Genomic DNA, 54,154 nt, shown 5'->3' with positions numbered 1-54,154 from the left:
CGGAGCCCGTCAGGCCGCGATCGATGCAGCTCTTCATCGCCGCCCAGATGCGGTCGAGCCCCTCGTCAAGCTCCTGCGCCGACATCGAACATTCCTCGTTCGCCCGCTTCATCTGGGCGATCGACAGGCCGGAACGCTCCGCCATTTCCAGCATCTGCCTGGCTGTGGAGAAGGGATAGGGAACCTTGACGCCGCCAGGCTTGGTCTTGCTGGCCTTCATGGCTTCGAGTTCGGTATCGGTGACCACGAAGCCGCCGCCGATGGAATAGTAGACGCGCTTCAGCAGCAGCCTTCCGTCCTTGTCAAAGGCGGAGAAGGACATGCCGTTGGCATGGCCCGGCAACGGCACCTTCTTGTCGAACACCAGATCGGTCTTCGGCTGGAACTCGTAGGCGGGATGCCCCGCCGGCGTGATGCGGCCGGTGCGCTCGACCTCCTCGATGATCGGATCCATGCGATCGGGATCGACGCGGTCCGGGCGCTCGCCCATCAGCCCGAGAATCACCGCCCTGCCCGTTCCATGGCCGATGCCGGTAAAGGCCAGCGAGCCGTGCAGGCTGGACTTGATCGACGCCACGGCGGCATTGGCCGGACGCGGCCAGTCGGCCGACAGGATCAGGTCGAGAAAGCGGTTCGCCGCCGACATCGGCCCCATCGTGTGCGAGCTGGAAGGACCGATACCAATCTTGAAGACATCAAAAACCGAAAGAAACATTCGAACTCCGCCCTTGGGGACTGGATTGGGGGTCTGGATGGCCGCGCAACATTGCCGGACCACAATCATTGCATCGAAACTAGGCTATCCTGCATCCGTCATCAGGCGATCAACCGACATTCGCTCCCGCGCGTGCGACACGAGCGGCCGCCATAGGGCTGTATCACGTTTCCTCGTTGATAAGTCGCCATGTTGGACCGGTGATTTCAAGGGGCGTGGTAAACTTTCGCGATGCCTTGCAATTTCGGCAAACCATGCCAAAAACGAAGCATGACACTGACGGACTATATCTCATTGGCGGTCTTCGCGCTGCTTTGGACCGGGTACAACTGGGCCACGGACGGCAAGGTGCGGCTCAACCGCATCAGCCTGTCGCGCCTGATGATGGAAAACCGGCGCCGATGGCTTTTCAATTCGCTGAACCGCGACCTGAAGATGATCGATACGCAGATCGTTGCCGGTCTGCAGGCGGGAACGGCATTCTTCGCCTCGACGACGATCTTTGCGCTGGGCGGCTGCTTTGCCCTGCTCGGCGCGACGGACCGGGTCCAGGCGATCATGAACGACCTGCCTTACGTCTTTCATGGCGGACGCAGCGCCTTCGAGCTGAAGGTCGGCGGCCTTGCCTGCCTGTTTGCCTATGCTTTCTTCAAGTTCGCCTGGTCCTACCGGCTGTTCAACTACTGCTCCATTCTCATCGGCGGCATTCCGATGATGTCGGACATGCAGCAGGACCGCGCCGGGGCGGAACGCGCGGCCGGACGCGCGGTCAAGATGAACATTCTCGCGGCCAAGCATTTCAATGCCGGCCTGCGCAGCATCTTCCTGTCGATCGGCTATCTCGGCTGGTTCGTCAGCCCCTATGTGTTCATGGCGCTGACGGCCTTCGTCATCTTCGTGTTGACGCGGCGGCAATTCTATTCGGAAGCGCGCCAGGCCCTTCTTGACGACACAAACCCCTGAAATCCTCGCCATATCGCGGTGACGCCTTGCGCCTGGCGCAAGCTCGCTGCGCTATCGTGCCATGATCGGAAGAGATAGAGCCATGTCGACCACCACCGCCGTCACCGAAAGCGACACCGGGACAGCGCCGCCGGACAACACCGGCAAGCGAGGCCGCATCTGGGCGATCGACGCGTTGCGCGGTTTTGCGCTGATTGCCATGGCGACCTATCATTTCTCCTGGGATCTGGAATATTTCGGCTATATCGACCCCGGCACCGTCGGGGCTGGCGGCTTCAAGATCTATGCGCGGCTGATCGCCAGCAGCTTCCTGTTCCTCGCGGGCATCGGCCTTGTGCTGGGACACTACCCCGCTTTCAAGCCCCGCGCCTTCGCCATCCGCTTTGCCAAGATTGCCGCGGCGGCGCTGGTCATCACCATCGCCACATGGTTTATCTTTCCCGACAGCTTCATCTTCTTCGGCATCCTGCATGCGATCGCCGCCGCAAGCCTGATCGGCCTCATCTTCCTGCGCCTGCCCGCTATCCTGACGCTGGCAATCGCGGCCGCGGCCTTTGCCGCCCCGGACTACCTGCGCTCGGCGGTTTTCGACGCACCGGCGCTCTGGTGGGTCGGGCTGTCCGAAACGGTGCCGCGCTCGAACGACTACGTGCCGCTGCTTCCCTGGCTGGCGCCGTTCCTGACCGGCATCGCGGTAGCGCGCATCGCGCTGCGGTTCGGATGGTTCGAAAAGCTGCGCAGCGATGGCAGTGCGCGCTGGAAAATTGCGCTGACCACAGCCGGCCGTCACAGCCTGATCATCTATCTCCTGCATCAGCCGCTGCTGTTCGCGCTGGTCTACGTCTTTTCGCTCGGCTTTCCGGCGGCCAAGCCCGATCCCGTCGAAGCCACCCGGGTCAGTTGCATAGCATCATGCAGCCTGCAGGACCCCGCCGCGTTCTGCACGACCTTCTGCGGCTGCACGCTGGACAAGCTGATGGAAGAAAACCTGTTCGAGCCGCTGAACGAAGGCAAAATCGACGTCAAGACGGATGAACGCATTGCGCGAATCGCCGGTCAGTGCACCATGGACGCACAAGCCAAACAATAGGACCAAGCCATAAGGCCGAGGAATAGGACATGAACGCCTATCGCGCCAGACCGCTGACCTACCCCTGGCCGCCACTTCTCTATGTGGCGGCGATCCTGGGGGCGGTGGCCTTGGGACGCGTGCAGCCGATTTCCGTGTCCCACAGCCATGGCTGGGTCCCCTGGCTTGCCGGCGCGGTGCTGATCGTCGTCGCGGTTTTCATGGACGTCTGGGCGGTGAAGACGCTGATCGAGCGGCGCACGGCCGTTCTGCCGCATCGATGCTCCTCGCATCTCGTCACCTGTGGACCATTCCGCTACACCCGCAATCCGATCTATCTCGGCTATACCATCATGACGGTCGGCTTCGGCCTGATCACCCTCAATCCCTGGTTCTTCATCATGGCCAGCGCCTCCGTGGCCGTCACCACCGCCTTTGCCGTCCGCAACGAGGAACGGCATCTGCTGTCGCGCTTCGGGTTCGAATTCGAACGCTACTGCCGCGCCACCAGCCGGTGGATCTGACCCCACCGGCTGCGGCAATTCACAAGTCTCAATTTCCGACCACGCCATTGTCGTCACGGGTGATCACGACCAGCGACGGGCGGGCCGGCATGCCATCGGCGAAATCCGGCCAGGCCGTGCCGGCGTCCGCCATTGTCGTCGCATCCTCGTTGTCGGACATCCGCAATTCGCCCGGATGCTGCACGGAGACGAAGACGCCCGTACCATCCGGCGTGAACGTCGGTGAGCAGCATTCCGAGCCGACCGGAGCGATATAGAACAGTTTCGGCAACGCCCTGCCCGGACCTTCCGTGTCCATCACATACATCGAATCGGCAATGCCTTCCGGCGGCGGGCCGTCGGTCGTCACCCAGAGGCGGCCCGCCGGATCGACACCGAGATTATCCGGATCGGTGAACCAGCCGGATGCCGTCGTACCTGGATTGAACATCGCCTCATCTTCCGGCTTGGCCGGATCGCCACAGAGCACGAAGACGTCCCATTTGAAGGTATCCGCCGCATGATCCGGCTTATCCGGCGCACCGGGCGGAACCAGTTCCAGCAGGTGGCCATGCGGGTTCGGTCCGCGCGGGTTGGCAATGTTGACGGTCTCGCGCTCATCCCCCTTGCCTGCCGCCAGCCGGTCCTCGTTCTCCGTCATCGCCACATAGAGCTTGCCGGTGCCATGATGCGGCACGAACCCTTCCGGCGCATCCATCGGCGTCGCGCCCACCAGATCCGCTGCGGCGCGCGTGTTGAGCACGACGTCGGCCTGGGTCGCGAAACCGGCTTCGGCGGTCAATTGCCCCTGGCCGGCCACCAGCGGCAACCATGTCATCGTTCCGTCGCTCGAAAACTTGGCGACCGACAAGGTGCCGTTATCGAGAAGGTCCTTGTTGGCCGCCCGGTCGGCCGGGTTCCACGGATCGCGGGTGACGAAGCGATAGAGATATTCGAAATCGTCATCGTCGCCCATGAACACCACGACGCGGCCATCCGGCGCGACGGTAACCTGCGCACCCTCGTGGGTCATGCGGCCGAGCGATGTCCGCTTCACCGGCATGGCCTGCGGATCGAAGGGATCGATCTCGACCACCCAGTCGAACCGCATCCACTCGTTCGGTTCCTCTTCGAACTTGAAGCGCGGATCGACGCGGCTGACGGAGTAGATGTCGTTCTCGTCTTCGTCCCAGCCCTGCCGTTCGACCAGCTCCTGGTTGGGCAGTGTCTTGTAATCGCCGGCAAAGACGTCCATCGCCCCTTCTTCGCCCGACAGCATCGTACCCCAGGGGGTGATACCGCCGTTGCAGTTGGAGATCGTGCCGAATACCGTCCTGCCGGTCGGGTCTGCCTTGGTCTTCAAACGGTCGTCACCCGCGGCCGGGCCGGAGATGTCCATCTGGGTGCCCATATGGATACGGCGGTTATATCGGCTGTCGAGCACGATCTTCCAATCGCGGCCGGTCTTCGCCACTTCGAAGATGCTTACTCCAAGACAGCCCATCAAAGCGCGAATCTGGTTGTCCGTCAGCTTCTCGCGGTAATCCTCGTCGGTGAGGCCAGGAAACATCAGGAAAGGCGTCGCATATTCATGGGAGACGACCATCAATCCGCGATCCGACGCGGTTGAGCCCTGCGGCAAGGGCAGAAACTGGGTGAAGTCGTTGTTGTAGCCGAACTGGCGTTCGGCGGCCTTGCCGTCAAGGCTGGCAATGTCGAAAGCCGGGCTGTCGGGAAACAGCGCGTCGCCCCAGCGGGCGAGAATTTGGCGGCCATACCCCTGCGGCCAATGGTCGGCGGTATCGCGCACCCGTTGCAGCTCTTTGAAGGTCAGGCTGGATGCCGCGGCGGCCTGCGCCGGGCTGGCGGAGAAGCCATGACCGATGGCAGCGATCGCCGCCGCCCCGAAAAGGCCTTTGAGGACAGTGCGGCGATTGACGCCTTCTGCGAGAATTTCACCGTAGGATGAGGAAAAGGCGCGGCGCGGATTCGGCCGGGCGCGGGTTTTCTGGCGATCAGACATGCAAGCCTCCGATTTGTGTGACGAAGGCGATATTGCATGCAGCCGTGAACGTGCTGTGACGCGCAGGGCAAGCCCGGCGGGCCAGCGGAATCAGGAATGGTGGGAAAAATTCAAGCCTGGCTTGAAGACGGCCGAATGCTCAGGTGCCGACGCCGATTTCGGCCAGCCGGGTCAGGCAGGCTTCCTCGACATTGTTCAGTTCCTCCAGCGTTTCCTCGATGTCCTTGCGCTTCTGGTTGAGCTCGTCGCGTTTCTCTTCGACGCGCTTCATCAGCAAGCGCAATTGGCCCGATTCACCCGGCGGATCGCGGTAGACCTGAATGATTTCGCGAATTTCGGCAATGGTGAAGCCGATGCGGCGGCCGCGCAGGATCTCCATGATCAGGCGACGGTCGGCCGAGCGGAACAGCCTTGTCCGGCCACGCCGCTCCGGATGGATCAATCCCTCATCCTCATAGAAGCGCAACGTGCGGGTCGAAACCCCGAATTCCCGTGTCAGCTCCGTAATGGTATAATACTTGTTCACGCCTGCCTCGCCTGGAACCACAGCCCGGCACATCGGCCATGAAGCGCCGGAAAATGCAGCTGCGGTTGAAGTGTCGCGCCGGTCACCTCGCCTGAATCGAGGCCGCTACGATATCGAAGGCCAGTCTGATTGACTTTGACGTAAAAGTCAAATTTTCCACGCACCGATCACACGACGCCGAACCACCAGCTGGCAAGCCCCAGAAAGGCGAAAAACCCGGTGACGTCGGTCACGGTGGTGACGAAAACCGCCGAGGAGACTGCCGGATCGGCACCGAAGCGGTCGAGCAGCAACGGGATCATGATGCCGGCAAGGGCCGCGGCAATCATGTTGATCAGCATGGCCGCAGCGATGATGCCGCCGATATTGTAGTCCAGGAACCACGCACCGGCGACGATGCCGATCAGCACACCGAACAGCATGCCGTTCAACAGGCCGACGCCCGCTTCGCGGCGGACGATGCGCCAGGCATTGTGAATATCCAGATCGCGGGTGGCCAGCGCACGCACCGTCACCGTCATCGTCTGCGAACCGGCATTGCCACCCATGCCGGCAACGATCGGCATCAGCACGGCAAGGGCGACGATCTGCTGGATCGTCGCCTCGAACAGCCCGATGACCGAGGCGGCGAGAAAGGCCGTCAGCAGATTGACCATAAGCCACGGCACGCGCGAGCGCGACGTGCTGGCGATCGAATCGGACAGCTCCTCATCGCCGACACCGCCGAGGCGCATCAGGTCTTCTTCCGCTTCCTCCTGGATGACGTCGACGACATCATCGATGGTCAGCACCCCGACCAGCCGGCTGTTCTCGTCGACCACGGCGGCGGACAGGAGGTCGTACTGCTCAAACAGCTGGGCCGCCTCTTCCTGGTCCATCTCCGCCGGCACCGGGTGGTTGGTGTCGCGCATGATCGTCTCGATCTTGACCGAGCGCTTGGCGCGCAGGACCCGATCGAGATCGAGCGCGCCGAGCAGCTTGAAGGTCGGGTCGATGACGAAAATCTGAGTGAAGCTTTCGGGGAGATCGTCGTCCTCGCGCATGTAGTCGATGGTCTGGCCCACCGTCCAGAACGGCGGCACCGCGACGAACTCCGTCTGCATGCGGCGGCCGGCCGTGCTTTCGGGATAGTCGAGCGAGCGCCTGAGCCTCACCCTCTCGGTGAACGGCAACTTCGACAGGATCTCTTCCTGATCCTCCTGGTCGAGGTCTTCGAGAATGTAGACGGCGTCGGCGGAATCCATGTCGCCAAGGGCAGCGGCGATCTGCTCGTTCGGCAGGTGCTCGACGATATCGAGACGGATCGCCTCGTCGACTTCGGTCAGCGCCGAAAGGTCGAAATCGTCGCCGAGAAGCGAAACGAGCGCCCGCCGCTGATCAAGCTGGATCGCCTCGAGCAGGTCGCCCATTTCGGAGGCGTGCAGGCGGGCCACATGCTGGCGCAGATAAAGAAGATCGCGGTCGGCAATGGCTGCGCCGACATGCATCAGGTAATCCGAGCGCACCGAGCCGTCCTCGGCATAGATATCCGCGCCGTCATAGGCGGCGGCTTCGGAGGGATTGCGGTCTTTGTCCTGCTCGCCGGTACTGCTCATGTGCCCGCCCTCGAAAGAATTGCAGCCATCCAAGACGCCGGTGCAAAACCGGGCGGGAGCAGGAAGGCGATGTCATAAACCGGTGATCGCGGCGGCCCTGAAAAAACAAACCGCCGCTCCCTGCTAGCCCAACAGGCCGGTGAGGTCCACCGCCCGATGCATCCACGGACCGATAGTGCCATGATTTTTACCCAAGCTGTTGCAAATTCATATGAATTGTTTAGCTCTGGCGCAGCTGGAAAACACGGAGCTCGCCCTTGCCCATACGACCGATCCTGCGATTTCCCGATCCGCGGCTCAGCACACCGGCAGCCACCGTCGAGCACTTCGGCGCAAATCTCGCAGCACTTGCAGCCGACCTGCTCGACACCATGCGGGCGGCACCGGGGATCGGCATCACGGCGCCGCATGTCGGCGTTCTCCAGCGCCTGACGGTCATTGAGCTCGATGCCGCCTCCGGTGTAAAAACCTACGTCAACCCGCAGATCACATGGTCCTCGACGGAAACGATTTCGCATGCCGAAGGCAGCGTCTCGATGCCGGGAATAACCGACGACATCGTCCGGCCCCACCGGATCCGCGTCCGTTACCAGACGCTTGCCGGCGATGTGATGGAAGAAGAAGCCGACGGCCTTCTGTCCATCTGCCTCCAGCACGAAATCGACCAGCTCGACGGCATCTTCTGGCTGCAGCGATTGTCGCGCCTGAAGCGCGAACGGGCGATCAAGCGCTTCGCGAAACTGGGGAAGACAGGAGGATAGGCAGGAGAAAACAACAGTTTATTCTGTGCTGAAGACACAAAAAAACCCGCCAAAAGCGGGTTTCTTGTTTGGCCCGAAAGCCAAATGGTGCGGTCGAGAAGACTCGAACTTCCACGGGTTGCCCCACAGCGACCTCAACGCTGCGCGTCTACCAATTCCGCCACGACCGCATCGTGGTAGATGCCGAACTGCTCCGGCGGGGCTGCATGTAGCAAAAGCATTTGGGGTGCACAAGGGCAGGATGACAGAAAATCGACAACCGTATCAACTATTTCAACAGGCTGCTTCGCGCGCCCCTGAGAATGCTGGACTCTTGGCCTGTTGCGTACCATTTAGAAAACAAATCAACGGGATTGCCTTAGCCATGCAACGCGAAAACATTGAGAAAACATTCTTCGCTGCCGGCGGTTTTGCCCCCGTCCGATGGAGAATCGCCCCCTCGCCCGTCGATTACGAGCAGGCTGTCGAAACAATGGAGCGCGAGGTGGCTGCCATCGCCGCCGGCGAAGCGGACGAACTGGTCTGGCTCGTCGAGCATCCACCGCTCTATACCGCCGGCACCAGCGCCGATGCCGCCGACCTGGTCATGCCCGACCGGTTCCCGGTCTTCCAGACCGGCCGCGGCGGTGAATACACCTATCACGGTCCCGGCCAGCGGGTGGTCTACGTCATGCTCGACCTCAAGCGCCGCAAGCAGGACGTCCGCGCCTTCGTGGCCGCAATCGAAAGCCTGGCGATCGAAACGCTCGCCGGTATGAACGTGAAGGGCGAGCGGCGCGAGGACCGCGTCGGCGTCTGGGTACGGCGTCCTGAACGCCCCGCCCTGCCCGACGGTTCGATGGCGGAGGACAAGATTGCCGCCATCGGCATTCGCCTGCGCAAATGGGTGAGCTTCCACGGGATGTCGCTGAACGTCGATCCGGATCTCGATCATTTCGACGGCATCGTGCCCTGCGGCATTCGCGGCTACGGCGTCACCAGCCTGGTCGATCTCGGCCTGCCGGTGATGATGACCGATGTCGATGTCAAGCTGCGCCAGGCGTTCGAGGATATTTTCGGCCCGACACTCAATGAAGACGACTGTCGGTCAGCCGGTCAGGCAAACAGCCGGTCGGTCGCATAGACGATGGCATAGCCGTGCAGGCCCAATGCCGCATACAGGCCAAGGCCGCTGACAATCCGCTGGCCGCCGGTCATCTCGTCGAGGCGATGGCGGGGTTTCACGCCGCCTTGCCCCATCATGCTCAGCAGCACAAACACGGCAAGCCCCGCGAGCAGTGCCGGCGATGGAAGGCCGATGCGCCATCCGACCGCGAGGATGCCCAGCGTCACGAGGAAACTTCCCGTCATCAGGCTGACGCGCGAGCGGAACACCTGCCGCAGCACCTGGCCGCCGTCGAACCGGTTCATCGGCAGCAGATTGAGCAGATTGAACGCACCGAGGATCAGCAGGAAGATCAGCACCGCCGGACCCGATACGAAGGCCGGTACGCCATCAAGGCCGGCCTCATGCAGGGCAATGGCCACGGGAATGAAGAATGCCGACATGCCGGCCCCCATCAGGGCGCAGGTGGCAACCTCGAACAGGGAGTTATAAGGCCTGCCGCCGATGGCGATGCCGCCAAGCAAGGGCACGAAGATCATCCGGACTGTCTTGTGGCCGAAGGCACGATAGGCGGCCATGTGGCCCAGCTCATGCAGCACGACGACCAGCGTCAACAGCGACGACAGCATCAGGCCGTAACGCGTGAGGCCAAAGAACGGCCACAGCAGCAGCGTCGACAAAAGAGCCAGCGCGCACTGGACAAGCGGATGCTCGAAGACGGCCCGCGCGGGTTTGCTCTGCCCGGTCTCAAGCCACTGACGCAGCGCTTTCATCTCGCGCCGCAAGACGAAGAAGCGAAAGAGCAGAAAGGCGAAACCGCGGTAGCGATCGGTCTGCTCGATCGTCAGGTGCACCATGCCACCGTCTTCCACGAGCCGGCGGCGCTCGCCGAAATCCTTCCAGAACGACGCATCGAGCGCGCTGTCGTCGAGGATGCGGGCATCATATTCGTGACCGCTTGCCTTCTGGGTGATTTCAAGGGAGCGGACGATCGGCTGGCCGTGCCGGTCGAGATGGGTATAGGTCTGCTGTACCCGGTTGCCGCTGCCAGGCAACACGCGGCTGGAAAGAACGGAATGGTGCCAGTCGGCGGATGTGCCCAGCGGTGAGACGGCACTCCACACCTTGTCCACCCCCGCCCGGAACGCCGCGCGGACGCGCACGGTGCGAACCCCGAGCGGGGCCGCCATCAGAAGCCATAACAGGCCGATGTTGATAATCAGAAGCGCGATCGCCGGTGCATGCGTCGCCATGAGCGTTCCCCAGTTATCGTCAGCCGAACGCTAGCCGCAGAGCATGAACAAATCGTGCGGAAAGCCGGCGACATCCGGCTCTCCAAGTCTCCGGACGATCAGGCCGCCGCCGCATGATCTGCCGGCAGTCCCGTCAGGACGCCGATCTGGTCGAGCATCCGGCGCTCGCGCGCCGTCAGGTGACTGCCGCGCGAGCGGGCGACGGCGCTCATCACCCTCGTGATCAGAAGCACATCGGCCCGCTGCAGCCCATGCTGCCGGCTGTCGCGCAGCCCGGCCCAGATGCCGGCATCCTCCACCATGGCGACGCGGATCTGCTCCAGCGCGAAGATCGACAGGCTGTCGGGGACATGCGCGGAGATGTCGATGATGTGAAACAGGAGGTCGAGCTCAATGCGTGAATTCACCACGCCGCGCGTCGAGATCATCGCGATCAGCCAATCGGCGTTCCATTCGTCCATCGCGCCCTGCGGATAGCAGGTGCGAACGATAAAATCCGTCATGGTTTCGATGAAATAGTGATGCCATTGCGAGCATTTTTCGCTGCACGAGGTGTTGATCGCCAGCAGGATCATTGCGTCCTGCGACGACGCCAGCCCTCCCACGAAAACATGCTCGCGCAGAATGCCGATATCATCGGCCGTCAGGCGCATCTTCCCGGCGATCACACATGCCGGATAAGACAGACGAAGTTCACCCATCTTTTCTCTCCCGTTTCATCATGAAACTGGACCGAGCCTAGGCCGAAGCTCTTTCCAATCCGGAAAGAATGAGTGTTAGCAGCGACTTGATGGATTCAATCCATTTTTAACATTAGCCCTGCCCGGCGTTCCCGCCAGATCATGAAAAGGCCGGAGCCGACGATGATCGCGATACCAAGCCATTTCGACCATGTCGGGAACTCGTCGAAGATCAGAAAGCCCAGCGCGGTGCCGGTGATGATCTCCAGATAATGGAACGGCGCCAGCAGCGATACCGGGGCCGCCTGAAACGCCTTGACGACGAGAAGATGGCCATAGCCCGAGATCGTGCCGAGAACGACGACCAGAACCCAGCCGAGCGTCGAATGCGGCAGTGACGGCACGAAATCCAGCGAGCCGGCACTGTATCCGATGGCGATCGCCACGATCATGAACAGCGAGCCGCCGATACCGGCGATCGTCTGCATCGTCAAAGGCGTGTCTGCATCGCCGACGAGCCGGTTCAGGAGGAGATAGCAGGCGAACAGGAAGGCGCAGAAAACCGGCAGCAGCGATTTCAATCCGAAGATCTCGAAACTCGGCTGAATGACGATCATCGCCCCGCCGAAGCCGATGAAAATCGCCATCCAGCGCCGCCAGCCGACTTTTTCACGCAAGATCAGGGCCGAAAGGCAGGTGAGGATGAACGGCTCGACGAAGTAGATGGCGAAGACATCGGCCAGCGGCATGTATTTTACCGAGACGAAAAACAGCAATGCGGCAGCGGCCAGCAGGACACCGCGCAGAAGATTGAACCAGAGCCGCTTCGGCTTCAGCCCACGCAGGCCGCCCGTCGAAAGCAGCAGCGGCAGGACCGAAACCAGCTGGAAGAAGAACCGGTAGAACGTCACCTGCCCTGGCGACATGTCCTGATACACCGCCATATATTTGGCGATCGCATCCATGCAGGGCAGGATGATCATGGCAAACAGCATGATCGCGAGACCTTGCATGACGGTATTGGCAGGCGGGCGGGATGCGGTGTTCAAGGCAGGTTTTCCATTTTCTATCGGTGTAACGAAGGCGCTTTTGGCGGCATTTTTGACGTGAAAGGGTGCCCAATCGGATTTGAGGCCATATAAACTGTTATTCTGAACCACCCGACCGCACCCCAAGCGGCCGCCCCGGAACTCGACCCATCCAAGCCCAAAAGGCACACAGGAGAGACCGATGCGTTTATCGACCGATACCGTTCTAGCCATGATTCGCCAGCCAAGCGACAACGATACGCTCGGAGGCCGCATCTGGCGGGCGCGCGACGCGGTGAACCTCTCGGCAAAGGAGCTGGCGGACAGGCTGGGCGTTCGCATCGACACCATCTCCGCTTGGGAACGCGACCGCTCGGAGCCACGCACCAACCGGCTCTTCATGCTGGCCGGCGTGCTCGGGGTAAGCCCGGCCTGGCTGATCGCCGGCATCGGCGAAGCGCCGAAGGACGACCTTTCCAACACCATTGCAGACCAGCTGCGCGATCAGCTGGCGCAGGTCAAGAAACTGCACGAACAGACCGGAAAAGCGATCAGCGCCCTTGAGATGGAGATCAACCGCGTCCTACAGGACATGCAATAGATCACCAACCGATTCTGCAAGCCGATTCCGGCTTGAGCGCTGCTACCCACTCTGCGATTGTGGCGCAAAATATACAAGGAGAACAACCATGGACGTACGCGCCGCTGTTGCCGTTCAGGCCGGCAAGCCTCTGGAAATCATGACCGTTCAGCTGGACGGCCCGCGCGCCGGCGAAGTGCTGGTCGAGGTCAAGGCGACCGGCATCTGCCACACCGACGAGTTCACGCTTTCGGGCGCCGATCCGGAAGGCCTGTTTCCGGCCATTCTCGGCCATGAGGGCGCCGGTATCGTCGTCGACGTCGGACCGGGCGTCACCTCGCTGAAGAAGGGCGATCACGTCATTCCGCTCTACACGCCGGAATGCCGCGAGTGCTATTCCTGCCTGTCGCGCAAGACCAACCTGTGCACCTCGATCCGCGCCACGCAAGGGCAAGGCCTGATGCCGGATGGCACCTCGCGCTTCTCGATCGGCAAGGACAAGATCTTCCACTATATGGGCTGCTCGACCTTCGCCAACTACACCGTGCTGCCGGAGATCGCGCTGGCCAAGGTCAACCCGGACGCCCCCTTCGACAAGATCTGCTATATCGGCTGCGGTGTCACCACCGGTATCGGCGCCGTCATCAACACGGCCAAGGTGGAAGTCGGCTCGACGGCGATCGTCTTCGGTTTGGGCGGCATCGGTCTCAACGTGCTGCAGGGCCTGCGCCTTGCCGGTGCCGACATGATCATCGGCGTCGACATCAACAACGACCGCAAGGCCTGGGGCGAAAAGTTCGGCATGACACATTTCGTCAATCCGAAGGAAGTCGGCGACGATATCGTTCCCTATCTGGTCAACCTGACCAAGCGCAACGGCGACACGATCGGCGGGGCCGACTACACGTTCGACTGCACCGGCAACACCAAGGTGATGCGCCAGGCGCTGGAAAGCTCGCATCGCGGCTGGGGCAAGTCTGTCATCATCGGCGTCGCCGGTGCCGGCCAGGAAATCTCCACCCGCCCGTTCCAGCTGGTCACCGGCCGCAACTGGATGGGCACCGCCTTCGGCGGCGCGCGCGGCCGCACCGACGTGCCCAAGATCGTCGAATGGTACATGGAGGGCAAGATCCAGATCGACCCGATGATCACCCACACCATGCCGCTTTCCGACATCAACAAGGGGTTTGACCTGATGCATGCCGGCGAAAGCATCCGTAGCGTGGTCATCTACTAGCATTACCCCAAAAATCGACTTCGATTCCGAACGCCGGGGAGCATAAGAATCATAACGGCGCCGCGTCCGCTCAAGGGCGCGGTGGTCATCCACACCAGGGAGGATCGTTATGCCGATGCGTTCTTTGATTGCCGCAGGCCTGCTTGCTCTGTCGCCGATGGCCGCCATGGCCGATCCGGTCGGACTGTATGACGTCGTGGGAAACAATCCCGATGACGGCAGCGCATACCGGGGAACCGCCGAAGTCAAAAGGACAGGCGACACCTACTCCGTCACCTGGAACATCGGCGATAGCAATTTTATCGGCACCGGCCTCGGCGCCAAGTTCGTTAGCGAGACGCGCTTCGAGATGGGCGTCGCCGGGCCGGATGACATCGCCCTGTCTGTGGGCTATGTCGCAAAGGACAACTTCGGTGTGGCCATGTATTTCGAGCAGCCGGACGGGCATTGGGAAGGTGTATGGACCTATGGCGGATCGACCAAGGCAACGACCGAAAAATGGTATAAAAAATGACGGTGCGAGGGGTGGAATGATCAGACACAGTTTTGGCATCATTGCCTGCCTGTTTCAGGACCTCGCCTCCTCCACCCCTATGCCGGCCGATCCGGTCCGGCAATCCGGTCACGCCATGCCAACAGCAGATCGGCTGTAGACCGCCATGTCCGGGCAAGAACCTCACACCAGCACCATCTACGTCGATGCCGATGCCTGCCCGGTCAAGCCGGAGATCCTGAAGGTTGCCGAACGCCACGGCCTGCCCGTCGTGCTGGTCGCCAATTCCGGCCTGCGCCCCTCGCGGGACCCGATGGTGAAAAACGTCATCGTCTCGGCCGGTTTCGACGCCGCCGACGACTGGATTGCCGAACGGGCGCATGACGGCGATATCGTCATCACCGCCGATGTGCCGCTCGCCGGACGCTGCGTTGCCGCCGGTGCGCAGGTGACCGGGCCGACGGGCCGCATTTTCGACAAGGCCAATATCGGCATGGCGACGGCGATGCGCGATCTCGGTGCGCACCTGCGCGAGACCGGCGAAAGCAAGGGATACAACGCCGCCTTCTCGCCGCGCGACCGTTCCGCTTTCCTCGAGACGCTCGACAGGCTTTGCCGCCGCGTCAAACAGCGGTAGTAGAGCAAGGGCACAGGGGAGCCATTATGAGCATCAGCGACAGAAAGATCGTCCACCGCCGCCACACGCCCTTCTATGCCGGCGGCATCTGCGCGGTGATTGCTTTTGCACTTTGTCTGTTCATCGCGCCAAAACTGGCCGTGATCCTTTCTGCGGTGATCTTCTTCCTCGTCTATCTGGTCCTGATCGCGCGAAGGCTGCCAACACTCACCGCGGCCTATCTGAAGCGCAATGCAGCCGGCACCGACGAGCCGGCGATCGTCATCTTCGCCGTGACGCTGGCGGCCGCCGGGATTTCGATCGTCTCGCTGTTCATGGCCATGAATACGAGCAACAAGGAAACCGGCGTCGAGATTGCGCTGGCTTTTGCATCCGTCGCGCTGGGATGGGCGACCGTTCATACGATGGCCGCGATGCACTATGCCCACCGGTACTGGAGCCCACAGATGGGCGGCAAAGAGGGGAACAACCGCGGCCTCGATTTTCCGGGCACGAAAGAGCCGGGCGTCTACGAATTCCTCTACTTCGCCTTCGTCATCGGCATGACGGCCCAGACCTCCGACACTGCCGTCACCTCGACCGGCATGCGCAAGGTCAACCTTGTCCACGCGATCGTGTCCTTCTTCTTCAACACGGTGCTGGTGGCAGCCGCGGTCAACGCGGCGGTGTCGCTGGCATAAGGCCGGATCAGGAAACGGGTGAAGCGGTTTTCCGCCGCATCCCGTGTAACCGGCCGGCAACGATCGTCTTCAGCTTCAAAGGAGCAAAGCTTGAAAGTCCTTTCCCAGAACACCGCATTCGGCGGCATGCAGGGCGTGTTTTCGCACGATTCACTGGCCTGCAAGACCGAGATGACCTTTGCGGTCTATATCCCGCCGCAAGCGATCACCGCGCCCTGCCCGGTCGTCTGGTATCTCTCCGGCCTCACCTGCACGCATGCCAACGTCATGGAGAAAGGCGAATACCGCCGCATGGCCGCCGAACTCGGCTTGATTATCGTCTGCCCGGATACGAGCCCGCGCGGCAACGACATCCCGGACGAGCTGACCAACTGGCAGATGGGCAAGGGTGCCGGTTTCTATCTGGATGCCACGGAGGCGCCCTGGGCCGAGAACTATCAGATGTACACCTATGTCACGGAGGAACTGCCCGCCTTCGTCGCCCAGCACTTTCGTGTCGACATGACCCGCCAGGGCATTTTTGGCCATTCCATGGGCGGCCATGGCGCCATGACGATCGCCTTGAAAAATCCGGGCCGGTTCAAAAGCTGCTCGGCCTTCGCACCGATCGTCGAGCCGTCGACCGCCGACTGGTCGACCGGCGCCTTCGAAAAATACCTCGGCGGGGACAAGGCCACATGGCGTCAGTATGATGCCTGCGCGCTGGTCAAGGACGGCGCCCGCTTTCCGGGGTTCCTGATCGATCAGGGCAAGGCCGACAGCTTTCTGGAAACCGGCCTGCGCCCATGGCTGTTCGAAGACGCGATCAAGGGAACGGATATCGGCCTGACGCTTCGCATGCACGAGCGCTATGACCATTCCTACTACTTCATCTCGTCCTTCATGGACGATCATCTGAAATGGCATGCGGAACGGCTGGGCTGAACATCAGACAGACGGATTGATAAGCCGCGTCGTGCGCTGCATGGCGCGGTTTTTTCGTTTTCTCAGGATGCGGACTGGAACCGCGGCGGCGCTGTGGTCTCGACGAGACGGATGCTCGATTCTGTCTGGCCGTGATGACCTTCCATATCGACGACGACATGCCAATGGCCGGATTGCGGAATGACCAGCCGGATCGGCGATTTGCGCGCCACGCCACCGACGAACTGGTGCTTCATCGCTTCCTTGTAGAGCTGGAAATTGTTGTCCGTCATCAGCCGGACGTTGGCGACGGCCGACAGGGCGATCTCGATGGTCACACCAGCCCGCTGCTGCTGGAGGTCGTAGTGGGTGAAGGTGAACTTCAGTTTCGTCATGTCGAGGCCACGTAAAAGCTGCTCTCTGCCGGGAGCCCGCATATTAGGGTTTGCGCGTTAAAGAATGGTTTTTCGCCGCCCCGTCAGCCCGCATTCTACGCTTACAAACTGCGCCAAACGGGCAATCGGCTTTCCAGCTGTTCGGGTTTCGGCTATTGCATTTTCCTATGACAAACATTCTCCTCGTTGCCTTCGGTGGTGCATTCGGTTCCGTGCTCCGTTACCTCCTGGGCCTGTGGACCTTGCGCAGTTTCGGACCGTCCTTCCCCTGGGGAACACTGATCGTCAACGTGACGGGATCATTCCTGATCGGCGTCTTTGCCGAAGCCATTGCGCGAAAATTCGGCGCGTCAGTGGAGATGCGGGTGTTCCTGATCACCGGGATTCTCGGCGGCTACACCACCTTCTCCGCCTTCTCGCTCGATGCGATTACACTCGTGGAACGCGGCGAGCCGGTGATCGCAGCGATTTATGTGGGCTCCAGCGTGCTTCTTTCGGCAATCGCGGTGTTTGCCGGGCTGGCCCTTATGCGCGCAATAGTCTAAAGGGACCCTCTCAGAGCGCCGTGTGTCCCCTGGACCGGCCTGCTCTGTCATATCAGTTTGCGCACGGGTTTCCTGTCGGCACCATTGTCGAGGCGCTATGGCAATTGGATGCAGGTAAAGCAAAATGGCGGGCATTGAACACAAGCAGGTCGAATCCGACGAAGCGGGCATGCGGCTCGATCGCTGGTTCAAGGTGCACTATCCGGGTCTGGGCTTCGGTCCGCTGCAGAAGCTGCTGCGCTCCGGCCAGGTCCGCGTCGACGGCGGCCGGGTCAAATCGGATGCGCGCATCCAGCCGGGCCAGGTCATCCGCATTCCGCCGATGGAAGTCGATCCCAAGGAAAAGACCGGCCCGATCGCCGGGCGCGACCTGCGCCACGCGTCGGACCACGAACTCTTGTCGCGCATGCTTTTGCATGAAGACGCCAAGGTGATCGTTCTCAACAAGCCGGCCGGCATCGCCGTTCAGGGCGGCTCGGGCATCAACCGCCATATCGACGAAATGCTCGAAGCCTGGACCAGCCCCAAAGGTGAAAAGCCGCGTCTGGTGCACCGGCTGGACCGGGACACCTCCGGCGTGCTGGTCATCGCCCGCACCCGCGGCGCAGCGCAGAAGCTGACCGCCGCCTTCCGCGAACGCGACACCAAGAAGACCTATTGGGCGCTGGTCAAGGGCGTGCCGCGCAAGCGCGAAGACAAGATCTCGTCCTGGCTGGTCAAGGAACAGACCCCCGACGGCGACCGCATGCGGATCGGCAAGCATGGCGACGATGGCGCCGACCACGCCATTTCCTATTACCGGATCATCGAGCAGGCCGGCCAGAATTTCACCTGGCTGGAGATGGAGCCCTATACCGGCCGGACCCACCAGCTGCGCGTTCATGCCGCCCATATCGGCCATCCGATCATCGGAGACCCGAAATATTTCGAGGCCGAACACAACTGGTCCTTCCCGGGCGGCATGCAGAACAAGCTGCACCTGCACGCCCGCCGCATCGATATTCCCCATCCGGACGGCGGACGGCTCGTCGTCACCGCGCCGATGCCACAGCATATGATCCAAAGCTGGAACCTGATCGGTTTCGACATGGCCAGCGCCGAGGAAGCCGACGACTGATGAAACTTGCTCTTTTCGATTGCGACGGCACGCTCGTCGACAGCGCCGGGCTGATCCATGAAGTCATGGCCCGCACCTTCGAGGATTTCGGTCTGGTCCGCGTCACGCTCGACGCCACCAAAAGCATTATCGGCCTGACGCTCGATATCGCCATCGCCCGGCTGATGCACCAGCCGCATGTCGATGACCGTGCCCAGGCCATGACCGCGCATTACAAGAAAATCTATGGCGGCATCCGCGCCGAGATGAACTTTCGCGAACCGCTGTTTCCCGGCATCGCGTCGCTGATGTCGGCACTTTCCACCCGTGACGAACTGCTCCTGGGTGCCGTAACGGGAAAGTCGCGGCGCGGGCTTGATCAGATCTGTGCAAGCCACGGGTATGAAAAGACATTCTTCGTTTCAAGGACAGCGGACGACTGCCCTTCGAAGCCGCATCCGGCCATGGTAACGGAATGCTGCTCGGAAGCCGGGATCGACCCGAAGGACACCGTGGTCATCGGTGACGCCATCTATGACATGCAGATGGCCAAGAGCGCCGGTGCATCCGCGATCGGCGTTGCCTGGGGCTATGCCTCCGTTCCCGAGCTCATCGAGGCCGGAGCGGATTACATCGCCCGCAGCCCGCATGATATTCTGGACTGGATGGAGACACATCATGCCTGATATTCGCGACGATCTGTCTGCTGCTCTCAGCGACCCGGATCCCGTGCGCCGCGCGCAGATCCAGATGCACAAGCCGTTGCCGAAGCGGTTTTATACGACCGTCAGCATCGGTCCGGCGGAAGACGGCGGCCATGCGATCCTACTCGACGGCAGGACCGTTCGTACGCCGGCAAAACAGGCGCTGACCGTGCCGACCCAAGCCGCCGCCGCGCTGCTTGCCGCCGAATGGGATGCGCAGAAGGAAAGCATCGATCCGGCGACAATGCCGGTCACCCGGCTGGCCAATACGGCAATCGATGGTGTCTCAAAGGACATCCGCGCCGTGTTCGACGATATCCTGAGCTTTGCCGGAACCGATCTCCTGTGCTACCGCGCCAGCGAGCCGGAAGGCCTGGTCGTCCGGCAGTCGGAACGCTGGGACCCGGTGATCACCTGGGCGGCGGAGACGCTCGGTGCGCGCTTCATCCTCGTGGAGGGCGTCGTGCATCAGGAGCAGCCGCGTGCGGCCATCAACGGCGTTGCCGAGGCGCTGCGCGCCTATGCCACGCCGCTTGGCCTTGCCTGCCTGCATACGATCACCACCCTCACCGGCTCTGCCCTGCTCGCCATTGCCTTTGCCGAAAAGCAGCTTTCGGGCGAAGAGGCCTGGGCGCTCGCCCATCTCGACGAGGACTGGCAGATCGAGCATTGGGGCACAGACGACGAAGCCTTCCAGCGCCGCGAAAATCGCTGGCGGGAAATGCAGGCCGCAACGGCGACCCTCGACGCCCTGCGCTGAACCGGATCATCCCGAACAGGTGACGGCATCCAAAAACGCACCGCGCGGTTACCTGCGCGGTGCGTTTTTCTTTTGAGATACCAGAATGGTCAGGCGGTCAGCTTCAAACCGGCAATGCCGGCGATGATCAGCGCGATGCAGCCGAGGCGCACCGCGGTCGCCGGTTCGGCGAAGAGAATGATGCCGAGGATGACGGTTCCGACCGTGCCGATACCCGTCCAGATCGCATAGGCCGTGCCGAGCGGCAGGGTGCGGACCGCAATCCCGAGAAGAACGACGCTCGCCACGATCGACGCGCCGGTCAAAACCGTCGGAACCAGCTTGGTGAAGCCTTCGGTATATTTGAGGCCGATCGCCCAGCCGATTTCGAGAAGTCCCGCGAGAAACAGAATAATCCAGGCCATGATTTAACTCCTTCGATGGAGCGAGGCCGTCCCCGCGGATGTTCGGGTGCCGGATGATAAGTCCCGGTCCCGTGCAGCCGTCTGCATCCCTATTCTATGCCATCCCGATTTTGCGGTGACAAGAGCCTGCCATGCATGGCTGATATACACGTTGCGGTCGAGCAGCCTAGAAGCATTCTTAAAGCTGGCGGAACAGGTCGCCAAGCATGCGCTTACCACAGCGAACCATCTTATTTCGCCTGCTTGCGCTCCCGCTTCAGCCGCTGCCAGAACTCCAGCCGCTTCAACGTCTCGCGCTCGAAGCCCCGCTCCTGCGGCTGATAGAATCGTGTGTCCTTGCTGCGCAGCTCTTCGGGAAAGAATTCCTGTCCGGAATAGGCATCCGGATAATCATGATCGTATTTGTAGCCCTCGTGATAGCCGAGTTCCTTCATCAGCTTTGTCGGCGCATTGAGGATGCTTTTGGGCGGGGGGATGGAGCCGGTCTGCCGCGCCATTTCCAGTGCTGCGTCGAAGGAACGGTAGCTGGCATTGGATTTCGGGGCGGTGGCGACATAGACGATCGCCTGTGCGATAAACAGCCGGCCTTCCGGCCAGCCGATCCGCTCGAACGCGCTCCAAGCCGCAATCACCTGCGGCAGGGCATTGGGGTCCGCCATGCCGACATCTTCGCTGGCCACGCAGGAAAGACGCCGGAACAACGTCATCGGATCTTCGCCCGCATCGACCATTCTCGCGCCCCAGTACAGGGCCGCATCGACATCGCTGCCCCGCAGGCTCTTGTGAAAGCAGCTCAGCAGATTGTAATGGCCGTCCTGCGCCTTGTCGTAGACCGGCATTCTCTTCTGCAGCGCTTTCGACAGGCGCCCGATATCGAGATCTTCGGCTTCATCCAGCGAAAAGACATCGTCGGCCAATCCGACCAGATAGCGCCCGTCGCCATCCGCCATGTTGATCAGGGCGGTGCGCGCATCGGCGGTCAGCGGCAGCCGCTTTCCGACGAAGTTCTCGACCCGTGCCAGCAGCAATTCCGAGGAAGCGGCATCGAAGGGATTCAATGTGAAAACCTTCAGTCGGGACAACAAGGCCGCGACCAGGCTGAAACTCGGGTTTTCCGTCGTCGCGCCGATCAGAATCACCGATCCGTTTTCGACATGCGGCAACAGCGCATCCTGGGTGCTCCGGTTGAACCGGTGCAACTCGTCGACGAAGAGGATGGTCTGCCGGCCGATGGTGCGGTTGCTTTTGGCCGTGTCGAAGACCTTGCGCAGATCGGCAATGCCCGACATGACGGCGGACAGCTGCACGAATTCCATTTTCGCCGACTTTGCCACCAGCCGCGCGATCGTGGTCTTCCCGACGCCCGGCGGTCCCCACAGGATGAACGACCCGACCGTGCCGCCGGACACCATGCGGGCAATCGGCCCATTCTCGCCCAGAAGGTGATCCTGGCCGATCACCTCCTCCAGCGTTTCCGGACGCAGCGCGTCCGCCAGCGGTCGGTGTGTGGTCTCATCGAATAGCGTCACAGCCAGCTCCTCCGCTGCGAAAGGCCGGTCGCAGCAAGACTGTCATCGATTCGGCCATGTCCTTTTGATTGAGATGAGACTAGCAGATCGATCATCGGAAGAATTGGCGAATACGCTGGCCGTCGCGTTCGATCTCGACGCGCCACAGCGATGGATTGTCCTTGGCGATTGCCTCCAGCGTCGTGGACTTGTCGATCGGCGTGCCGTTGACCGCAATGATGATATCCTTCGGCTGGAAGCCAACCCGGGCGGCGGGAGAACCGCGGTTGATCTGGGTGATGACCACGCCCTGCGACGCGGTCGACATATGCAGCTCATCCGCCAGGCGGGGCGAAAGATTGCCGACCACGGCGCCGGAAAAGGGCGTGCGCCCTTCGATCAGCCGCTCATCACGCGGCGAGGTTTCCGGTGCCTCCGCCAGCGTCAGTTCGATATCGCGGTTCTTGCCGTTGTCGATCACCGTCACCTTGGCGACATGGCCGATGCCGACGGTGGTCAGGCGGTATCCCAGCGCATCGGGATGCTCCACCGGGATGCCGTTGACGGCGGTAATCACCTGGCCCGGCTTCATGCCGGCCTTCTCGGCCGGTCCACCCTCGATGACGGAGCTTACCAATGCGCCGCGCGCGCGGTCGAGCCCGAGCGCGTCGGCAACTTCGGATGTCACCGGCTCGAAGCTGGCGCCGATGAAGGGTCGCGTGAAGCTGCCATTGCCACCCTCGGCCGATGCCACGAAGACCTTGACGAGATTGGCGGGGATCGCAAAGCCGACGCCGTTCGAGCCGCCGCCGCGCGAAAAGATCGCGGTGTTGATGCCGATCAGCTGGCCGTTCATATCGATCAGGCCGCCGCCGGAATTGCCGGGATTGATCGCCGCGTCGGTCTGGATGAAGAAGCCGAAATCGCCGGAAATGACCTGGTTGCGGGCAAGCGCCGAGACGATGCCGCTGGTCACCGTCTGGCCGACGCCGAAGGGATTGCCGATCGCCAGCACGAGGTCACCGACCTCGACCGCGTCGGAATCGCCAAGCGGAATCGTATCGAAGGGACCATCGGATTTGATTTTAAGCACGGCGAGATCCAGCCGTTCATCCTTGAGCATGACCGTGCTCTCGAACTCGCGTCCATCGGCCAGCGCGATCTTGATGTCGTCGGCATCGGCGATGACATGATTGTTGGTCACCACGATGCCGTTCTTGCCGACGATGACACCGGAGCCGAGCGAGGACTGCTTTTCGGACCGATTGGGCATGCGCTGGCCGAAGAACTGCTCGAAGAACGGATCGTCGGCGAGAGGAGAACGGTTCTGGACGGTCTTTTCGGCATAGACGTTGACCACGGCATTCGCCGTCTGCTTGACCAGCGGCGCGAAGGACAGCTGCATCTCCGTCTTGCTCTGTGGCAGCGCTTTCGGCGTCTGTGCCTGTGCCACGACTGCGCCGGTCTTGATATTTTCCACGCCGTCGGACGGCTGGCTTTCGGCAAATCCGAAATGCACGGCGCCGGCAAAGAGCGTCAGCCCAAGCATGGTGGAGAGAACGAGAATACGGGGGGAACGGATCATGCGGGGCATCCTGCCGAAAGGGGTCGTTGGGTTAGACAGATAGGATGTCAGGCATAAAAAGCAAAGACGGCGGAACCGTGAAAACACGATCGGCCATGCCCAAACGCAAAACAGCCGGGCTTTTGGCCCGGCTGTTTCTCTCTTCCGAAAAATCGGAAAATTAAGCGGCTTCCGCAGCTTCTGCTTCGGCGGCAACGCGTGCGATGTCCTTGGCGCCCTTGGCCGAGGTGTCGCGGTCGACGAATTCAATAACGGCGAGAGCCGCATTGTCGCCGTGACGGAAGCCGGCCTTCATGATGCGAAGGTAGCCGCCGTTGCGGGTTGCGTAACGCGTTGCGATGGCATCGAACAGCTTGGCAACGACAGCAACGTCGCGGATCTGCGAGATGGCCTGACGACGGGCATGAAGGTCACCCTTCTTGCCGAGCGTGACGAGCTTCTCGACGATCGGACGGATTTCCTTTGCCTTCGGCAAGGTCGTTACGATCTGCTCATGTTCGATGAGCGAAGCAGCCATATTGGCAAACATTGCCTTGCGATGGCTTGCAGTTCTATTCAGCTTGCGGCCGGCTACACCATGGCGCATTGCTATTCTCCTTTAAATGCAGGTGCCCTTTTCGTTGTCTGGGCCTGCCGTTTCCTGGCACATACAGGCTTCCTCGCGGAGCCTGCTGTTTGACGGGGAAAGGCAGAGGGTTAACCTGCCTTTTTAATTGTTAATACTGGTCTTCGTAACGCTTGGCGAGATCTTCGATGTTCTCGGGCGGCCATGCCGGTACTTCCATACCGAGGTGCAGGCCCATGGAAGCGAGAACTTCCTTGATTTCGTTCAGCGACTTGCGGCCAAAGTTCGGAGTGCGAAGCATTTCGGCTTCGGTCTTCTGAATGAGGTCGCCGATATAGACGATGTTGTCGTTCTTCAGGCAGTTGGCCGAACGGACGGAAAGTTCCAGTTCGTCGACCTTCTTGAGCAGTGCCGGGTTGAACGCCAGTTCGGTAACGGCTTCTTCTTCGGCTTCCTTCTGCGGTTCGTCGAAGTTGACGAAAACGCCGAGCTGGTCCTGAAGGATGCGGGCCGCAAAAGCGACTGCATCTTCACCGGTGACCGAACCATCGGTCTCGATCTGCATCGACAGCTTGTCGTAGTCGAGAACCTGGCCTTCACGGGTGTTTTCCACCTTGTAGGACACTTTCTTGACCGGCGAATACAGACTGTCGACCGGGATGAGGCCGATCGGTGCATCTTCCGAACGGTTGCGGTCAGCAGGAACGTAGCCCTTGCCGTTGTTGACGGTGAATTCCATGCGGATTTCAGCGCCCTCGTCGAGGGTGCAGATCACATGGTTCGGGTTGAGGATTTCGATATCGCCAACCGTCTGGATGTCACCGGCGGTTACAACGCCCGGACCCTGCTTGCGCACAACCATGCGCTTTGCGTCGTCGCCATCCATCTTGATGGCGATTTCCTTGATGTTGAGCACGATGTCCGTCACGTCTTCCCGCACACCCGGGATCGAGGAGAACTCGTGCAGAACGCCGTCGATCTGCACTGCGGTGACCGCAGCGCCGCGAAGCGACGACAGAAGAACGCGGCGAAGCGCGTTGCCGAGGGTCAGGCCAAAGCCACGCTCCAGCGGCTCGGCAACAAGGCTAACCTTGGTGCGGCCGGTAGAGGAGAACTCAACCTTATTCGGCTTGATCAGTTCCTGCCAGTTTTTCTGAATCATATGTTTTGCCTTCCGTTCGTTGCCACCATCCAATCGTGGCAACCGAGCCTTGAAGCGCCGGCAAGGTTACCCCTCGCCGGCTGGATGAATGCGTATGCTTAAACGCGGCGCTTCTTGCGCGGGCGGCAACCGTTGTGCGGGATCGGGGTCACGTCACGGATCGAGGTGATCATGAAGCCGGCAGCCTGCAGGGCGCGCAGAGCCGATTCACGACCGGAACCCGGGCCGCAAACTTCGACTTCGAGCGTCTTCATGCCGTGTTCCTGGGCCTTCTTGGCCGCATCTTCAGCAGCCATCTGGGCTGCGAACGGGGTCGACTTACGCGAGCCCTTGAAGCCCTTCGAACCAGCCGAAGACCAGGCAATCGCGTTGCCCTGTGCGTCGGTGATGGTGATCATCGTGTTGTTGAACGACGAGTTGACGTGCGCGACGCCCGTGGAAATGTTTTTCCGCTCGCGACGGCGAACGCGTGTGGCTTCCTTGGCCATGGTATACCTTTCGTTGATCTCTGCACCGCCGTAGTACCAGCGGCTCCACCGGGAAGAGGAAAAACCCCTGCCCTGAATTTTCAGTCATACGCGGACGGATAAACCCGGACCGCGCGGCGATATCGTCACTGCCGTAGTTCCAGCAGCTCCACCGGAGGGGCGCGATGCGCCCTTCCGAAACCACAAAAGAGGCCGGCGCCGAGCGCCAGCCTCTGCATTCCCCATTTCAGGGAAATTACTTCTTCTTGCCTGCAATCGCCTTTGCCGGGCCCTTGCGGGTGCGGGCATTGGTGTGCGTGCGCTGACCGCGAACCGGCAGCGAGCGGCGATGACGCAGACCGCGGTAGCAGCCCAGATCCATCAGACGCTTGATGTTCATCGAGGTCTCGCGACGCAGGTCGCCTTCAACCTGATAATCGCGGTCGATGGTTTCGCGGATCTGAAGAACTTCAGCATCCGTCAATTGGTGCACACGACGTTCAGCCGGGATACCGACCTTTTCGACGATTTCCTGTGCGAACTTCGCTCCAATCCCGTGAATGTAGCGAAGCGCGATTACTACGCGCTTGCTCGTCGGGATGTTGACGCCAGCGATACGTGCCACGCCTGTTCTCCTTGCTTCCAGTTGCCATCCGGCAATAGGTGCTTCGTTATTCAGCCCTTGAAAGAGCCGACTGTGAAAGTTCTGTTCGGAACACGTCAAAAGAATCGCGCCCGGACTTCGTCTTTGAAATCCGCGCCGATCCCTTGCATGTTGCGAGTTAGCGCGGTCTTTGAAGGAATCGACCGCAAAAGTCAACTCCCCGGCCGTCCTTTTTCAAGAACTGACCTTATTCAAGCGTCGGCCGAAGCCGATGCCAGGATTGCGTTGATTTCGGATGTTACGGTTTCCACCGAGGCCATTCCATCAACCGTCTTCAGCTCGCCCGTTGCCGCGTAGTGCTGCGACAGAGGCGCCGTCTTTTCCCGATACTCGACAAGACGCTTCTTGAAGGCTTCCGGATTGTCGTCGGAGCGCACCGTGCCGCCAGCGGCAATGGTTTCTGCTACGCGATTCTCGATGCGCCGTACAAGCGCATCTTCATCGACTTTCAACTCGATGACCGAATCGAGCCGCAACCCCTTGCCGGCGAGCATCTTGCCCAGGGCAACGGCCTGCGGAACCGTGCGCGGATAACCGTCGAGGATAAACCCCTTGGCACAGTCGGCCGAATCGATCCGATCCGAGACGATCTCGTTGACGATCTCGTCCGAAACCAGCTGGCCGGCATCCATGACAGCCTTGGCGCGCTTGCCGACGTCGCTCTGAACAGCAACGGCGGCCCGCAGCATATCGCCTGTGGAAAGCTGCGGAATACCGTATTTCTCCGTCAGCAGCTTGGCCTGTGTACCCTTGCCAGCTCCCGGCGGTCCTAAAAATATCAGTCTCATCGGCCCCTCTTCCCTCCACGCAGCTTTGATTTCTTGATCAGCCCCTCATACTGCTGGGCAATCAGGTGACCCTGTACCTGTGCTACAGTATCAAGGGTCACGCTGACAACAATCAAAAGCGATGTACCACCAAGGTAGAATGGCACACCGGTCTGCGCGATCATGACTTCAGGCAGAATGCAGACGAACATCAGGTAGATTGCGCCGATCACGGTGATGCGGGTCAGCACGTAGTCAATGTATTCGGCGGTGCGCTCGCCCGGGCGAATGCCGAGGATGAAGCCGCCATGCTTCTTCAGATTGTCGGCCGTATCCTTCGGATTGAAGACGATCGCCGTATAGAAGAAGGCAAAGAACGCAATCATGCCGCCATAGAGCACCATGTAGAGCGGCTGGCCATGGCCGAGCGCAGTCACGATGGTCGTGGCCCAGGCCGGCATCGATGCGCTGTTGGCAAAGCCTGCGAGCGTTGCCGGCAGAAGCAGCAGCGACGATGCAAAGATCGCGGGGATGACGCCGGCAGTGTTGAGCTTCAGCGGCAGATGCGAGGTGTCGCCCTGGAACATCTTGTTGCCGACCTGACGCTTCGGATACTGGATCAGAAGCCGCCTCTGGGCACGCTCGACGAAGACGATCAGCGCGATGACCGCGACGACCATGACGATGATGGCCAGAATCAGCGGAGTCGACAGAGCGCCGGTGCGGCCAAGTTCCAGCGTTCCGGCCAGAGCCGTCGGCAGATGCGCGACGATGCCGGCGAAGATGATCAGCGAGATACCGTTGCCGATGCCGCGCGAGGTGATCTGCTCGCCGAGCCACATCAGGAACATCGTGCCGCCGAGAAGCGAAATCACCGTCGAGATGCGGAAGAACCAGCCCGGATCTCCCACCAGGCCATTGCCGCTCTCAAGACCGACCGCGATGCCATAGGCCTGCAGCGTGCCGAGCAGCACCGTGCCGTAGCGGGTGTACTGGTTGATGACCTTGCGGCCCTGTTCGCCTTCCTTCTTCAACTGCTCGAGCGACGGAACCACGGAGGTCATCAGCTGAACGATGATGGAGGCGGAAATGTAAGGCATGATGCCGAGCGCGAAGATCGCCATACGCGAGACGGCGCCGCCCGAAAACATGTTGAAAAGACCGAGAATGCCGCCGCTCTGCCCGGCAAATGCCTGGGCGAAGGCTTCCGGATTGAGGCCTGGCAGCGGGATATAGGTGCCGAGGCGATAAACCAGGAGGGCGCCCAGGGTGAACCAGAGGCGCCGTTTCAGATCTTCCGCTTTTGCGAAAGTCGCAAAATTCAGGTTGGAGGCGAGCTGTTCCGCTGCAGAAGCCATGCAATTCTCCGCGTAGCCAGTTCGAAACCCGCGGGGACAAAACCCGGTCAGATCCGGAAAAAGCTATCTTCTTTTTATGAAAACCGGTTTGGAAACGACTGCATCTGCAATCAAGCGCCTCACCGTGGTTCCCGTTCAATATTCTGCGCCGGACAAATCCGGCCGCGCAATCCGCCCATGAATCATATGGACCGTCAGGCTCTCATATGGGAGCAAAACCGCCCGGTGTGAAGCACCCCGGGCGGTTCATCAGCAACAATTATTCAGCAGCGCCCGAAAGCAGCTTGATCGAACCGCCAGCCTTTTCGATCTTTTCGATCGCAGGCTTGGAAGCGCCGGCAACTTCGATCGTTACCTTTGCCTTCAGTTCACCGTCGGCCAGAACGCGAACGCCGTCCTTGGCGCGGCGGATAACGCCGGCAGCCGTCAGGGCAGCCGCATCGATAGCCTTGGAAGCGTCAAGCTTCTTGGCGTCGATGGCGGTCTGGATGCGGCCGAGCGACACGACAACAAAATCCGAACGGAAGATGTTGTTGAAGCCGCGCTTCGGCAGACGGCGGTAGATTGGCATCTGGCCGCCTTCGAAGCCGTTGATGGCAACGCCCGAACGAGCCTTCTGACCCTTGACACCGCGGCCGGCAGTCTTGCCGGATCCGGAGCCGATACCACGGCCGAGACGCTTGCGGTTCTTGGTCGAACCTTCGTTGTCTTTGATTTCATTCAGTTTCATGATGGTATCCCCCTCACTTCTCGTCGACGACGCGAACGAGGTGCTGGACGGCCCGGATCATGCCACGAACGGAAGGGGTATCTTCCAGCGTGCTAACCCGGTGCATCTTGTTGAGACCGAGACCGATCAGCGTTGCGCGCTGTACGGCCGGGCGGCGAATGGGGCTACCGATCTGTTCGACCGTAACCGTCTTCTGTGCAACTTCTTTCTTAGCCATTGTTTTCAAGCTCCCTTATTCTTCGGAAGCAACGCCGGCGGATACGCGGCGGCCCTGCAGAGTGGCATACTTCATGCCGCGCTGAGCTGCGATATCCTTCGGGTGCATCTGGCTTTTCAGAGCGTCGAACGTGGCGCGAATCATGTTGTACGGATTCGACGAACCGGTCGACTTCGCAACGACGTCATGCATGCCGAGCGTTTCGAAAACGGCGCGCATCGGACCACCGGCGATGATACCGGTACCGGCCTTGGCGGCACGCAGCAGAACCTTGCCTGCGCCGTGACGGCCATGAACGTCGTGATGAAGCGTGCGGCCAGAGCGCAGCGGAACGAAGATCAGTTCGCGCTTGGCAGCCTCGGTTGCCTTGCGGATGGCTTCCGGCACTTCACGTGCCTTGCCATGACCGAAGCCAACGCGGCCCTTCTGGTCGCCGACGACGACGAGAGCAGCAAAGCCGAAACGACGGCCGCCCTTGACGACTTTTGCGACGCGGTTGATTGCTACGAGCTTGTCAACGAATTCGCTGTCGCGCTCCTCGCGGTTCTGGCGATCGTCGCGAGAACCTCTTTTTTCTTGTGCCATTGTCCTTTTCCTTTTTCTTTTCCGGGTGCAATCGGCAGATTGACAAAAAGTCGCCCCGCCCCTTTCAGGGAGCGGAAGCGACGCGCTTATAAAAGCGTTTCGATGATCCGTCCAGACATGTCCGGACAGATATCATCAGAAGTTCAGGCCACCCTCGCGGGCTGCCTCGGCGAGCGCCTTGACGCGGCCGTGATAGATGAAGGCGCCACGGTCAAAGACAACGTCCTTGACACCAGCCTTCGAGGCGCGCTCTGCGAGGAGCTTGCCAACGGCAGCAGCTGCTGCCGTGTCAGCGCCCGTCTTCAAAGACGAACGCAGATCCGTGTCGAGTGTCGAGGCAGACGCAACGGTCTTGCCAGCAACATCATCGATAACCTGTGCGTAGATGTTCTTCGACGAGCGATGAACGGACAGGCGCAGACGGCCATTGGCCACTGCCTTGACTTGACGGCGCACGCGGCTGGCGCGGCGCACAAGTGTATCTTTCCTTGTAGCCATTTCGCGTGATCCTTACTTCTTCTTGCCTTCTTTGCGGATGATCCGCTCGCCGGCGTACTTGACGCCCTTGCCCTTGTAGGGCTCGGGACCACGGTATTCGCGGATTTCCGCGGCAACCTGGCCGACCTGCTGCTTGTTGATGCCGGTGACGACGATTTCCGTCGGCTTCGGCACAGCAATCGAAATGCCTTCCGGAGTCTGGTAGACCACGTCGTGGCTGAAGCCGAGCGCCAGCTGCAGGTTCTTGCCCTGAAGCGACGCGCGATAACCGACGCCGTTGATTTCGAGCTTGCGCTCGTAGCCGTCCTTGACGCCCTTGAAGATGTTTTCGATCATCGTGCGGGACATGCCCCACTTCGACCGTGCATCCTTGGACTGGTCAACCGGGGTCACCGACACCGCGTTGTTGTCTTCCAGCTTCACGACGACTTCGTCGTTAGCAACGAAGAAGAGTTCGCCTTTCGGGCCCTTTGCAGTCACCGTCTGGCCACTAACCGTGGCCGTGACACCTGCAGGAACCGGAACGGGCTTTTTACCGATACGAGACATATTTATAACCTGTCTGTCCGTTATGGAGATCACTGCTACCGTATTAGAATACGGAGCAGAGAACCTCGCCACCAACGTTCTGTTCGCGTGCCTGATGATCGGCCATCACACCCTTCGGAGTCGAAAGGATAGTGATACCGAGACCGTTCGCGACCTGCGGAATGGACTTGACCGAGACATAAACTCGGCGGCCCGGCTTGGATACGCGGCCGATCTCACGGATCACCGACGCACCTTCGTAGTATTTCAGTTCGATATTGATCTCGGCCTTGCCGTTACCAAATTCGGTTTCCGAATAACCGCGGATGTAGCCTTCAGCCTGAAGGACATCCAGAACGCGTGCGCGCAGCTTGGAAGCCGGAGTGGAAACACTCGACTTGCGGCGTGCAGCACCGTTGCGGATACGGGTGAGCATATCGCCCAGCGGATCAGTCATTGCCATGTGCCCGTCTCCTTACCAGCTCGACTTAACAATGCCCGGCACCTTGCCGAAATTGCCAAGTTCACGAAGCGCAATACGCGACATCTTGAGTTTGCGATAATATGCGCGCGGGCGACCGGTCACTTCGCAACGGTTGCGAACGCGGGTCTTGGAACCGTCACGCGGCAGGCTCGCCAACTTCAAAGTTGCCTTGAAGCGCTCTTCGATCGGAAGAGACTGGTTCATGATGGTTGCCTTCAGGGCTGCGCGCTTGGACGCATCCTGGGCAACCGACTTACGGCGGCGATTGTTCTTTTCAATTGCGCTCGTCTTCGCCATTCAACTTAATCCTTCTGCTTGTCGTTACGGCTTACTGGCGAAACGGGAAGTTGAACTCTGTGAGCAGAGCGCGTGCTTCGTCGTCGTTGGTTGCCGTCGTGCAAACGATGATGTCCATGCCCCACATCTGATCAACCTTGTCGTAGTTGATCTCCGGGAACACAATGTGTTCCTTGACACCCATGGCGAAGTTGCCACGGCCGTCAAAGCTCTTCGGATTCAGGCCGCGGAAATCTCGAACGCGCGGAAGCGCGATGTTGATCAGGCGATCCAGGAATTCGTACATGCGAACGCCGCGCAGGGTAACCTTTGCGCCGATCGGCATGCCTTCGCGCAGCTTGAAGCCGGCGATGGAGGTGCGGGCCTTGGTGATGACCGGCTTCTGACCGGCAATCGCAGCCAGGTCAGCTGCAGCAACCGTCGGCTTCTTCGAATCAGCCGTCGATTCACCAACACCCATGTTGATCACGATCTTGTCGAGGCGCGGGATCTGCATGACGTTGGAGTAGGAGAACTTCTCCTGCATCGCCTTGCTGATACGCTCAACATAATCGACCTTGAGCCGGGGCTCGTACTTCTTGGTGTCAGCCATCGATCGACACTCCCGAACGCTTCGAAACGCGAACCTTCTTGTCGCCGTCGATCTTGAAACCGACGCGGGTCGGCTTGCCGTCCTTCGGATCGGCGATCGCGATGTTCGACAGATGAATCGACGCTTCCTTGTTGATGATACCGGCTTCCTGGGCCTGGGTCTGGCGCTGGTGACGCTTCACCATGTTAACGCCACGCACAACGGCCCGGTCTTCCTTCGGCAGCACCTGGAGAACTTCTCCAGAGCGACCCTTGTCCTTGCCGGTCAATACGACGACTTTGTCGCCCTTGCGAATCTTTTGCATCTCAATCGCTCCTTACAGCACTTCTGGAGCCAGCGAGATGATCTTCATGTGGTTCTTGGCGCGGAGTTCGCGCGGAACCGGTCCGAAGATACGGGTGCCGATCGGCTCTTTCTTGTTGTCGATAAGAACAGCTGCGTTGTTATCGAACCGGATGACGCTGCCGTCCGGACGACGGATGTCCTTGGCGGTGCGTACGACGACCGCCTTCATCACATCACCCTTCTTGACGCGGCCGCGCGGAATAGCTTCCTTGATCGAAACGACAATAATGTCGCCGACCGAAGCGTACTTGCGCTTGGAACCGCCCAGCACCTTGATGCACATGACACGACGTGCGCCGGAATTATCCGCCACGTCGAGGTTTGTTTGCATCTGAATCATGTCAGGTCGCCTTCTTGTTGTGACCGGACCGGTTGGGCCAACCTCATCAGATTGAGGGCCCCCTGTTCCAGCTTCTAAATTTCTGTTCTCGCGCGGGATCGATCGTTGCCAGGGTGGTTTCCTAAACAGGACCTTCCGTGCGCTCAAAGCAAAAGAACGCTCGTGTTCGAGCGTCCTTGCGCTGCTTCATACAGATTTTCTCAGCCGACGCAAGGGCCGGACGAGAAAGTCTTAAGAATTAGGCCTGAACGGAAACGACCGTCCAGGTCTTGTCCTTCGAGATCGGCGCGCATTCCTCGATGGAAACCTGATCGCCGACCTTGTACTGGTTGTTCTCGTCATGCGCCTTGTACTTCTTGGACCGACGAACGGTCTTCTGGAAGATCGGGTGCGCGAAACGACGCTCGACACGGACCACGACGGTCTTATCGTTCTTGTCGCTGACGACTGTGCCCTGCAGAATGCGTTTTGGCATATTCTTAGATCCTTAAGCCTTGGCTTCTGCCGCCTTCTGGCGGGCAATGGTTTTGACGCGCGCAATGTCCTTGCGGACTTCATTGATGCGCGACGACTTTTCGAGCTGGCCTGTGGCCTTCTGGAAGCGCAGGTTGAACTGCTCCTTCTTCAGCTTGGCAAGCTCTTCGTTGAGCTGATCGGCGCTGAGCGCGCGAACGGTATCGGCTTTCATGGGCTTTACTCCTTACTCTGCAATGCGCTGAACGAAGCGCGTCTTGACAGAGAGTTTCGCAGCACCAAGGCGAAGCGCCTCACGGGCGAGTTCTTCGCTGACGCCGTCGATTTCAAACATCATTCGGCCGGGCTTGACCTTGCAAGCCCAATACTCAACCGAACCCTTACCTTTACCCATGCGGACTTCGGTCGGCTTCGCCGTGACCGGTACGTCTGGGAATACGCGGATCCATACACGACCCGCACGCTTCATGTGACGCGTGATCGCGCGGCGAGCCGCCTCGATTTCACGTGCATTCACACGGTTCGGCTCCTGAGACTTCAGGCCGAATTCACCGAAAGCAAGGTCGGAACCGCCCTTGGCAACGCCCTTGATGCGTCCCTTGAACTGCTTGCGGTACTTAGTGCGCTTTGGCTGCAACATTTTTTTAATTCTCCGATATTAGCTGCCAGGAACGACTGTTACGCGTTTTCGCGACGACGGTTGTTGCTGCTGGGGCCCTGAGCATCGCTCTCGGACGCACGACGCTCGGAGGCCATCGGATCGTGTTCAAGGATTTCGCCCTTGAAGATCCAGACCTTGATGCCGCAAATACCAAAAGCGGTTTTGGCTTCAGCCACACCGTAGTCGATGTCGGCGCGAAGCGTGTGCAACGGCACGCGGCCTTCGCGGTACCATTCCGTACGGGCGATTTCAGCACCGCCGAGACGACCGCCGCAGGTGATCTTGATGCCTTCGGCGCCAAGACGCATTGCGGACTGAACAGCGCGCTTCATCGCACGGCGGAAAGCCACGCGGCGTTCGAGCTGCTGGGCGATCGACTGGGCGACGAGCGTCGAGTCGACTTCCGGCTTGCGCACTTCAACGATGTTGAGGTGCGTTTCCGACTTCGTCATCTCGGCAATCTTCTTGCGCAGCTTTTCGATGTCTGCGCCCTTCTTGCCGATGATGAGGCCCGGGCGAGCCGAGTGGATCGTAACGCGGCACTTCTTGTGCGGACGCTCGATGATCACCTTGGCGATACCGGCCTGCTTCAGCTCTTCCATGACGTAGGCACGGATCTTCAGGTCTTCGTGAAGAAGCTGACCGTACTCGGCGTTATCCGCGAACCAGCGGCTGTCCCAAGTGCGGTTGATGCCGAGGCGGAAGCCGACTGGATTGATCTTCTGACCCATTATGCGGCCTCCCCTTTGGCTTCGACTTCGCGAACAACGATCGTCAGATGCGCGAAAGGCTTTTCGATACGCGATGCACGGCCACGGCCACGAGCGTGGAAACGCTTCATGACGATGGACTTGCCGACGTAGGCTTCGGCGACGATCAGGCTGTCGACGTCGAGATCGTGGTTGTTTTCCGCGTTTGCGATCGCGGATTCCAACGTCTTCTTGACAGTGTCCGAGATCCGCTTGCGCGAGAACTCGAGTTCGGCCAGAGCCCGGTCGACCTTCTTGCCGCGGATCATCGCAGCTACCAGGTTGAGCTTCTGGGGGCTGACGCGGATCGTGCGCGCAATTGCCTGCGCCTCATTATCCTTCAGCCGGCGTTCGGCTTTTGCCTTGCCCATAATTACTTCCTCTTTGCCTTCTTGTCCGCACCGTGACCGTAATAGGTCCGGGTCGGAGAGAATTCACCGAACTTGTGGCCGATCATGTCTTCGTTGACACTGACCGGAACATGCTTGCTGCCGTTGTAGACGCCGAACGTGAGACCGACGAACTGCGGCAGGATGGTGGAGCGACGGCTCCACATCTTGATCACTTCGTTACGACCGCCTTCACGAACCTTCTCAGCCTTCTTGAGAAGATAGCCGTCAACAAACGGACCTTTCCATACTGAACGAGTCATTGGAGACTTCCTCTCTTACTTCTTACGCTGATGACGCGAGCGCATGATGAACTTGTCGGTCGACTTGTTCGAACGTGTGCGCTTGCCCTTGGTGGGCTTGCCCCAAGGAGACACCGGATGACGACCACCCGAGGTGCGGCCTTCACCACCGCCGTGCGGATGGTCAACAGGGTTCATGACGACGCCGCGAACATGCGGACGCTTGCCACGCCACACCGAACGACCGGCCTTGCCGTCGTTGATGTTGCCGTGATCGGGGTTGGAAACTGCACCGACCGTTGCCAGGCAGGAGCCGTGTACCAGGCGCTGTTCGCCGGAGGACAGGCGAAGGATCGCCATGCCCTGGTCGCGACCGACCAGCTGGACGTAGGCGCCGGCGGAGCGAGCGATCTGCCCACCCTTGCCCGGCTTCATCTCGACGTTGTGAACGATCGAACCAACCGGCATGTACTGAAGCGGCATGGTGTTGCCCGGCTTCACGTCAACCTGCTTTTCCGAGGCGATCACCTTGTCACCGGCAGCAAGACGCTGCGGAGCGATGATGTAGGCCTGCTGACCGTCCGCATAGGAAATCAGCGCGATGAACGCTGTGCGGTTCGGGTCGTATTCGAGACGCACGACCGTGCCTTCAACGTCGAACTTGCGACGCTTGAAGTCGATCAGACGGTAGGTCCGCTTGTGACCGCCACCCTGGAAACGCACCGTGATGCGACCGGTGTTGTTGCGGCCGCCCTTGGAGGACAGGCCTTCCGTCAGCGACTTGACCGGCTTGCCCTTGTGCAGGCCGGACCGGTCGACGATGACCAGCTGACGCTGGCTCGGGGTGGTCGGATTGAAACTTTTCAATGCCATTGTTCTATTCCTCAGAGTCCGGTGGAGACGTCGATGGTCTGACCGTCAGCGAGCGTGACGATAGCCTTCTTGACGTCCTTTTGCCGGCCAGCGAAGCCGCGGAAGCGCTTCAGCTTGCCCTTGCGGACCAGCGTGTTCACAGCCGTAACCTTGACGCCGAACAGAGCTTCGATTGCAGCCTTGATTTCGGGCTTCGACGCATCCTTGGCGACGTTGAAAATGATCTGGTTCTGTTCAGAAACCAGCGTCGACTTTTCGGTGATCGAAGGAGAAACGATCACATCGTAGTGGCGAAGATCAGTCATTTGAACCGCTCCTCAAGAGCTTCAACTGCAGCTTTGGACAGGACGAGCTTGCCGCGGCGCAGAATATCGTAAACGTTGATGCCCTGAACCGGCAGAACGTCCACATTCGGGATGTTCTGGGCTGCGAGCTTGAAGTTGCTGTCGAGTTCGGCGCCGCCGATGAACAGCACGTTGGTCAGGCCGAGCGTTGCGAATGCGCCGGTCAGCGTCTTCGTCTTGGCTTCGGCAGCAACCAGGCTGTCAACGATGATCAGCTCTTCGGCACGCAGCTTTGCGGACAGCGCATGGCGCAGGCCGAGGGCACGTACCTTCTTCGGCAGGTCATGAGCGTGGCTGCGAACAACCGGGCCATGAGCCTTACCACCGCCGCGGAACTGCGGAGCGCGAGCCGAATGGTGACGAGCGCGGCCCGTACCCTTCTGCTTGAACATCTTGGCGCCGGTGCGCGAAACTTCCGCGCGGCCCTTGGCCTTGTGCGTGCCCTGCTGCTTCTTGGCAAGCTGCCAGCGAACGACGCGGGCAATGATATCTTCGCGAGGCTCGAGACCGAAAATCGCGTCGGACAGGGAAACCTTGCCGGCCTCTTTGCCCTCGAGTGTGGTGACGTTGAGATCCATGATCTGGCCCCCTTACTTGGCTGCGCGCACAGCGGCAGGACGCGGAGCGTCAGCCGGAGTGCCGGACTTGATGGCGTCGCGAACGACGATCCATGCGCCCTTGGAGCCGGGTACGGCGCCCTTGACGAGGATCAGACCGCGGTCTTCATCGGTGGAGACCACTTCCAGGTTCTGGGTGGTGATGCGCGTCTGACCCATGTGGCCAGCCATGCGCTTACCCTTCCAGACGCGGCCCGGATCCTGGTTGGAACCAGTCGAACCATGCGAACGGTGCGATACGGACACGCCGTGCGTTGCACGCAGACCGCCGAAGTTGTGGCGCTTCATGGCACCGGCAAAACCCTTACCGGACGATGTACCGGTAACGTCGACCAGCTGGCCGGCGACGAAATGGTTTGCGGTGAGCTCAGCGCCGACATCGATCAGATTGTCCGACGAAACGCGGAACTCAACGACCTTGGCCTTCGGCTCTACGTTGGCGGCAGCGAACTGACCACGCAACGGCTTGCTCGTGTTCTTGACCTTGGACTGGCCTGCACCGAGCTGAACTGCGGTGTAGCCATTCTTGTCTTCCGTGCGGTGGGCAACGACTTGTACGTTTTCCATCCGCAATACTGTAACCGGGATATGCTCACCAGCGTCGTTATAGACGCGGGTCATCCCAACTTTCTGTGCAATCACACCTGAACGCATTGGTTCATTCCTCTTAAGAGTTAGCGACGGGGCAAACCCCGTTGCATCTCTGGTTTAAGGTCTCCCCTTTTTCATCCGATCCAGCAGGATCATCCGATCGAAGGGTCGCCCGTTTTTGGAAGCCGTTGAGCCGAAGCCCACGTACCTTCCTTGTTTTTAAAGCTTGATTTCCACGTCTACGCCGGCAGCCAGGTCGAGCTTCATCAGCGCGTCAACGGTCTGCGGAGTAGGATCGACGATATCGAGGAGGCGCTTGTGGGTACGCATTTCGAACTGTTCGCGGCTCTTCTTGTCCACGTGGGGCGAGCGGTTGACAGTAAACTTTTCAATCCGCGTCGGAAGCGGCACCGGACCACGAACCGAAGCGCCTGTGCGCTTGGCCGTCGAAACGATTTCCCGCGTGGAGGCATCAAGAATCCGGTGATCAAACGCCTTGAGGCGGATACGGATATTCTGGCCGTTCATTCGAGTTATCCTTGTTGTTGTTAAGCGGAATGCCCCAGATGAGGCAATTCGTCATTCGTTTCCGGGTGCTGATGCTTCAAAGAGCACAAAGAGCAAATCACTCTCTGTCCGTTTCTGCAATTCGACCCGCCACATATACGGAATCGGCGTCCGACACAATGACCGAACGCCTACGGAAGCACGATTTTTTCGCGCTTCCGTTAATTCGAGAGGCATACGATTTTACCCGCATGCTTCGACCAACAAATTGATCGAGGAAGCGGCGCCTATGACGCGCCGCTTCCCAACCGAGTAAATTACTCGACGATGGACGCTACGATGCCGGCGCCGACGGTACGGCCGCCTTCGCGGATTGCGAAGCGCAGCTTTTCTTCCATGGCGATCGGAACGATCAGCTCGACGGCAACGGTGACGTTGTCGCCAGGCATAACCATTTCCGTGCCTTCAGGAAGCGACACGATGCCCGTCACGTCCGTCGTGCGGAAGTAGAACTGCGGACGGTAGTTGGTGAAGAACGGCGTATGACGGCCGCCTTCTTCCTTCGTCAGGATGTAGGCTTCGGCCATGAACTTCTTGTGCGGCTTGACCGAACCCGGCTTGCACAGGATCTGGCCACGCTCGACGCCGTCACGGGTAACGCCGCGAACCAGCGCGCCGATGTTGTCGCCAGCCTGGCCCTGATCGAGCAGCTTGCGGAACATTTCAACGCCGGTAACCGTCGTCTTCGAGGTCGCGCGGATGCCGACGATCTCGACTTCTTCGCCAACCTTGACGATGCCACGCTCGACGCGGCCGGTCACGACCGTACCACGGCCCGAGATCGAGAACACGTCTTCGATCGGCATCAGGAACGGCAGGTTGATCGGACGCTCAGGCGTCGGGATGTAGGCGTCAACAGCAGCCATCAGTTCGCGGATCGCGTCTTCGCCGATCTTCTTGTCCGAATCTTCAAGAGCAGCCAGAGCCGAACCCTTGATGATCGGGATGTCGTCGCCCGGGAAGTCGTACATCGACAGAAGTTCGCGAACTTCAAGCTCAACGAGCTCCAGCAGTTCGGCGTCGTCGACCTGGTCGACCTTGTTGAGGAACACGACGATTGCCGGAACGCCAACCTGACGGGCAAGCAGGATGTGCTCGCGGGTCTGCGGCATCGGGCCGTCGGCAGCCGAGCAAACCAGGATCGCGCCGTCCATCTGGGCAGCACCGGTGATCATGTTCTTGACGTAGTCGGCGTGGCCGGGGCAGTCGACGTGCGCATAGTGACGGGCAGGCGTCTCATATTCGACGTGCGCCGTCGAAATGGTGATACCACGCGCCTTTTCTTCCGGAGCGGCATCGATCTGGTCGTATGCCTTGAACTCGCCGAAATACTTCGTGATCGCTGCCGTCAGCGACGTCTTGCCATGGTCAACGTGGCCGATCGTGCCAATGTTAACGTGCGGCTTGTTGCGCTCAAATTTGCTCTTTGCCATGGGGTCAAGTTTCCTGTGATCAATGAGAATGCACCATACCGGCGGCGCCGGTTTGGGGAGGCGTTTAAGGGTTTCGGAAGAATTGCGCAAGACTTAATTGTTTTGCGCGTCGCCAAGCCCTCGGCCCGTTTCTGAGGCCTATGTGGGGATCGCCGGGCGCAATTCCAATACCAACGCTTGCGAACGCTAAAATCGCGACAAATCAAAGACTTGCAGCGACGCAGTGCGGGAAACCGATGAACCTGATGATAATTTTGAGCTTTGCTGGAGCGGGTAGCGGGAATCGAACCCGCGTATTCAGCTTGGAAGGCTGCTGCTCTACCATTGAGCTATACCCGCGGGTCACGATCCGTCTGACAGAATGGTGGAGGGAGTTGGATTTGAACCAACGTAGGCTGAGCCAACGGATTTACAGTCCGTCCCCTTTAACCACTCGGGCATCCCTCCATTATTCTGTCGGGATCATGCGACCAAGCATTTCAGATCGAAGCGTTGTCTGCCGGGGCAAGTCAGCCCTTCAATCTGCGCCGGGTATATGACGGCCCCGTTTCGTCCTGTCAACACGGGGTCTCAGAAAAAGTTGCGAAATTCGCCATAAAGATCGCCGGCGGCCGATTTCGCGAAAAACGGTTCCACGCGCGCCCTATCCTCAGTATAAGACGCGCATGAGCAAAGATAATCCGGGCGACAAGAACGCCAAAGACACCCATTACGCCACTCTGCGCCGCGCCCACCGCGATGGACGACGCGAACGCGGCGAGATTCCGACGCCTGTCCAGGACAAGCGGAAGAAGAGCGCCGCCGCGGACTGGAAAGCCCCCCAGCTGGCACCCGACCAGGTGCAGCTTTACGGCATCCACACGGTGCGCGCAGCGCTCGACAATCCCGAGCGCAAGATCACCAAGCTTTCGGTGACACAGAATGCCTTGATCCGGCTGGAAACCGGGCCTATCGAAGAACTCGGTTTCCCCGTCGAGATCGTCACGCCGCAGGACCTCGACAAGATTCTCGGACCCGACGCCATCCACCAGGGCGCAATGCTGGAAACCGTGCCCCTGCCCGCCCGCCGGCTGTCGGCTTTGAAAGACAGCCCGCTGATTCTGGTTCTCGATCAGGTCACCGATCCGCACAACGTCGGCGCCATCATGCGCTCGGCCGTCGCCTTCAATGCCGGCGCGCTGATCACGACGCAGCGCCACAGCCCGACCGAATCGGGTGTAATGGCCAAATCCGCTTCCGGTGCGCTGGAAATGATCCCCTATATCCAGATCACCAACCTGGCCGATGCGCTGGAAGAACTGCACAAGCTCGGCTTCGTCTCGATCGGGCTTGATTCGGAAGGTCCCGCACCGCTCGAACAGACGCTGTCGGGCGAGAAGATCGCCCTTGTGCTCGGCGCCGAAGGCAAGGGATTGCGGCAGAAGACACGCCAGACCGTCAACGCGCTCGCCCGCCTCGACATGCCGGGCGCCATCAAATCGCTGAACGTGTCGAACGCCGCCGCCATCGCCATGTATGCGGCACGCGGTCATCTGACCAAGGCCTGAGCGACAACTACTGCGTCAACGGCAGTACGGCCACCGACAATCGCGCTTCGGGGCACTCGTCCCGGAGCTTGCGCCATGTCATGACGTTGAGTTCTTTTTCGCAACGCGCCAGATAGGCGATATCGCCCACGCGGATACAGGTGGTCTGGCCCAGTTCAAGCTTCGAACCATCCCGGTTTCGGCAGGTGCACATCGCGTCGGCCGCCAGCGACATACCGGGAGAGGTTCCGGCAAAGACCGAAACAAGCGCGATCATCAAAAATGCCGGAACGCTTTTCATAAGCGAAGTGTAATACAAAAAAGCAGGCAGTCCAGCCCTCACAGGAATCCCGGCGCCGGACTGGCCTGCAGGCCACTGCCCTGCCGGATCAGGCCTTCTTCAGGAACTCGGTACGCAGCACCAGCCCCTTAATCTTCGCATGGCGGCATTCGACCTCATCGGGATCACCGGTCAGGTGAATGCCCTTGATCATCGTGCCGCGTTTCAAGGTCTCGGAGGTCCCCTTAACCTTCAGGTCCTTGATCAAAGTGACATTGTCGCCCTCGACGAGAATCGTGCCGTTGCTGTCCCTGACATCCGTCATTTTCGTTCCAATCCGTATGCTATCGGCCCGAAGGCTCTTGGCCCGGGCTCTACCGCCTCGCGCCGGGCCTGTCCAGCCTGCGACGGACGAAAGGCCGGCCTCCATCCCGAAGACGGCAGGCGCCGGTTTATCCGGTTTTCAGACACAGAAAAGCCGGACACATGTCGTGCCCGGCTTTCAGCTCTGTCAACCCGCGAGAATGTTCAGGCGGCGATATCGAAATGACCGCGGTCGGCAATGGCCTTTTCGGCAACGGTGATCGCCGCTTCCTTCGAATCCGGGCTGATGGACAGACCTTCGGCGCGAACGAACTCGACATTGGTGATGCCGATGAAGCCGAACACCGTGCTCAGGTAAGTTTCCTGATGGTCCATGGCGCTGATCGGGGACGTGCCGGAATAATGACCGCCTCGGGTCGAAGCGACGATGACCTTCTTGCCCTTGGCCAGGCCTTCGACGCCGGACTCGGTATAGCGGAAGGTGGTGCCGGCAACGAGAATGCGGTCGATCCAGGTCTTCAGCTGGCTCGGAATGGCGAAATTGTACATCGGTGCGCCGACGACGATGACATCAGCCGCCAGGAATTCAGCGAGCGAGGCGCGGCCGGCATCGAGTTCGGAAACCAGCGCCGCATCCAGACCTTCCGGATTGGCGGATGCCGCCATCAGATGCGAGCCGTTCAGATGCGCCAGCGGCTGGGCGGCGAGATCGCGGTAGGTGACGCTGTCATCCGGGCGCTCGGCCTTGATCCGCGCGACGATCGATGCCGTCAGGCGGCGGGAGACGGAATGATCTCCGAGAATACCGGAGTCGATTTGGAGAATGTTCATGATGGCACCTTCGAATGGGGTTGCGTGGTCTTGGGGTGCATCACATATGAATTTAAAACAATCAGCCGATAAGCCAGCCCTTTTTCGACAGCATGTTTCCTGATAGAAACAATGGAGCGATCGGCCTTGAACGAAACGAAGGTGTAACATGCAGGACCTGAACGATATCGCGCTGTTTGCAGCCGTCGTGAAGCACAAGGGATTTTCCGCGGCTGCGCGCGCTCTCAACATTCCGAAATCCAAACTCAGCAAGCATGTCGCGCGGCTCGAACAGCAATTGGACGTCCGCCTGCTGGAGCGCTCGACCCGCAAACTGCGCGTCACCGAGATCGGCCAGGCTTTCTATGAGCGTTGCGAAACGATCCTTGCAGGCGTCGACGCTGCCGAAGCAGTGGTCGCCGCGGCCAAGAGCGAGCCCTCCGGCATCGTCCGCCTCGCCTGCCCGATCGGCTTTACCCCCATGGTCGGCGCGATCCTGCCCGCCTTTCACCGGCGTTATCCGGAGGTCAGGCTGCTGATCACCACCACCAACCGCCGGATCGATCTGGTCGAGGAACGCATCGATATCGCACTTCGGGCACGTCATCATCTGGATTCCGACAACAATCTGATCGTGCGCAAGCTGGGCGAAGCCCGCCAGTTTCTCGCCGCCAGCCCGGCGCTGATGGCGCGGATCGGCAATGTGACGATCGATACGCTCGACAAAATGCCGACGCTATCGATGAACGAGCAGCATCTCTCCGATACCTGGCAGCTGAACCATGTTGACGGAACGAAGCGGGACATTCCCCACCAGCCGATCATCGGCTGCGGCGATTTCGGCATCCTCGAGCGTGCGGCAATCGAAGGGGTGGGAATTGCACTGCTGCCGGATCATATCTGCGGCCGGGGATTTCGCACCGGCGTCCTGATGCCGGTGCTGCCCGAATGGTCCTCGGACGCCACCATCGCCCATCTGGTCTTTACGTCACGCCACGGCATGCTGCCCTCGGTTCGCGCGCTGATCGATTTCCTCGCCGACAATCTGCCCGGGGCAATGTCGCGCTGCACGGAAATAGACCCACCGGCGGCGATGCTGGAAGCGGCGGAATAAACGGCACCTCTCCGGCTGGCGGGGCTATGATGACGGGCGTTTCAAACGACCGAATCAGGGCCGGCAGGCGGAAAGGACAATTATGACGCGGCAACGGCGGCGGTACATCATTCGCAGGCGGCGAACCACCATCGGTATCGTTCTTGTCGCCGCAATCTCGTTTCTTGCTGGCATGACCGATGCCGCCGGCCTGCTGATTGCGGGCAGCTTCGTCTCCTTCATGAGCGGCAACACCACCCGCGCCGCCGTCGCGCTGAGCGATGGGAAACCGGCCTACGCGATCATCCTGCTGGGTGCGCTTTTGATGTTCGTCGCCGGCAACGCGCTCGGCACCATCATTGCCCACAATGCCGCCCGGCGCGCTTTCCGCGTCCTCATCACGGTAACCCTTATCCTGGTGTTTTCCGCTGCGATCAGCGGCCCGGATTTCGCGACGCTTCAATTCTACGGGATCGTGCTTGCCATGGGGCTCGTCAATGCCGCCGTCGACCATATCGACGGATTGCCGATCGGACTGACCTATGTGACGGGCGCCCTTTCCCGCTTCGGCAAGGGGATCGGCAGCTGGATCGTCGGCACGCCGCGGTCGGCGTGGGGCCTTCAAATCGTTCCGTGGATCGGAATGGCGACCGGCGGCGTCTGTGGCGCCTTTCTCGAGCGGGCGATGGGGAGTGATGTGCTCTGGCTGATCTGCGCCCTCTCGGCCATGCTCACACTGCTCGCCTTCTTCATTCCACCGCGCTTCCAGCGACGGCTCGCCCACCGGTCAACGCCCCAGCCGGTGAAAGCCCATTGAAAACTGCCCGTGTGACGTCCCCTTCAAATCCGGCAGCCTGCAAAACCTGCGTCATCATCCCCTGCAGAAAGGCGGGAAAAGCATATCAAAAACTGCATTTTCACTTTACACAGGATGAGAATATGCTAACTCCCTGCCGCAAGTGCTGCCCTTATAGCTCAGTTGGTAGAGCACCTGATTTGTAATCAGGGGGTCCCGGGTTCGAGTCCTGGTGGGGGCACCATTTTTCCTTGTTCAATCCCTTCCTGTATTTCGGCATATGCGAAACTTCGTGGATAATTGATGCCGTGCGTTGGCGCGAAGCGCGTCAGGCCTTCCGAATTGGCATGGCTATTCGTATATCCAGTTGCTATGCCATATGAGCGGAATTGAATGCCGGGAGGCTCGATACCGCCGATCGGTGCGAAACGGGGAATGACAAACGATGTCGGCAGGCGTTCTGGCTGCGAGCGGCGGTGTTAAACAGGTAATCTGCATCAGTTGGGGGACAAAATACGGAGCCCCGTTTATCAATCGGCTCTATGCGATGGTGGCGCGCAACATCACGCCGCCCTTCACCTTCACCTGCTTTACCGACAACCGCGATGGTCTGCGCCCGGAAATCCTTCTGGAGGACTTGCCGCCGCTGGATGTGGAAAAGATGCCGGTCAATACCAAGGGCATCTGGCCCAAGGCGCGGCTGTGGGGGCCGACATTGGGCAGCCTTACCGGCCCGGTCCTGTTCCTGGACCTCGATCTGGTGATCGTGGGCTCCCTTGACGCTTTCTTCGAAGCGGGGGGGCCGGACGACGTGATGATCGCGCGGAACCAGACCACCCCCTTCGAGCGGCTCGGCCAGACCTCGCTGTTCCGGTTTCCGGTTGGCAAGCTCGTTCCCCTGCTGGAGAAATTCCGGGCCGATCCACAGGCTGTTGCCGACAAGTATCAGTTCGAACAGCGCTTCGTGACCCGCAACGCCCCCGGCGGGGTGACGTTTTTCCCGCGCCGCTGGGTCCTGCATTTCAAACAGGATTGCCGCTGGCCGATTCCGTTGAATTATTTTCTGCCGCCGCGTCTTCCGTCCGACGCGCGGGTCATCCTGTTCCCGCGCAATTTTTTTCCGCAGCACGCGATCGACGGGCAATTCGGCTTGAAGGGGCGTGTCGCGACACCGCTCGAGCACATCCGCGGGGTCTTCGACCCCGCCCGGCGGAAGGGAAAAGCACCGCTGCGCTACCTTCGTCAATATATTCTCCCAACTCCATGGGTGGCCGACCATTGGCGGGAATGACCGTTTCGCGGGGCTGTGCCGTGGCTCTTCCAAAGCCATGCTCCGTATTGGGGGGCGCTTCGGGCCGCAATCTTCCCTTTCGCACCGGGATCTTTTGTGCATGATAATATCTGTATTGTCAGCCGCGACGCCTTCTGTCGGACGTCCTGACGGACCATAGTCCGGGTCTTCCCGTGTGGGGTGGCCCAGCCCATAAACAGACAGGCATTTCATGGCTCGCACGTTCAAAACCATCGCTTTCGCCGCGTCCGCCACGGACGAAGCCCAGAAGGCTGCGGACGAACTGATCGCGCTCTACGGCCAGGAAGATCCTGACGAAGCGGATGTGATCGTCGCACTTGGCGGCGACGGCTTCATGCTGCAGACGCTGCACCGGACGATGAATTCCGGCAAGCTGGTCTATGGCATGAATCGCGGCTCGATCGGTTTCCTGATGAACCGCTACAGCGTCGAGAATCTGCGCGAGCGGCTGGCGGCGGCCGTCGAGAATACGTTCCGGCCGCTTGAGATGCAGACCGTCGATACGGACGGCAACCACTTCCGGGCGCTTGCCATCAATGAGGTCTATCTGTTTCGCCAGTCCTACCAGGCGGCCAAGCTCCGGGTCGTCGTCGATGGCCGGGTTCGGCTTGAGGAATTGATCTGCGACGGCGTGCTGCTCTCCACGCCGGCCGGCTCGACAGCCTACAATCTCTCTGCCCACGGGCCCATCCTGCCGCTCGAGGCGCCGCTCCTGGCCCTGACGCCCGTCAGCCCGTTCCGGCCGCGCCGCTGGCGCGGTGCGCTGCTGCCCAACAAGGTCACCGTCGATATCGACATTCTCGAATCCGACAAGCGCCCGGTCAATGCGGTGGCTGATCATGTCGAGGTCAAATCAGTGGCCAAGGTCCGCATTGCCGAATCGGAAAACATCACGGCGCATATCCTTTCCGATCCCGACTATTCCTGGTCGGACCGCATTCTGGCGGAGCAATTCTCCAACTAGACACGCCCGCTCCCCGCCGCTCTTTTCCGCATTCCCTTGAACTGGAATCGATTTCGGCCGAAAATCGTACCGAAATCCGCTATCTTGTGCTGCCCGCGAGGAATGCGGGCAGCACAAGATCCGGCTTCCCAGTGATCTCACCAAGGCAGAGACGATGCCCCACATTCGACGTTACAGTACGGCCGGCACGTCGCCTGACCACCGGATGGCCTCGCGAACGGCCGCCGCTCCAGGCCGGCCCGCAGCCCTTTCTATCTCCCATCGAGCTGCCCGCTCCCTGGCTGCCGGCTGGCTGGTCTTGATGCTTACCACCGCATCTCCGGCCCGCGCGGACGACACTGTACTCATGCCAGATAATATCATTTTCGTGACCAGCACCGGCTATTGGGAAGAAAGCGGCGATCCGCCGAACGTGCTCGATCCGAGCGGCGGCAAGACGGCCGACACTCCGTCGGCACAGAATTCACCGGCACAGCGCGGCTACTACAAGCTCGTCGCCGTGCGTCAGCCCGAGGGCAACGCGCATATTTTTCTGCAGCAGGTCGCCCTTGAGGCGGCAGGCCCGAAAGTGATCTCCTCGGCGGAACTGGAGGAATTTTCCGCGATGAAGGCCTATGTCACCGACATCCGGCCTGAAACATCCGATGGTGTTTCCAGTCAGCCGGGGCTGTTTGCGACGGTCTATCTGAAGACGGATCCGGCCGCGCCGGAGCCGGAGACCTGGACCGTGCTGATCGACGATGTCGGCGATATCCAGGTCGAGCGCGCAACGAACTGACCGGCAGCACCCAAGCACCCAAACAAAAAGCCGGGCGATCGATGTCACCCGGCTTTGTCGCATTAGAGAATGTCAGCCCCGGTCTCAGGCCAGATCGTCGACCACGGCATCGGCGCCGCCATTGACGCGGTGGGCGAGTGCCGCTTCCATGAACTCGTTGAGATCACCGTCAAGCACATCGTCCGGAGCGGTGCTCGCCACCCCGGTGCGCAGGTCCTTGACCAGCTGGTAGGGCTGCAGCACGTAGGAACGGATCTGGTGTCCCCAGCCGATATCGCTCTTGGACGCGGCTTCGGCATTGGCTGCCTCTTCCCGCTTCTTCAGTTCCGCCTCGTAGAGACGGGCGCGCAGCATGTCCCAGGCCTTGGCCTTGTTCTTGTGCTGCGAGCGCTCCTGCTGGCACTGCACGACGATGCCGGACGGCATGTGCGTGATACGCACGGCCGAATCGGTCGTGTTGACGTGCTGGCCGCCAGCGCCGGACGAGCGGTAGGTGTCGATGCGGCAATCGCTCTCGTTGATGTCGATCTGGATCGAATCGTCGATCACCGGATAGACCCAGATGGACGAGAACGAGGTATGACGGCGGGCATTGCTGTCGAACGGCGAAATCCGCACCAGGCGATGGACGCCCGATTCGGTCTTCAGCCAGCCATAGGCATTGTGCCCCTTGACCAGCAGCGTCGCGGACTTGATGCCCGCTTCTTCGCCGTCATGGACTTCCATGAGCTCGACCTTGTAGCCCTGGCGTTCGGCCCAGCGGGTATACATGCGCAGAAGGATGTTCGCCCAGTCCTGGCTCTCGGTGCCGCCGGCACCGGAATGGACTTCCAGATAGGTGTCGTTGCCGTCGGCTTCGCCCGACAGCATGGCTTCCACCTGGCGGCGGGCCGCTTCGGTTCGCAGCACGCGCAACGCGTCTTCGGCTTCCTTGACGATATCGGCATCGCCCTCTTCCTCACCCAACTCGATGAGATCGATGGCGTCCTGCATCTGCTGCTCGAAAGCCCGCACGCTGTTGATGCCGTCGTCGAGATGCTGGCGCTCGCGCATCAGCTTCTGTGCTTCGGCCGCATCGTTCCAGAGGGTCGGATCCTCTGACTTGTTGTTCAACCAGTCCAGTCGTCTTACCGCCTGATCCCAGTCAAAGATGCCTCCTCAGCAGGCTTATGGCCTGCTTGATTTCGTCGACAATATTCTCGATTTCAGTCCGCATTGTCCTGCTTCTTGCTCGGATGGAATGTGCGCCGTGAATAACGACGCCCGCCGGTTATGTAAAGACCGGCAGGCGTCGGGAAAGGCGATGGATGAAAGGTTCCGCTGCTCTCGATTAAAACAACCCGCTCGAACCGCGGTTGATCGCGTCGTTTGCCTGCGGCGAAGCCTTCAGGATGTCTTCCGGCGGGATATACTGGTCGGCGCCGCCGATGACCGAGAAGGTATCGGCCGGGCCGGTTCCCGGTTTGAAGGCTTCGATGATCGTGTCCGGGTCGCCGTCGGCTGCCGCCATGCCGGTCCGGCGGTTGACGGGGATCAGGCTCATGCCTTCCGGTACGACGAACTTGACCGGGCGTGTGCCCTGCATCGCCGCCTGCATGAAGTCGTTGAACACGGGAGCCGCGAGACCGCCGCCGGTCGCACCGCGCCCCATCGGCGCCGGGCTGTCGAAACCGAGATAAAGGCCGGCCACCATGTCCGGCGTATAACCGACGAACCAGGCGTCCTTCTCATCGTTGGTCGTGCCGGTCTTGCCGGCAACCGGACGGTCCAGCTTGACCTTGCCGGCAGCCGTACCGCGCTGGATGACACCTTCCATCATCGAGGTGATCTGGTAGGCGGTCATCGGATCGAGGACCTGCTCGCGGTTGTCGGTGAGAACCGGCTCCTCCTGATCTTCCCAATCGGCGGCATTGCAATTGTCGCAGGTCCGCTCCTCGTGACGGAAGATCGTCTTGCCGTAGCGGTCCTGGATCCGGTCGATCATCGACGGCTTGATCTGCTTGCCGCCGTTGGCAAGCACGGCATAGGCAGACACCATGCGCAGAACCGTCGTTTCGCCCGAGCCGAGAGACATGGCCAGCACCGGCAGCATCTTGTCGTAGATGCCGAAGCGTTCGGCATATTCGGCAACGAGGTTCATGCCCATGTCGTTGGCAAGCCGCACGGTCATCAGATTGCGCGATTTTTCGATGCCGAGGCGCAGGGTCGATGGACCGGCCGTACCGCCGCCATAGTTTTCCGGACGCCAGACCTGGCCGCCGGTGACAAGCTCGAAGGGTGCGTCGAGAATGACGGATGCGGGCGTATAGCCGTTGTCGAGCGCTGCCGCATAGACGAATGGCTTGAAGGACGATCCCGGTTGGCGCATCGCCTGCGTCGCGCGGTTGAACTCGGACTGGCTGTAGGAGAAGCCGCCAGCCATGGCCAGCACGCGGCCGGTCTGCGGATCCATGGCGACCAGGCCGCCCTGCACTTTCGGCGGCTGGCGCAGGCGATATTCGCCGGACTGCGCGGTCGCCTCGACATAAATGACATCGCCGGGACCGACGACGCCTTCCGGCGACTTCGCCGACTTGCGGTCTGCGGCCGACGAGCGATAGGCCCATTGCATGTTCTTTGCGGAGATATGTCCGGTCAGGCGATCGGGGCCAACCTTGCCGGCGCCATCCTTGTCCGGCTGGATGCCGATGTCGGCACCGCTGTCGTTGACCGAGAGTACGACCGCGAGCTTCCATTCGGGAACGTCGGAGAGCGCCTCGAGCTTGCCGAGCGGCTCGCCCCAGTCGCCGCCGATTTCGATCGTCTTGAGGGCACCATGGAAACCACGGCGTTCATCATAGGAGACCAGTGCATTCTGGAGTGCCCGGCGCGCATCCACCTGCAGCTTGGGGTCGAGCGACGTGCGAACGGACAGGCCACCCTCGTAAAGGGCGTTGTCGCCATAGCGCTGGATGATCTGGCGGCGAACCTCTTCGGCGAAATAATCCGACGCGAACAGATGCGAGCCGCCGCGGCGGACGCTGACGCCGAGCGGCTGCTTCTTGGCATCCTCGCCGTCACTCTTGGTGACATAGCCATTCTCGACCATCCGGTCGATGACCCAGTTGCGGCGCTCAAGCGCGGCCTTTTCGCGGCGGAAGGGATGATAGTTCGACGGTCCCTTCGGCAGCGCGGCCAGATAGGCCGTCTCTGCGATCGTCAGTTCCGTCACGGACTTGTCGAAATAGGTGAGTGCTGCGCCTGCGATGCCATAGGAGTTCAGGCCGAAGAAAATCTCGTTGAGATAGAGTTCGAGAATCCGGTCCTTGCTGTAGGCCTGCTCGATGCGGAACGAAAGGATCGCTTCCTTGACCTTGCGGTCGATCGTCTGGTCGGCGGAAAGCAGGAAGTTCTTGGCAACCTGCTGCGTGATCGTCGAGGCGCCGACCGGGCGGCGGCCGGAGCCGAAATTCTGCAGGTTGACGAAGATGGCGCGGCCAAGGCCGGTGATATCGACGCCGGGATGCTGATAGAAGTTCTTGTCTTCGGCGGAGATGAAGGCGGCCTTGACGCGATCCGGAATGGCCTGGATCGGCAGATAGAGGCGGCGCTCGCGCGCATATTCGGCCATCAGCGCGCCGTTGCCGGCATGCACGCGCGTCGTTACCGGCGGCGCATAGCTGTTGAGAACCTCATAGTCTGGCAAATCCTTGGTCACGTGGCCGAGGTAGATGGCCGCGGCCGCGGCAACGCCGAGCACCAGAAATGCGCCAATGCCGAAGAAATATCCAATCAGTCTGATCATCAGCCAGATACCGGTACCTTGTTGTCGTTTCTCTGTGCGGAGCACACGTTCCGGTGGGGCCTAACCCGCACCTCGCCCGAATGCAATCACGCCGACGAATTAAACCGCAAATGAAGCCGCGGCCGGATCGCCGGCCACACCTCTTGCGCGTTACGCGTTTACGACCGGTCACCCTGTTTTCGGATCACCCATCGCCAATTCAGGTTTCCGGATAGCGACCGGATTGTGAGTAAAATAGGGCTTGCGGCGTATTAAACACATGCCATCCCGTTGAAAACGATATCGCTGTTACCCCGGCGACACAAATCACAACAGGCGTTATTGCCTGTCAAAACCCGGAAATGACGACAGGAAACGGCCATAAAAGCCGCGTTCAGCCGCCATTCGCCACCGCTCCGCCGCGATAATTGCGCACGGCAACAGCCAGAAGACCCGCGACCTTGCGGCGCCAGGCCGGATCGACAAGCAGCTTCTCGTCCTCCTTGTTGGACAAAAAGCCGAGCTCGAGCAGAATCGACGGCACGTCGGGCGCCTGTAAAACCCTGAAGCCGGCATACCGGTGCGGATTGTTGATCAGGTTGATCTGCCCCTCGAAGGAGGAGACGACGGAGCGGGCCAGATTGACCGAGAAGGCCTGCGTTTCGCGGCGCGTCAGATCGATGAGAATACCGGCAACCTCGGCCGGCTCGCTCTTGAAGGCGACGCCGGCAATCTCGTCGGACAGGTTTTCGCGTTCGGCAAGATTGGCGGCCAGATGGTCGGATGCCTTGTCGGAAATGGTGTAGACGGTGGCGCCGCGAATGTCGCGCTGCTTCAGCGTATCGGCATGAATGGAGATGAACAGGTTGGCGCCGTGTTGCCGGGCGATCTGCACCCGCTCCGGCAAGGACAGGAATTCGTCCTTGTCCCGTGTCAGGAATGCCTTGATGCCGCTCTCCTTGTTCAGTGTCTCGACCAGTTCGCCGGCGAAGGCGAGCGTGACGTTCTTTTCTTCCATCTTGGTATCGCTGCCGATCGCGCCGGTATCGATCCCGCCGTGTCCGGCATCGACAGCGACGACGAACGAGCCCGCGGCCGCAGGCTCGACCAGGCGGTCGGTTTTCGTTGATGTGACCGTGCCGGTCCATTTCTGCTCTTCGAGAAGAGCGGAAAAACGCTCCTCGGTCACCCGCTCCGCATCGAGCACCAGGCGAAATCCCTTGCCACCCTCGTCAGCCTTGACGTCGGCGACAGTAATTGCCACCGGCTTTTTCGCCGTCAGGACGATCCGCGAGCTGCCGGCCCCCATGGCGCCATAGCGGATTTCCGTAAACAGCCCCCTCGCCTGCAGGTCTTCGGGCTTCAATCCGAATGACGTCTCCGGCAGATCGACGATGACGCGGGCGGGATTGGCGACGTAATGGACGAAGAACACCGGTTTGCGATCAAACTCGATCACCACTCTGGTACGGCCGTCATCGCCGGCAATCCGCGCGCCATAGGCCAGCAACGGCGCATCCGCGCTGTGGGCGCTCAACGTGGAACACAGCAGGAAAAAGCCAAGCAGGCATCGCCGCATCATCGCAGATAGGATCAAATCCGCTTCCCCCTGTCGCCGGCGCTTGCTGCCGGCGTTTCATCGGACGCCCGATAACACATCATTGATAATCCGGAAGCATCGCCCCGTTTCAAGGCATGGCCAACACGCATGACGAACTGCCGCTTGGACTATCCATGACGCCATATGGTTAACCGAACCTTGCCTGCCGCGCCCAAGCGACGTCCGCAGTGCTCTTTCAACGCAAGAAATACGCATCGCAGCAGCCCGGAACGGGCACCCCGGCAGTACACACCCCGACAAGCGAATCAATCAATATTATGGCCGTTCCGGCTTTTCCCTTGCCATTGTGACATAGAAAACATAAAAGCTTCAGTGGGAGAAAGTGTTGACGGGATAGAATCGACGACCGGCAGCCAAAGGGTTTTTCAAAGCCCTGGCGCCAGAGCGTGATCGGGACGGGTAAAACCGCTTCAACGCAGATCATGTTCGGACAAGCAGTCGCGCTTCATCCGCCGTCGCTCCACTTTTTCCTCGTATGCTGAATCGTGAAATTCCGGCGGTGGCCGGAGCGTTTATGGTGACGATCACCGAAGGCCCGTGACCGGGCACATTCATCGGGCCTTCAGGGCCTAGTACATTGGCATTCTTGTTTGGTCATTG

66 protein-coding genes and 4 tRNA genes (1 of these 70 running past the window's edge) are annotated in these 54,154 nt (G+C 60.5%); 22 read left to right on the top strand and 48 right to left on the bottom strand.

Annotated elements, in window-relative coordinates; all coding sequences use genetic code 11:
- Window positions 1–715, bottom strand: partial view of an L-serine ammonia-lyase gene (locus tag ADU59_RS08645; RefSeq protein WP_068953614.1) — the 5' portion only. Its footprint begins 686 nt before the window's first position; only the first 715 of its 1,401 coding nucleotides appear in the window; its start codon is at window positions 713–715; its stop codon lies off the left edge, out of view.
- A gap of 270 nt (window positions 716–985) precedes the next feature.
- Here ADU59_RS08645 and ADU59_RS08640 point away from each other — a divergent pair, with 270 nt between their 5' ends.
- The 3 genes from ADU59_RS08640 (at window position 986) to ADU59_RS08630 (ending at window position 3,271) form a co-directional block, all read left to right on the top strand.
- Entirely contained in the window at window positions 986–1,678 is a 693-nt protein-coding gene (locus tag ADU59_RS08640) for a DUF599 domain-containing protein (RefSeq protein ID WP_068953612.1), read from the top strand.
- An 82-nt stretch (window positions 1,679–1,760) separates the two neighbouring features.
- On the top strand, window positions 1,761–2,768 hold the full coding sequence (locus ADU59_RS08635) for a heparan-alpha-glucosaminide N-acetyltransferase (RefSeq protein ID WP_068953609.1): 1,008 nt from the start codon (window positions 1,761–1,763) through the stop codon (window positions 2,766–2,768).
- A gap of 29 nt (window positions 2,769–2,797) precedes the next feature.
- The gene (locus ADU59_RS08630) at window positions 2,798–3,271 is read left to right on the top strand and encodes a methyltransferase family protein (RefSeq protein WP_068953607.1); all 474 of its coding nucleotides are present in this window, start codon (window positions 2,798–2,800) and stop codon (window positions 3,269–3,271) included.
- Window positions 3,272–3,299: 28 nt separating this feature from the next.
- Here the strand turns inward: ADU59_RS08630 and ADU59_RS08625 are convergent, their stop codons facing one another.
- The 3 genes from ADU59_RS08625 to mgtE all read right to left on the bottom strand — a co-directional run bounded on the left by ADU59_RS08625 (window position 3,300) and on the right by mgtE (window position 7,394).
- Window positions 3,300–5,273: a PhoX family protein gene (locus ADU59_RS08625; RefSeq protein WP_068953605.1), complete on the bottom strand. Its 1,974-nt coding sequence runs from the start codon at window positions 5,271–5,273 to the stop codon at window positions 3,300–3,302.
- Window positions 5,274–5,412: 139 nt separating this feature from the next.
- A complete protein-coding gene (locus ADU59_RS08620) occupies window positions 5,413–5,799 on the bottom strand; it encodes a MerR family transcriptional regulator (protein ID WP_068953764.1) in 387 nt (128 codons plus the stop codon).
- Between the two features lie 167 nt (window positions 5,800–5,966).
- Window positions 5,967–7,394: a magnesium transporter gene (gene mgtE / locus ADU59_RS08615; RefSeq protein ID WP_068953603.1), complete on the bottom strand. Its 1,428-nt coding sequence runs from the start codon at window positions 7,392–7,394 to the stop codon at window positions 5,967–5,969.
- Between the two features lie 257 nt (window positions 7,395–7,651).
- Here mgtE and ADU59_RS08610 point away from each other — a divergent pair, with 257 nt between their 5' ends.
- Window positions 7,652–8,155 (top strand): peptide deformylase, encoded by a 504-nt coding sequence (locus tag ADU59_RS08610; RefSeq protein WP_068953601.1) that lies wholly within the window; start codon window positions 7,652–7,654, stop codon window positions 8,153–8,155.
- Between the two features lie 85 nt (window positions 8,156–8,240).
- Here ADU59_RS08610 and ADU59_RS08605 read toward each other — a convergent pair.
- Window positions 8,241–8,325 (bottom strand) — tRNA-Leu (locus ADU59_RS08605).
- 194 nt (window positions 8,326–8,519) lie between these two features.
- Between ADU59_RS08605 and lipB the strand changes: the two genes are divergently transcribed.
- Window positions 8,520–9,278 (top strand): lipoyl(octanoyl) transferase LipB, encoded by a 759-nt coding sequence (lipB, locus tag ADU59_RS08600; protein ID WP_068953599.1) that lies wholly within the window; start codon window positions 8,520–8,522, stop codon window positions 9,276–9,278.
- On the opposite strand, the gene ADU59_RS08595 is transcribed toward lipB, so the two are convergent.
- The 3 genes from ADU59_RS08595 to ADU59_RS08585 form a co-directional block, all read right to left on the bottom strand.
- The gene (locus tag ADU59_RS08595; protein WP_068953597.1) at window positions 9,251–10,513 is read right to left on the bottom strand and encodes a hypothetical protein; all 1,263 of its coding nucleotides are present in this window, start codon (window positions 10,511–10,513) and stop codon (window positions 9,251–9,253) included. The two genes, lipB and ADU59_RS08595, sit on opposite strands and share 28 nt — an antisense overlap.
- Before the next feature lie 98 nt (window positions 10,514–10,611).
- Window positions 10,612–11,214 carry a hypothetical protein gene (locus ADU59_RS08590; RefSeq protein ID WP_068953595.1) on the bottom strand — a complete coding sequence of 201 codons (603 nt, stop codon included), beginning with the start codon at window positions 11,212–11,214 and terminating at the stop codon, window positions 10,612–10,614.
- A gap of 95 nt (window positions 11,215–11,309) precedes the next feature.
- Complete coding sequence (locus ADU59_RS08585; protein WP_068953763.1) at window positions 11,310–12,206, bottom strand: DMT family transporter; 897 nt, start codon at window positions 12,204–12,206, stop codon at window positions 11,310–11,312.
- Between the two features lie 217 nt (window positions 12,207–12,423).
- Here ADU59_RS08585 and ADU59_RS08580 point away from each other — a divergent pair, with 217 nt between their 5' ends.
- The 6 genes from ADU59_RS08580 to fghA all read left to right on the top strand — a co-directional run bounded on the left by ADU59_RS08580 (window position 12,424) and on the right by fghA (window position 16,772).
- On the top strand, window positions 12,424–12,822 hold the full coding sequence (locus ADU59_RS08580) for a helix-turn-helix domain-containing protein (RefSeq protein WP_068953594.1): 399 nt from the start codon (window positions 12,424–12,426) through the stop codon (window positions 12,820–12,822).
- Between the two features lie 88 nt (window positions 12,823–12,910).
- Complete coding sequence (locus ADU59_RS08575) at window positions 12,911–14,038, top strand: S-(hydroxymethyl)glutathione dehydrogenase/class III alcohol dehydrogenase (protein WP_068953592.1); 1,128 nt, start codon at window positions 12,911–12,913, stop codon at window positions 14,036–14,038.
- Between the two features lie 109 nt (window positions 14,039–14,147).
- A complete protein-coding gene (locus ADU59_RS08570) occupies window positions 14,148–14,552 on the top strand; it encodes a hypothetical protein (RefSeq protein ID WP_068953590.1) in 405 nt (134 codons plus the stop codon).
- Between the two features lie 145 nt (window positions 14,553–14,697).
- Window positions 14,698–15,168 carry a YaiI/YqxD family protein gene (locus ADU59_RS08565; protein ID WP_068953587.1) on the top strand — a complete coding sequence of 157 codons (471 nt, stop codon included), beginning with the start codon at window positions 14,698–14,700 and terminating at the stop codon, window positions 15,166–15,168.
- Window positions 15,169–15,194: 26 nt separating this feature from the next.
- Complete coding sequence (locus ADU59_RS08560; protein ID WP_068953585.1) at window positions 15,195–15,848, top strand: DUF1345 domain-containing protein; 654 nt, start codon at window positions 15,195–15,197, stop codon at window positions 15,846–15,848.
- A gap of 90 nt (window positions 15,849–15,938) precedes the next feature.
- Window positions 15,939–16,772 (top strand): S-formylglutathione hydrolase, encoded by an 834-nt coding sequence (gene fghA / locus ADU59_RS08555; RefSeq protein ID WP_068953583.1) that lies wholly within the window; start codon window positions 15,939–15,941, stop codon window positions 16,770–16,772.
- Window positions 16,773–16,834: 62 nt separating this feature from the next.
- On the opposite strand, the gene ADU59_RS08550 is transcribed toward fghA, so the two are convergent.
- Complete coding sequence (locus ADU59_RS08550; protein ID WP_068953581.1) at window positions 16,835–17,146, bottom strand: DUF1883 domain-containing protein; 312 nt, start codon at window positions 17,144–17,146, stop codon at window positions 16,835–16,837.
- A gap of 167 nt (window positions 17,147–17,313) precedes the next feature.
- On the opposite strand from ADU59_RS08550, the gene crcB reads away from it, so the two are divergent.
- The 4 genes from crcB (at window position 17,314) to ADU59_RS08530 (ending at window position 20,251) form a co-directional block, all read left to right on the top strand.
- Window positions 17,314–17,691 (top strand): fluoride efflux transporter CrcB, encoded by a 378-nt coding sequence (crcB, locus tag ADU59_RS08545; protein ID WP_068953578.1) that lies wholly within the window; start codon window positions 17,314–17,316, stop codon window positions 17,689–17,691.
- 124 nt (window positions 17,692–17,815) lie between these two features.
- Window positions 17,816–18,808 carry an RluA family pseudouridine synthase gene (locus ADU59_RS08540; RefSeq protein WP_068953576.1) on the top strand — a complete coding sequence of 331 codons (993 nt, stop codon included), beginning with the start codon at window positions 17,816–17,818 and terminating at the stop codon, window positions 18,806–18,808.
- Window positions 18,808–19,473, top strand: coding sequence for an HAD-IA family hydrolase (locus ADU59_RS08535; protein ID WP_068953574.1), 666 nt, complete (start codon window positions 18,808–18,810; stop codon window positions 19,471–19,473). Before ADU59_RS08540 ends, ADU59_RS08535 begins: the two co-directional genes overlap by 1 nt.
- A complete protein-coding gene (locus tag ADU59_RS08530) occupies window positions 19,466–20,251 on the top strand; it encodes an ATP12 family chaperone protein (RefSeq protein ID WP_068953572.1) in 786 nt (261 codons plus the stop codon). The genes ADU59_RS08535 and ADU59_RS08530 overlap by 8 nt, the downstream gene beginning before the upstream one ends.
- Before the next feature lie 89 nt (window positions 20,252–20,340).
- On the opposite strand, the gene sugE is transcribed toward ADU59_RS08530, so the two are convergent.
- From sugE to ADU59_RS08365, 33 genes are all read right to left on the bottom strand, one after another.
- The gene (gene sugE / locus ADU59_RS08525) at window positions 20,341–20,655 is read right to left on the bottom strand and encodes a quaternary ammonium compound efflux SMR transporter SugE (protein ID WP_068953570.1); all 315 of its coding nucleotides are present in this window, start codon (window positions 20,653–20,655) and stop codon (window positions 20,341–20,343) included.
- 230 nt (window positions 20,656–20,885) lie between these two features.
- Entirely contained in the window at window positions 20,886–22,184 is a 1,299-nt protein-coding gene (locus ADU59_RS08520) for a replication-associated recombination protein A (RefSeq protein WP_244506366.1), read from the bottom strand.
- Window positions 22,185–22,275: 91 nt separating this feature from the next.
- Window positions 22,276–23,568 carry a DegQ family serine endoprotease gene (locus tag ADU59_RS08515; protein WP_244506373.1) on the bottom strand — a complete coding sequence of 431 codons (1,293 nt, stop codon included), beginning with the start codon at window positions 23,566–23,568 and terminating at the stop codon, window positions 22,276–22,278.
- A 340-nt stretch (window positions 23,569–23,908) separates the two neighbouring features.
- Window positions 23,909–24,334, bottom strand: coding sequence for a 50S ribosomal protein L17 (gene rplQ, locus ADU59_RS08510; protein WP_068953566.1), 426 nt, complete (start codon window positions 24,332–24,334; stop codon window positions 23,909–23,911).
- Window positions 24,335–24,464: 130 nt separating this feature from the next.
- A complete protein-coding gene (locus ADU59_RS08505) occupies window positions 24,465–25,475 on the bottom strand; it encodes a DNA-directed RNA polymerase subunit alpha (RefSeq protein ID WP_060638418.1) in 1,011 nt (336 codons plus the stop codon).
- Window positions 25,476–25,573: 98 nt separating this feature from the next.
- Window positions 25,574–25,963 (bottom strand): 30S ribosomal protein S11, encoded by a 390-nt coding sequence (rpsK, locus tag ADU59_RS08500; RefSeq protein WP_018328263.1) that lies wholly within the window; start codon window positions 25,961–25,963, stop codon window positions 25,574–25,576.
- Between the two features lie 235 nt (window positions 25,964–26,198).
- Window positions 26,199–26,567, bottom strand: coding sequence for a 30S ribosomal protein S13 (gene rpsM / locus ADU59_RS08495; protein WP_037100637.1), 369 nt, complete (start codon window positions 26,565–26,567; stop codon window positions 26,199–26,201).
- 230 nt (window positions 26,568–26,797) lie between these two features.
- A complete protein-coding gene (locus ADU59_RS08490; RefSeq protein ID WP_068953563.1) occupies window positions 26,798–27,394 on the bottom strand; it encodes an adenylate kinase in 597 nt (198 codons plus the stop codon).
- Window positions 27,391–28,731: a preprotein translocase subunit SecY gene (secY, locus tag ADU59_RS08485; protein ID WP_068953561.1), complete on the bottom strand. Its 1,341-nt coding sequence runs from the start codon at window positions 28,729–28,731 to the stop codon at window positions 27,391–27,393. The genes ADU59_RS08490 and secY overlap by 4 nt, the downstream gene beginning before the upstream one ends.
- Before the next feature lie 259 nt (window positions 28,732–28,990).
- Window positions 28,991–29,461, bottom strand: coding sequence for a 50S ribosomal protein L15 (gene rplO / locus ADU59_RS08480; RefSeq protein WP_068953559.1), 471 nt, complete (start codon window positions 29,459–29,461; stop codon window positions 28,991–28,993).
- A gap of 13 nt (window positions 29,462–29,474) precedes the next feature.
- Window positions 29,475–29,678: a 50S ribosomal protein L30 gene (gene rpmD, locus ADU59_RS08475; protein ID WP_068953557.1), complete on the bottom strand. Its 204-nt coding sequence runs from the start codon at window positions 29,676–29,678 to the stop codon at window positions 29,475–29,477.
- A gap of 15 nt (window positions 29,679–29,693) precedes the next feature.
- Window positions 29,694–30,263, bottom strand: a complete 570-nt coding sequence (gene rpsE, locus ADU59_RS08470) for a 30S ribosomal protein S5 (protein ID WP_037169472.1) — start codon at window positions 30,261–30,263, stop codon at window positions 29,694–29,696.
- Between the two features lie 135 nt (window positions 30,264–30,398).
- Complete coding sequence (rplR, locus tag ADU59_RS08465) at window positions 30,399–30,761, bottom strand: 50S ribosomal protein L18 (protein ID WP_037169470.1); 363 nt, start codon at window positions 30,759–30,761, stop codon at window positions 30,399–30,401.
- A gap of 12 nt (window positions 30,762–30,773) precedes the next feature.
- Entirely contained in the window at window positions 30,774–31,310 is a 537-nt protein-coding gene (gene rplF, locus ADU59_RS08460) for a 50S ribosomal protein L6 (protein WP_068953555.1), read from the bottom strand.
- A 43-nt stretch (window positions 31,311–31,353) separates the two neighbouring features.
- Window positions 31,354–31,752: a 30S ribosomal protein S8 gene (gene rpsH / locus ADU59_RS08455; protein ID WP_056335736.1), complete on the bottom strand. Its 399-nt coding sequence runs from the start codon at window positions 31,750–31,752 to the stop codon at window positions 31,354–31,356.
- A 12-nt stretch (window positions 31,753–31,764) separates the two neighbouring features.
- Entirely contained in the window at window positions 31,765–32,070 is a 306-nt protein-coding gene (gene rpsN / locus ADU59_RS08450; protein ID WP_037100611.1) for a 30S ribosomal protein S14, read from the bottom strand.
- 31 nt (window positions 32,071–32,101) lie between these two features.
- Entirely contained in the window at window positions 32,102–32,662 is a 561-nt protein-coding gene (gene rplE, locus ADU59_RS08445; protein WP_068953553.1) for a 50S ribosomal protein L5, read from the bottom strand.
- Window positions 32,655–32,966, bottom strand: coding sequence for a 50S ribosomal protein L24 (gene rplX, locus ADU59_RS08440; RefSeq protein WP_068953551.1), 312 nt, complete (start codon window positions 32,964–32,966; stop codon window positions 32,655–32,657). Before rplX ends, rplE begins: the two co-directional genes overlap by 8 nt.
- Before the next feature lie 12 nt (window positions 32,967–32,978).
- Complete coding sequence (gene rplN / locus ADU59_RS08435; RefSeq protein WP_018328276.1) at window positions 32,979–33,347, bottom strand: 50S ribosomal protein L14; 369 nt, start codon at window positions 33,345–33,347, stop codon at window positions 32,979–32,981.
- 238 nt (window positions 33,348–33,585) lie between these two features.
- Window positions 33,586–33,822 carry a 30S ribosomal protein S17 gene (rpsQ, locus tag ADU59_RS08430; protein WP_037100601.1) on the bottom strand — a complete coding sequence of 79 codons (237 nt, stop codon included), beginning with the start codon at window positions 33,820–33,822 and terminating at the stop codon, window positions 33,586–33,588.
- A gap of 12 nt (window positions 33,823–33,834) precedes the next feature.
- Entirely contained in the window at window positions 33,835–34,035 is a 201-nt protein-coding gene (gene rpmC / locus ADU59_RS08425; protein WP_037100598.1) for a 50S ribosomal protein L29, read from the bottom strand.
- A gap of 12 nt (window positions 34,036–34,047) precedes the next feature.
- Window positions 34,048–34,461, bottom strand: coding sequence for a 50S ribosomal protein L16 (gene rplP, locus ADU59_RS08420; protein WP_018239489.1), 414 nt, complete (start codon window positions 34,459–34,461; stop codon window positions 34,048–34,050).
- Window positions 34,462–34,499: 38 nt separating this feature from the next.
- On the bottom strand, window positions 34,500–35,213 hold the full coding sequence (gene rpsC / locus ADU59_RS08415) for a 30S ribosomal protein S3 (protein WP_068953550.1): 714 nt from the start codon (window positions 35,211–35,213) through the stop codon (window positions 34,500–34,502).
- Window positions 35,213–35,602 carry a 50S ribosomal protein L22 gene (gene rplV / locus ADU59_RS08410; RefSeq protein ID WP_018328280.1) on the bottom strand — a complete coding sequence of 130 codons (390 nt, stop codon included), beginning with the start codon at window positions 35,600–35,602 and terminating at the stop codon, window positions 35,213–35,215. Before rplV ends, rpsC begins: the two co-directional genes overlap by 1 nt.
- 2 nt (window positions 35,603–35,604) lie before the next feature.
- Window positions 35,605–35,883 (bottom strand): 30S ribosomal protein S19, encoded by a 279-nt coding sequence (gene rpsS, locus ADU59_RS08405; RefSeq protein WP_037100590.1) that lies wholly within the window; start codon window positions 35,881–35,883, stop codon window positions 35,605–35,607.
- 15 nt (window positions 35,884–35,898) lie between these two features.
- Window positions 35,899–36,735, bottom strand: coding sequence for a 50S ribosomal protein L2 (gene rplB / locus ADU59_RS08400; protein ID WP_068953548.1), 837 nt, complete (start codon window positions 36,733–36,735; stop codon window positions 35,899–35,901).
- An 11-nt stretch (window positions 36,736–36,746) separates the two neighbouring features.
- Window positions 36,747–37,040 carry a 50S ribosomal protein L23 gene (locus tag ADU59_RS08395; RefSeq protein WP_056335759.1) on the bottom strand — a complete coding sequence of 98 codons (294 nt, stop codon included), beginning with the start codon at window positions 37,038–37,040 and terminating at the stop codon, window positions 36,747–36,749.
- Complete coding sequence (rplD, locus tag ADU59_RS08390; protein WP_068953546.1) at window positions 37,037–37,657, bottom strand: 50S ribosomal protein L4; 621 nt, start codon at window positions 37,655–37,657, stop codon at window positions 37,037–37,039. The genes ADU59_RS08395 and rplD overlap by 4 nt, the downstream gene beginning before the upstream one ends.
- 12 nt (window positions 37,658–37,669) lie before the next feature.
- A complete protein-coding gene (rplC, locus tag ADU59_RS08385) occupies window positions 37,670–38,350 on the bottom strand; it encodes a 50S ribosomal protein L3 (protein WP_068953544.1) in 681 nt (226 codons plus the stop codon).
- A 156-nt stretch (window positions 38,351–38,506) separates the two neighbouring features.
- Window positions 38,507–38,815, bottom strand: a complete 309-nt coding sequence (gene rpsJ, locus ADU59_RS08380) for a 30S ribosomal protein S10 (protein WP_003507767.1) — start codon at window positions 38,813–38,815, stop codon at window positions 38,507–38,509.
- 296 nt (window positions 38,816–39,111) lie between these two features.
- Window positions 39,112–40,287 (bottom strand): elongation factor Tu, encoded by a 1,176-nt coding sequence (gene tuf, locus ADU59_RS08375; RefSeq protein WP_068953542.1) that lies wholly within the window; start codon window positions 40,285–40,287, stop codon window positions 39,112–39,114.
- Window positions 40,288–40,552: 265 nt separating this feature from the next.
- A tRNA-Gly gene (locus ADU59_RS08370) sits at window positions 40,553–40,626 on the bottom strand.
- Between the two features lie 23 nt (window positions 40,627–40,649).
- Window positions 40,650–40,734: transfer RNA gene (locus ADU59_RS08365), tRNA-Tyr, on the bottom strand.
- A 218-nt stretch (window positions 40,735–40,952) separates the two neighbouring features.
- Between ADU59_RS08365 and ADU59_RS08360 the strand changes: the two genes are divergently transcribed.
- Window positions 40,953–41,834, top strand: coding sequence for a TrmH family RNA methyltransferase (locus ADU59_RS08360; protein WP_068953540.1), 882 nt, complete (start codon window positions 40,953–40,955; stop codon window positions 41,832–41,834).
- A 7-nt stretch (window positions 41,835–41,841) separates the two neighbouring features.
- Here ADU59_RS08360 and ADU59_RS08355 read toward each other — a convergent pair whose 3' ends face one another.
- The 3 genes from ADU59_RS08355 to ADU59_RS08345 form a co-directional block, all read right to left on the bottom strand.
- The gene (locus ADU59_RS08355) at window positions 41,842–42,090 is read right to left on the bottom strand and encodes a hypothetical protein (RefSeq protein ID WP_425332003.1); all 249 of its coding nucleotides are present in this window, start codon (window positions 42,088–42,090) and stop codon (window positions 41,842–41,844) included.
- A 112-nt stretch (window positions 42,091–42,202) separates the two neighbouring features.
- A complete protein-coding gene (locus ADU59_RS08350; RefSeq protein WP_037169534.1) occupies window positions 42,203–42,418 on the bottom strand; it encodes an alkylphosphonate utilization protein in 216 nt (71 codons plus the stop codon).
- A gap of 203 nt (window positions 42,419–42,621) precedes the next feature.
- A complete protein-coding gene (locus ADU59_RS08345) occupies window positions 42,622–43,248 on the bottom strand; it encodes an FMN-dependent NADH-azoreductase (protein WP_068953536.1) in 627 nt (208 codons plus the stop codon).
- Between the two features lie 148 nt (window positions 43,249–43,396).
- On the opposite strand from ADU59_RS08345, the gene ADU59_RS08340 reads away from it, so the two are divergent.
- The 6 genes from ADU59_RS08340 (at window position 43,397) to ADU59_RS08315 (ending at window position 48,170) form a co-directional block, all read left to right on the top strand.
- Window positions 43,397–44,341: a LysR family transcriptional regulator gene (locus ADU59_RS08340; RefSeq protein WP_068953534.1), complete on the top strand. Its 945-nt coding sequence runs from the start codon at window positions 43,397–43,399 to the stop codon at window positions 44,339–44,341.
- Between the two features lie 82 nt (window positions 44,342–44,423).
- Entirely contained in the window at window positions 44,424–45,137 is a 714-nt protein-coding gene (locus tag ADU59_RS08335) for a YoaK family protein (protein ID WP_068953532.1), read from the top strand.
- Between the two features lie 147 nt (window positions 45,138–45,284).
- Window positions 45,285–45,360 (top strand) — tRNA-Thr (locus ADU59_RS08330).
- Between the two features lie 201 nt (window positions 45,361–45,561).
- Window positions 45,562–46,407: a glycosyl transferase gene (locus ADU59_RS08325; protein ID WP_068953530.1), complete on the top strand. Its 846-nt coding sequence runs from the start codon at window positions 45,562–45,564 to the stop codon at window positions 46,405–46,407.
- Between the two features lie 211 nt (window positions 46,408–46,618).
- Window positions 46,619–47,392, top strand: coding sequence for an NAD kinase (locus ADU59_RS08320; RefSeq protein WP_068953528.1), 774 nt, complete (start codon window positions 46,619–46,621; stop codon window positions 47,390–47,392).
- 301 nt (window positions 47,393–47,693) lie between these two features.
- Window positions 47,694–48,170 carry a hypothetical protein gene (locus ADU59_RS08315; protein ID WP_068953761.1) on the top strand — a complete coding sequence of 159 codons (477 nt, stop codon included), beginning with the start codon at window positions 47,694–47,696 and terminating at the stop codon, window positions 48,168–48,170.
- A gap of 84 nt (window positions 48,171–48,254) precedes the next feature.
- Here the strand turns inward: ADU59_RS08315 and prfB are convergent.
- The 3 genes from prfB to ADU59_RS08300 form a co-directional block, all read right to left on the bottom strand.
- Window positions 48,255–49,386, bottom strand: a protein-coding gene (gene prfB, locus ADU59_RS08310) for a peptide chain release factor 2 (protein ID WP_099050774.1) whose coding sequence is annotated in 2 segments (ribosomal slippage) — window positions 48,255–49,316 and window positions 49,318–49,386 — 1,131 coding nt in all. Because the reading frame shifts where the segments join, the coding sequence is not laid out codon by codon here.
- 114 nt (window positions 49,387–49,500) lie between these two features.
- Window positions 49,501–51,954: a penicillin-binding protein 1A gene (locus ADU59_RS08305; protein WP_068953524.1), complete on the bottom strand. Its 2,454-nt coding sequence runs from the start codon at window positions 51,952–51,954 to the stop codon at window positions 49,501–49,503.
- A 373-nt stretch (window positions 51,955–52,327) separates the two neighbouring features.
- The gene (locus ADU59_RS08300) at window positions 52,328–53,515 is read right to left on the bottom strand and encodes an N-acetylmuramoyl-L-alanine amidase (protein ID WP_068953522.1); all 1,188 of its coding nucleotides are present in this window, start codon (window positions 53,513–53,515) and stop codon (window positions 52,328–52,330) included.
- Window positions 53,516–54,154 lie beyond the last annotated feature (639 nt).

Source organism: Pararhizobium polonicum (assembly GCF_001687365.1).
In the GTDB taxonomy this organism is placed as follows: Bacteria; Pseudomonadota; Alphaproteobacteria; order Rhizobiales; family Rhizobiaceae; genus Pararhizobium; species Pararhizobium polonicum.
The sequence above is the reverse complement of the archived record's forward strand: the minus strand, read 5'-3'. Positions and strand labels throughout refer to the sequence as shown.

Coding starts and splice junctions, on each gene's coding strand:
- ADU59_RS08640 (WP_068953612.1), top strand. CDS start 986: ATGACACTGACGGACTATATCTCATTGGCGGTCTTCGCGCTGCTTTGG.
- ADU59_RS08635 (WP_068953609.1), top strand. CDS start 1,761: ATGTCGACCACCACCGCCGTCACCGAAAGCGACACCGGGACAGCGCCG.
- ADU59_RS08630 (WP_068953607.1), top strand. CDS start 2,798: ATGAACGCCTATCGCGCCAGACCGCTGACCTACCCCTGGCCGCCACTT.
- ADU59_RS08625 (WP_068953605.1), bottom strand. CDS start 5,273: ATGTCTGATCGCCAGAAAACCCGCGCCCGGCCGAATCCGCGCCGCGCC.
- mgtE (WP_068953603.1), bottom strand. CDS start 7,394: ATGAGCAGTACCGGCGAGCAGGACAAAGACCGCAATCCCTCCGAAGCC.
- lipB (WP_068953599.1), top strand. CDS start 8,520: ATGCAACGCGAAAACATTGAGAAAACATTCTTCGCTGCCGGCGGTTTT.
- ADU59_RS08595 (WP_068953597.1), bottom strand. CDS start 10,513: ATGGCGACGCATGCACCGGCGATCGCGCTTCTGATTATCAACATCGGC.
- ADU59_RS08590 (WP_068953595.1), bottom strand. CDS start 11,214: ATGGGTGAACTTCGTCTGTCTTATCCGGCATGTGTGATCGCCGGGAAG.
- ADU59_RS08585 (WP_068953763.1), bottom strand. CDS start 12,206: ATGCAAGGTCTCGCGATCATGCTGTTTGCCATGATCATCCTGCCCTGC.
- ADU59_RS08580 (WP_068953594.1), top strand. CDS start 12,424: ATGCGTTTATCGACCGATACCGTTCTAGCCATGATTCGCCAGCCAAGC.
- ADU59_RS08575 (WP_068953592.1), top strand. CDS start 12,911: ATGGACGTACGCGCCGCTGTTGCCGTTCAGGCCGGCAAGCCTCTGGAA.
- ADU59_RS08570 (WP_068953590.1), top strand. CDS start 14,148: ATGCCGATGCGTTCTTTGATTGCCGCAGGCCTGCTTGCTCTGTCGCCG.
- ADU59_RS08565 (WP_068953587.1), top strand. CDS start 14,698: ATGTCCGGGCAAGAACCTCACACCAGCACCATCTACGTCGATGCCGAT.
- ADU59_RS08560 (WP_068953585.1), top strand. CDS start 15,195: ATGAGCATCAGCGACAGAAAGATCGTCCACCGCCGCCACACGCCCTTC.
- ADU59_RS08550 (WP_068953581.1), bottom strand. CDS start 17,146: ATGACGAAACTGAAGTTCACCTTCACCCACTACGACCTCCAGCAGCAG.
- crcB (WP_068953578.1), top strand. CDS start 17,314: ATGACAAACATTCTCCTCGTTGCCTTCGGTGGTGCATTCGGTTCCGTG.
- ADU59_RS08540 (WP_068953576.1), top strand. CDS start 17,816: ATGGCGGGCATTGAACACAAGCAGGTCGAATCCGACGAAGCGGGCATG.
- ADU59_RS08535 (WP_068953574.1), top strand. CDS start 18,808: ATGAAACTTGCTCTTTTCGATTGCGACGGCACGCTCGTCGACAGCGCC.
- ADU59_RS08530 (WP_068953572.1), top strand. CDS start 19,466: ATGCCTGATATTCGCGACGATCTGTCTGCTGCTCTCAGCGACCCGGAT.
- sugE (WP_068953570.1), bottom strand. CDS start 20,655: ATGGCCTGGATTATTCTGTTTCTCGCGGGACTTCTCGAAATCGGCTGG.
- ADU59_RS08515 (WP_244506373.1), bottom strand. CDS start 23,568: ATGCAGCTGTCCTTCGCGCCGCTGGTCAAGCAGACGGCGAATGCCGTG.
- rplQ (WP_068953566.1), bottom strand. CDS start 24,334: ATGCGCCATGGTGTAGCCGGCCGCAAGCTGAATAGAACTGCAAGCCAT.
- ADU59_RS08505 (WP_060638418.1), bottom strand. CDS start 25,475: ATGATTCAGAAAAACTGGCAGGAACTGATCAAGCCGAATAAGGTTGAG.
- rpsK (WP_018328263.1), bottom strand. CDS start 25,963: ATGGCCAAGGAAGCCACACGCGTTCGCCGTCGCGAGCGGAAAAACATT.
- ADU59_RS08490 (WP_068953563.1), bottom strand. CDS start 27,394: ATGAGACTGATATTTTTAGGACCGCCGGGAGCTGGCAAGGGTACACAG.
- secY (WP_068953561.1), bottom strand. CDS start 28,731: ATGGCTTCTGCAGCGGAACAGCTCGCCTCCAACCTGAATTTTGCGACT.
- rplO (WP_068953559.1), bottom strand. CDS start 29,461: ATGAAACTGAATGAAATCAAAGACAACGAAGGTTCGACCAAGAACCGC.
- rpmD (WP_068953557.1), bottom strand. CDS start 29,678: ATGGCTAAGAAAGAAGTTGCACAGAAGACGGTTACGGTCGAACAGATC.
- rpsE (WP_037169472.1), bottom strand. CDS start 30,263: ATGGCACAAGAAAAAAGAGGTTCTCGCGACGATCGCCAGAACCGCGAG.
- rplR (WP_037169470.1), bottom strand. CDS start 30,761: ATGGCTACAAGGAAAGATACACTTGTGCGCCGCGCCAGCCGCGTGCGC.
- rplF (WP_068953555.1), bottom strand. CDS start 31,310: ATGTCTCGTATCGGTAAAAAGCCCGTTCCGGTTCCTGCAGGTGTCACG.
- rpsH (WP_056335736.1), bottom strand. CDS start 31,752: ATGGCAATGACTGATCCGCTGGGCGATATGCTCACCCGTATCCGCAAC.
- rpsN (WP_037100611.1), bottom strand. CDS start 32,070: ATGGCGAAGACGAGCGCAATTGAAAAGAACAATCGCCGCCGTAAGTCG.
- rplE (WP_068953553.1), bottom strand. CDS start 32,662: ATGGCTGACACCAAGAAGTACGAGCCCCGGCTCAAGGTCGATTATGTT.
- rplX (WP_068953551.1), bottom strand. CDS start 32,966: ATGCAAAAGATTCGCAAGGGCGACAAAGTCGTCGTATTGACCGGCAAG.
- rplN (WP_018328276.1), bottom strand. CDS start 33,347: ATGATTCAGATGCAAACAAACCTCGACGTGGCGGATAATTCCGGCGCA.
- rpsQ (WP_037100601.1), bottom strand. CDS start 33,822: ATGCCAAAACGCATTCTGCAGGGCACAGTCGTCAGCGACAAGAACGAT.
- rpmC (WP_037100598.1), bottom strand. CDS start 34,035: ATGAAAGCCGATACCGTTCGCGCGCTCAGCGCCGATCAGCTCAACGAA.
- rplP (WP_018239489.1), bottom strand. CDS start 34,461: ATGTTGCAGCCAAAGCGCACTAAGTACCGCAAGCAGTTCAAGGGACGC.
- rpsC (WP_068953550.1), bottom strand. CDS start 35,213: ATGGGTCAGAAGATCAATCCAGTCGGCTTCCGCCTCGGCATCAACCGC.
- rplV (WP_018328280.1), bottom strand. CDS start 35,602: ATGGGCAAGGCAAAAGCCGAACGCCGGCTGAAGGATAATGAGGCGCAG.
- rpsS (WP_037100590.1), bottom strand. CDS start 35,883: ATGACTCGTTCAGTATGGAAAGGTCCGTTTGTTGACGGCTATCTTCTC.
- rplB (WP_068953548.1), bottom strand. CDS start 36,735: ATGGCATTGAAAAGTTTCAATCCGACCACCCCGAGCCAGCGTCAGCTG.
- ADU59_RS08395 (WP_056335759.1), bottom strand. CDS start 37,040: ATGACTGATCTTCGCCACTACGATGTGATCGTTTCTCCTTCGATCACC.
- rplD (WP_068953546.1), bottom strand. CDS start 37,657: ATGGATCTCAACGTCACCACACTCGAGGGCAAAGAGGCCGGCAAGGTT.
- rplC (WP_068953544.1), bottom strand. CDS start 38,350: ATGCGTTCAGGTGTGATTGCACAGAAAGTTGGGATGACCCGCGTCTAT.
- rpsJ (WP_003507767.1), bottom strand. CDS start 38,815: ATGAACGGCCAGAATATCCGTATCCGCCTCAAGGCGTTTGATCACCGG.
- tuf (WP_068953542.1), bottom strand. CDS start 40,287: ATGGCAAAGAGCAAATTTGAGCGCAACAAGCCGCACGTTAACATTGGC.
- ADU59_RS08360 (WP_068953540.1), top strand. CDS start 40,953: ATGAGCAAAGATAATCCGGGCGACAAGAACGCCAAAGACACCCATTAC.
- ADU59_RS08355 (WP_425332003.1), bottom strand. CDS start 42,090: ATGATCGCGCTTGTTTCGGTCTTTGCCGGAACCTCTCCCGGTATGTCG.
- ADU59_RS08350 (WP_037169534.1), bottom strand. CDS start 42,418: ATGACGGATGTCAGGGACAGCAACGGCACGATTCTCGTCGAGGGCGAC.
- ADU59_RS08345 (WP_068953536.1), bottom strand. CDS start 43,248: ATGAACATTCTCCAAATCGACTCCGGTATTCTCGGAGATCATTCCGTC.
- ADU59_RS08340 (WP_068953534.1), top strand. CDS start 43,397: ATGCAGGACCTGAACGATATCGCGCTGTTTGCAGCCGTCGTGAAGCAC.
- ADU59_RS08335 (WP_068953532.1), top strand. CDS start 44,424: ATGACGCGGCAACGGCGGCGGTACATCATTCGCAGGCGGCGAACCACC.
- ADU59_RS08325 (WP_068953530.1), top strand. CDS start 45,562: ATGTCGGCAGGCGTTCTGGCTGCGAGCGGCGGTGTTAAACAGGTAATC.
- ADU59_RS08320 (WP_068953528.1), top strand. CDS start 46,619: ATGGCTCGCACGTTCAAAACCATCGCTTTCGCCGCGTCCGCCACGGAC.
- ADU59_RS08315 (WP_068953761.1), top strand. CDS start 47,694: ATGCTTACCACCGCATCTCCGGCCCGCGCGGACGACACTGTACTCATG.
- ADU59_RS08305 (WP_068953524.1), bottom strand. CDS start 51,954: ATGATCAGACTGATTGGATATTTCTTCGGCATTGGCGCATTTCTGGTG.
- ADU59_RS08300 (WP_068953522.1), bottom strand. CDS start 53,515: ATGATGCGGCGATGCCTGCTTGGCTTTTTCCTGCTGTGTTCCACGTTG.